49 protein-coding genes and 1 riboswitch (1 of these 50 running past the window's edge) are annotated in these 57671 nt (G+C 52.9%); of the genes, 22 read left to right on the plus strand and 27 right to left on the minus strand.

What is annotated here, in order from left to right:
* The 7 genes from Q2J34_RS03215 to Q2J34_RS03245 all read left to right on the plus strand — a co-directional run.
* Positions 1 to 609, plus strand: the 3' portion of a protein-coding gene (locus tag Q2J34_RS03215; protein ID WP_298889286.1) for an ABC transporter permease. It extends 507 nt beyond the left edge of the window; only the last 609 of its 1116 coding nucleotides appear in the window; its start codon lies off the left edge, out of view; its stop codon occupies positions 607 to 609.
* A 123-nt stretch (positions 610 to 732) separates the two neighbouring features.
* Entirely contained in the window at positions 733 to 2412 is a 1680-nt protein-coding gene (locus Q2J34_RS03220) for a hypothetical protein (RefSeq protein ID WP_298889288.1), read from the plus strand.
* A gap of 528 nt (positions 2413 to 2940) precedes the next feature.
* A complete protein-coding gene (locus tag Q2J34_RS03225; protein ID WP_298889290.1) occupies positions 2941 to 3564 on the plus strand; it encodes a C40 family peptidase in 624 nt (207 codons plus the stop codon).
* Positions 3565 to 3618: 54 nt separating this feature from the next.
* The gene (gene pth / locus Q2J34_RS03230; protein ID WP_298889292.1) at positions 3619 to 4179 is read left to right on the plus strand and encodes an aminoacyl-tRNA hydrolase; all 561 of its coding nucleotides are present in this window, start codon (positions 3619 to 3621) and stop codon (positions 4177 to 4179) included.
* A gap of 7 nt (positions 4180 to 4186) precedes the next feature.
* On the plus strand, positions 4187 to 4684 hold the full coding sequence (locus Q2J34_RS03235; protein ID WP_297167369.1) for an RNA-binding S4 domain-containing protein: 498 nt from the start codon (positions 4187 to 4189) through the stop codon (positions 4682 to 4684).
* Positions 4685 to 4699: 15 nt separating this feature from the next.
* Positions 4700 to 5851, plus strand: coding sequence for a glycosyltransferase family 4 protein (locus Q2J34_RS03240; RefSeq protein ID WP_298889295.1), 1152 nt, complete (start codon positions 4700 to 4702; stop codon positions 5849 to 5851).
* Positions 5852 to 6808: a hypothetical protein gene (locus tag Q2J34_RS03245; RefSeq protein WP_298889297.1), complete on the plus strand. Its 957-nt coding sequence runs from the start codon at positions 5852 to 5854 to the stop codon at positions 6806 to 6808.
* Positions 6809 to 7127: 319 nt separating this feature from the next.
* On the opposite strand, the gene Q2J34_RS03250 is transcribed toward Q2J34_RS03245, so the two are convergent.
* The 10 genes from Q2J34_RS03250 to mnmG all read right to left on the minus strand — a co-directional run bounded on the left by Q2J34_RS03250 (position 7128) and on the right by mnmG (position 19804).
* Positions 7128 to 7532: a hypothetical protein gene (locus Q2J34_RS03250; RefSeq protein WP_300969256.1), complete on the minus strand. Its 405-nt coding sequence runs from the start codon at positions 7530 to 7532 to the stop codon at positions 7128 to 7130.
* Positions 7533 to 7539: 7 nt separating this feature from the next.
* The gene (locus Q2J34_RS03255; protein ID WP_300969257.1) at positions 7540 to 8748 is read right to left on the minus strand and encodes a DUF4374 domain-containing protein; all 1209 of its coding nucleotides are present in this window, start codon (positions 8746 to 8748) and stop codon (positions 7540 to 7542) included.
* A gap of 39 nt (positions 8749 to 8787) precedes the next feature.
* Positions 8788 to 11187 carry a TonB-dependent receptor gene (locus Q2J34_RS03260; RefSeq protein ID WP_300969258.1) on the minus strand — a complete coding sequence of 800 codons (2400 nt, stop codon included), beginning with the start codon at positions 11185 to 11187 and terminating at the stop codon, positions 8788 to 8790.
* A gap of 275 nt (positions 11188 to 11462) precedes the next feature.
* Positions 11463 to 13049, minus strand: coding sequence for a peptide chain release factor 3 (locus Q2J34_RS03265; RefSeq protein ID WP_300969259.1), 1587 nt, complete (start codon positions 13047 to 13049; stop codon positions 11463 to 11465).
* Positions 13050 to 13059: 10 nt separating this feature from the next.
* Positions 13060 to 14214, minus strand: a complete 1155-nt coding sequence (locus Q2J34_RS03270; RefSeq protein ID WP_300969260.1) for a DegT/DnrJ/EryC1/StrS family aminotransferase — start codon at positions 14212 to 14214, stop codon at positions 13060 to 13062.
* A 146-nt stretch (positions 14215 to 14360) separates the two neighbouring features.
* A complete protein-coding gene (gene deoC / locus Q2J34_RS03275; RefSeq protein ID WP_300969261.1) occupies positions 14361 to 15227 on the minus strand; it encodes a deoxyribose-phosphate aldolase in 867 nt (288 codons plus the stop codon).
* 24 nt (positions 15228 to 15251) lie between these two features.
* A complete protein-coding gene (locus Q2J34_RS03280) occupies positions 15252 to 15626 on the minus strand; it encodes a nucleotide pyrophosphohydrolase (protein ID WP_300969262.1) in 375 nt (124 codons plus the stop codon).
* Positions 15626 to 16078 carry a D-aminoacyl-tRNA deacylase gene (gene dtd, locus Q2J34_RS03285; RefSeq protein ID WP_300969263.1) on the minus strand — a complete coding sequence of 151 codons (453 nt, stop codon included), beginning with the start codon at positions 16076 to 16078 and terminating at the stop codon, positions 15626 to 15628. The genes Q2J34_RS03280 and dtd overlap by 1 nt, the downstream gene beginning before the upstream one ends.
* Positions 16079 to 16090: 12 nt before the next feature.
* Entirely contained in the window at positions 16091 to 17899 is a 1809-nt protein-coding gene (gene uvrC / locus Q2J34_RS03290; protein ID WP_300969264.1) for an excinuclease ABC subunit UvrC, read from the minus strand.
* Positions 17900 to 17926: 27 nt separating this feature from the next.
* On the minus strand, positions 17927 to 19804 hold the full coding sequence (gene mnmG, locus Q2J34_RS03295) for a tRNA uridine-5-carboxymethylaminomethyl(34) synthesis enzyme MnmG (RefSeq protein WP_300969265.1): 1878 nt from the start codon (positions 19802 to 19804) through the stop codon (positions 17927 to 17929).
* 707 nt (positions 19805 to 20511) lie between these two features.
* On the opposite strand from mnmG, the gene Q2J34_RS03300 reads away from it, so the two are divergent.
* Complete coding sequence (locus Q2J34_RS03300; protein WP_422763826.1) at positions 20512 to 21810, plus strand: alpha-L-fucosidase; 1299 nt, start codon at positions 20512 to 20514, stop codon at positions 21808 to 21810.
* Between the two features lie 165 nt (positions 21811 to 21975).
* On the opposite strand, the gene Q2J34_RS03305 is transcribed toward Q2J34_RS03300, so the two are convergent.
* Complete coding sequence (locus Q2J34_RS03305) at positions 21976 to 24573, minus strand: T9SS type A sorting domain-containing protein (protein ID WP_300969266.1); 2598 nt, start codon at positions 24571 to 24573, stop codon at positions 21976 to 21978.
* A 347-nt stretch (positions 24574 to 24920) separates the two neighbouring features.
* A riboswitch (cobalamin riboswitch) is annotated at positions 24921 to 25198 on the plus strand.
* Positions 25199 to 25241: 43 nt separating this feature from the next.
* On the opposite strand from Q2J34_RS03305, the gene Q2J34_RS03310 reads away from it, so the two are divergent.
* The 8 genes from Q2J34_RS03310 (at position 25242) to Q2J34_RS03345 (ending at position 33690) form a co-directional block, all read left to right on the plus strand.
* Positions 25242 to 25373 (plus strand): hypothetical protein, encoded by a 132-nt coding sequence (locus Q2J34_RS03310; protein ID WP_298889322.1) that lies wholly within the window; start codon positions 25242 to 25244, stop codon positions 25371 to 25373.
* Between the two features lie 92 nt (positions 25374 to 25465).
* Positions 25466 to 26938 (plus strand): 4-hydroxyphenylacetate 3-hydroxylase family protein, encoded by a 1473-nt coding sequence (locus Q2J34_RS03315; RefSeq protein WP_300969267.1) that lies wholly within the window; start codon positions 25466 to 25468, stop codon positions 26936 to 26938.
* Between the two features lie 12 nt (positions 26939 to 26950).
* Positions 26951 to 27244: a NifU family protein gene (locus Q2J34_RS03320; RefSeq protein WP_300969268.1), complete on the plus strand. Its 294-nt coding sequence runs from the start codon at positions 26951 to 26953 to the stop codon at positions 27242 to 27244.
* A 101-nt stretch (positions 27245 to 27345) separates the two neighbouring features.
* Positions 27346 to 28632, plus strand: coding sequence for an acetyl-CoA hydrolase/transferase family protein (locus Q2J34_RS03325; protein WP_298889326.1), 1287 nt, complete (start codon positions 27346 to 27348; stop codon positions 28630 to 28632).
* Between the two features lie 15 nt (positions 28633 to 28647).
* Positions 28648 to 29763, plus strand: coding sequence for a 4-hydroxybutyrate dehydrogenase (locus tag Q2J34_RS03330; RefSeq protein WP_300969269.1), 1116 nt, complete (start codon positions 28648 to 28650; stop codon positions 29761 to 29763).
* 40 nt (positions 29764 to 29803) lie between these two features.
* Positions 29804 to 31162, plus strand: coding sequence for an aldehyde dehydrogenase family protein (locus Q2J34_RS03335; RefSeq protein ID WP_300969270.1), 1359 nt, complete (start codon positions 29804 to 29806; stop codon positions 31160 to 31162).
* 562 nt (positions 31163 to 31724) lie between these two features.
* Entirely contained in the window at positions 31725 to 31937 is a 213-nt protein-coding gene (locus Q2J34_RS03340) for a DUF4339 domain-containing protein (RefSeq protein WP_300969271.1), read from the plus strand.
* Positions 31938 to 32004: 67 nt separating this feature from the next.
* Entirely contained in the window at positions 32005 to 33690 is a 1686-nt protein-coding gene (locus Q2J34_RS03345; protein WP_300969006.1) for an IS1182 family transposase, read from the plus strand.
* A gap of 25 nt (positions 33691 to 33715) precedes the next feature.
* Here the strand turns inward: Q2J34_RS03345 and Q2J34_RS03350 are convergent, their stop codons facing one another.
* Positions 33716 to 33850, minus strand: a complete 135-nt coding sequence (locus Q2J34_RS03350) for a hypothetical protein (protein WP_300969272.1) — start codon at positions 33848 to 33850, stop codon at positions 33716 to 33718.
* 14 nt (positions 33851 to 33864) lie between these two features.
* Here Q2J34_RS03350 and Q2J34_RS03355 point away from each other — a divergent pair, with 14 nt between their 5' ends.
* The 4 genes from Q2J34_RS03355 (at position 33865) to Q2J34_RS03370 (ending at position 40241) form a co-directional block, all read left to right on the plus strand.
* On the plus strand, positions 33865 to 34107 hold the full coding sequence (locus Q2J34_RS03355) for a CD225/dispanin family protein (protein WP_300969273.1): 243 nt from the start codon (positions 33865 to 33867) through the stop codon (positions 34105 to 34107).
* A 102-nt stretch (positions 34108 to 34209) separates the two neighbouring features.
* Positions 34210 to 34758 (plus strand): CD225/dispanin family protein, encoded by a 549-nt coding sequence (locus tag Q2J34_RS03360; protein WP_300969274.1) that lies wholly within the window; start codon positions 34210 to 34212, stop codon positions 34756 to 34758.
* A gap of 286 nt (positions 34759 to 35044) precedes the next feature.
* Complete coding sequence (locus Q2J34_RS03365; RefSeq protein WP_300969275.1) at positions 35045 to 37396, plus strand: TonB-dependent receptor; 2352 nt, start codon at positions 35045 to 35047, stop codon at positions 37394 to 37396.
* A gap of 130 nt (positions 37397 to 37526) precedes the next feature.
* Positions 37527 to 40241: a TonB-dependent receptor gene (locus Q2J34_RS03370; protein ID WP_300969276.1), complete on the plus strand. Its 2715-nt coding sequence runs from the start codon at positions 37527 to 37529 to the stop codon at positions 40239 to 40241.
* 99 nt (positions 40242 to 40340) lie between these two features.
* On the opposite strand, the gene Q2J34_RS03375 is transcribed toward Q2J34_RS03370, so the two are convergent.
* On the minus strand, positions 40341 to 40967 hold the full coding sequence (locus tag Q2J34_RS03375) for an HAD family hydrolase (RefSeq protein ID WP_300969277.1): 627 nt from the start codon (positions 40965 to 40967) through the stop codon (positions 40341 to 40343).
* Positions 40968 to 40973: 6 nt separating this feature from the next.
* Positions 40974 to 42971 carry a dipeptidyl-peptidase Dpp5 gene (dpp5, locus tag Q2J34_RS03380; RefSeq protein WP_300969278.1) on the minus strand — a complete coding sequence of 666 codons (1998 nt, stop codon included), beginning with the start codon at positions 42969 to 42971 and terminating at the stop codon, positions 40974 to 40976.
* A 489-nt stretch (positions 42972 to 43460) separates the two neighbouring features.
* On the opposite strand from dpp5, the gene Q2J34_RS03385 reads away from it, so the two are divergent.
* Together Q2J34_RS03385 and Q2J34_RS03390 are read left to right on the plus strand one after the other, a co-directional pair.
* Complete coding sequence (locus tag Q2J34_RS03385) at positions 43461 to 44162, plus strand: porin family protein (RefSeq protein ID WP_300969279.1); 702 nt, start codon at positions 43461 to 43463, stop codon at positions 44160 to 44162.
* A gap of 99 nt (positions 44163 to 44261) precedes the next feature.
* Positions 44262 to 44966, plus strand: a complete 705-nt coding sequence (locus tag Q2J34_RS03390) for a porin family protein (protein WP_300969280.1) — start codon at positions 44262 to 44264, stop codon at positions 44964 to 44966.
* A gap of 156 nt (positions 44967 to 45122) precedes the next feature.
* Here the strand turns inward: Q2J34_RS03390 and Q2J34_RS03395 are convergent, their stop codons facing one another.
* The 13 genes from Q2J34_RS03395 to Q2J34_RS03455 form a co-directional block, all read right to left on the minus strand.
* Positions 45123 to 46988 (minus strand): oxaloacetate decarboxylase, encoded by a 1866-nt coding sequence (locus Q2J34_RS03395; protein WP_298889349.1) that lies wholly within the window; start codon positions 46986 to 46988, stop codon positions 45123 to 45125.
* A gap of 74 nt (positions 46989 to 47062) precedes the next feature.
* Positions 47063 to 48613 carry a polymerase gene (locus Q2J34_RS03400; RefSeq protein WP_300969281.1) on the minus strand — a complete coding sequence of 517 codons (1551 nt, stop codon included), beginning with the start codon at positions 48611 to 48613 and terminating at the stop codon, positions 47063 to 47065.
* A 7-nt stretch (positions 48614 to 48620) separates the two neighbouring features.
* A complete protein-coding gene (locus tag Q2J34_RS03405) occupies positions 48621 to 49595 on the minus strand; it encodes a lysophospholipid acyltransferase family protein (protein WP_300969282.1) in 975 nt (324 codons plus the stop codon).
* The gene (hflX, locus tag Q2J34_RS03410) at positions 49582 to 50817 is read right to left on the minus strand and encodes a GTPase HflX (protein ID WP_293964661.1); all 1236 of its coding nucleotides are present in this window, start codon (positions 50815 to 50817) and stop codon (positions 49582 to 49584) included. The genes Q2J34_RS03405 and hflX overlap by 14 nt, the downstream gene beginning before the upstream one ends.
* An 8-nt stretch (positions 50818 to 50825) precedes the next feature.
* Entirely contained in the window at positions 50826 to 51563 is a 738-nt protein-coding gene (locus tag Q2J34_RS03415) for a 6-phosphogluconolactonase (protein WP_300969283.1), read from the minus strand.
* 63 nt (positions 51564 to 51626) lie between these two features.
* Positions 51627 to 52766 (minus strand): GTPase ObgE, encoded by a 1140-nt coding sequence (gene obgE, locus Q2J34_RS03420; protein WP_299369589.1) that lies wholly within the window; start codon positions 52764 to 52766, stop codon positions 51627 to 51629.
* 4 nt (positions 52767 to 52770) lie between these two features.
* Entirely contained in the window at positions 52771 to 53358 is a 588-nt protein-coding gene (locus tag Q2J34_RS03425) for an adenylate kinase (RefSeq protein WP_300969284.1), read from the minus strand.
* A gap of 62 nt (positions 53359 to 53420) precedes the next feature.
* Entirely contained in the window at positions 53421 to 53963 is a 543-nt protein-coding gene (locus Q2J34_RS03430) for a phosphoribosyltransferase (RefSeq protein WP_300969285.1), read from the minus strand.
* Positions 53964 to 54652: 689 nt separating this feature from the next.
* Positions 54653 to 54979: an integrase core domain-containing protein gene (locus Q2J34_RS03435; protein ID WP_300969286.1), complete on the minus strand. Its 327-nt coding sequence runs from the start codon at positions 54977 to 54979 to the stop codon at positions 54653 to 54655.
* A gap of 1 nt (position 54980) precedes the next feature.
* Complete coding sequence (locus tag Q2J34_RS03440; RefSeq protein ID WP_300969287.1) at positions 54981 to 55619, minus strand: DDE-type integrase/transposase/recombinase; 639 nt, start codon at positions 55617 to 55619, stop codon at positions 54981 to 54983.
* Positions 55620 to 55621: 2 nt separating this feature from the next.
* Positions 55622 to 56041 carry a helix-turn-helix domain-containing protein gene (locus Q2J34_RS03445; protein WP_300969288.1) on the minus strand — a complete coding sequence of 140 codons (420 nt, stop codon included), beginning with the start codon at positions 56039 to 56041 and terminating at the stop codon, positions 55622 to 55624.
* Between the two features lie 180 nt (positions 56042 to 56221).
* A complete protein-coding gene (locus tag Q2J34_RS03450; protein WP_300969081.1) occupies positions 56222 to 57277 on the minus strand; it encodes an IS3 family transposase in 1056 nt (351 codons plus the stop codon).
* Positions 57274 to 57654: a transposase gene (locus tag Q2J34_RS03455; RefSeq protein ID WP_300968995.1), complete on the minus strand. Its 381-nt coding sequence runs from the start codon at positions 57652 to 57654 to the stop codon at positions 57274 to 57276. The genes Q2J34_RS03450 and Q2J34_RS03455 overlap by 4 nt, the downstream gene beginning before the upstream one ends.
* Between the last annotated feature and the right edge of the window lie 17 nt (positions 57655 to 57671).

Below are 57671 nucleotides of genomic sequence, written 5' to 3' on the forward strand. Positions count from 1 at the left end.
AATCCTCAGGTGAACTACAAGAACTATATCATCCCCGGTCTTGTTGCCATGCTCATTACGATGACCGCATTCATCCTCCCAGCACTCAATATGGTGCAGGAGAAGGAGGTCGGCACCATCGAGCAGATGAATGTCACGCCGATCCACCCGCTCATCTTCATGCTCTCCAAGGCACTCCCCTATATCGTCATATCGATATTCATGGTCTTCCTGGCGCACCCTATCGTCGGACTGCTATACCGCTTATGGCCCCAAGGCAATGTCGGGATGATGATCGTCGGCACCATGCTTTACGTCCTCGCTATGAGCGGACTGGGACTCTTCATCACCAACTTTGCGCATACGCAGCAGCAGGCGATGTTCTCCTTCTTCTTCGTCTTGATGTTTTTCATCCTCCTCGGTGGGCTCTTCACCCCGATCGAGGGAATGCCATCGTGGGCACGTGCCCTAGCCGTGTCGCACCCCTTCACGCACTACAGTATCTTGATGCGCACTTACTACCTCAAGCCAGTCGCCTTCACCGAGCTATGGCGCGAGCTGACGGCACTCTCTGTCTTTGCCGTAGTCAACGGCACGGCCGCCATCCTCACCTACCGCAAGCGCGCTTAGCGACAAAGGGTTGAGACGCTCCTATCCCCTTTTTTCGTACCTTTGGAGATGGTTCGTCTGATCCATGGGCTATCGCTCATTTTGTAGATCAGCACTATTTACTAAACACACACTATAATCATAATGAAGAAAAACTACACTTTACTCCTACTCCTCGCCATGACTCTGCTAGGAGTAGCTACACAGACGAAAGCTCAGGCACCGCTCATGGAGCCCAGCGTCGATCTCACCTTCATCACCGATGACGAAAACGCATCGCTGCTCATAGGCGTCATCGCACCCGTCGACGGCTGCTGGATAGACCTCAATGGTGACGGTCAGTGCCAGGACAATGAGAAGATCCAAAAGGGAACGGAAAAGAGACCTATCGACCTGCCCAAAGATCTGACCAAGACGACTATCTATGGTCCGATCACCTACCTCAATCTCAATAAGACAGCCCTCACCGCTATTGATCTCTCTAAGATCAATACCCTCGAGGAGCTATGGTGCTACCAGACAGGGATCAAGGAGCTCGACGTGACTGGGCAGCCTAACCTTAACAAGCTCTTCTGCCACTCAACTGTGATTAAGGAGCTAGACCTCTCAAAGAATCCTAAGCTCAAAGAGCTTGGAGTGCAGAATTGTATTCTCAAGGCGATAGATCTCTCTAATCTACCAGAGCTTGAGGTGGTTGTACTCAGCGGTAATAAAATCAGCTCAGTAGATCTAACACACAACCCTAAGCTAAAGGTATTCCATGGTGAAAAGATGGCGCTTACCTCACTAGATCTCTCTAAGTGTCCCGAGCTTACCCTCATACAGTGCAGTCAGAATTATGATCTCAAGACCGTAGATCTCTCTATGCTACCCAATCTAGAGGTATTTAAGGCTGACCTAATAGGGATGAAGTCACTAGACGTCTCGCACAACCCCAAGCTCAAGCAGCTACACCTCGGAGGGAACAAGCTGACCACACTAGATCTATCAAAGAATCTTCTACTAGAGGAGCTGAATCTCAATAACAACAAGAAGCTCTCCTCGCTTGACTTCCTCTCTAGTCTTCCTGAGCTAAAGATGCTTACGATCAAGAAAACAAACCTTACCGTCGATCCAGACTTCTCAAAGAACACCAAGCTCGAGTACATCAATATGGCTAGTTGTGGATTTAAAAAGATAGATCTCTCGCACAATCCTATGATAAAGAGGCTCTACTGCGAGAGGAATGAGCTCACCGAGCTAGACCTGACGAAGACTCCCCTACTGCGAGACTTCATCGCCTTTGAGAACAAACTCACCAAGCTAGACTTCTCCGCTTGTAAGGAGCTTCAGTACGCTGACATCACCGTCAATGCCATCGATGAGCATGCTATGCAGGTGATTGTGGAGTCGATCCCCAAGTTCGAGCTACTGGATGCAAGCTTCCTCGCTGCAGGCCGATTCATCGCCATCGACATGGCGGAGACAGAGGAGAAAAACGACATTACCGATAGACAAGTCAAGGTCGCTACCGACAAGGGCTGGGTGCTCATGAATGGTAATGCTGGTGATCCACAGCCATACCCTGGTAGAAGTACCGTCTCCGTGACACAACTCACTACGGCCGAGACAGCTATCTACTACAACTCCGCAGACGAGCGTCTCTACGTACGTCTCGCTGAGGACATGCCCGCTACCCTACTGAAGGTATATGCAGCCTCTGGTGAGGAGCTCCTGAGCGAAGTGTACGACCAGGACGATAGCTCTATCTACGTAGGCTATCTACCACAAGGAGCCTACATCGTACAGGTAGGAGATGCCACCTACAAGTTTGTCAAGAGGTAGCAAACCCTCACCGCTTATAGTCCAAATCATGACATAGGTCAGGAGAGCGTCACAAGAAGTGACAGCCTCTACAGATATCCACGTGGGAAATATCAAATCCCCACGTGGATATTTTTTATTCTCCACGTGGATATCCGCTTTTTCTGAATCAAGCTCGTCTAAGGCTAGAGAGATTCTATCTTATCTTCAGCACAGAATTTTCCCAACCCTTCGAACTAGTAACTTAGCCATTGCTCTCTGATAGCGTATTTTCCACTCCAAATTGCAATTTGGAGTGGAAAATACGAGTCATCAAAAACATCATTCTTGAGAAATTGCATTAGTGGGTGGAATGTACGGGCGGTCGGGGTCGGGGTAGGTCATTTGTTTTTGCAGCGAGAAATTAGTACCTTTGCCCCAAATGTACAGCTACCCATAGCTATAACGACATACTGGATGAGTTATAAACCTAGATCTATCAGACTGCTCCTAAGCACCTTCCTGCTCGCATTGCTCCTGAGTCAATGTGCAGCCAAGAGTCCCAGCGGTATGACTTCTAAGCGCCCTATACTAAAGCGCCCCCCCATACATCGTGTAGTGGGAGATACAAAAGCGCAAACGGCACACGAAGAGCTGGTCGCTGATCTGATCGATACAGGCAAGGAGCTACTAGGCAAGCCGTATGGATATAGAGGTAATCTGCCCTGGCGTATGGACTGCTCGGGCTTCGTATCATACGTATACTCACGATATGGTATCACTGTGCCACGTGGATCCGCTACGCAAGCAAACTATGTCAAGCAAATCAAGAGAGAGGAGATTTTACCGGGAGATCTACTCTTCTTCAAGGGGCGTAATCGCAACAGCGCGCGTGTGGGGCATGTGGCGATGGTCATCGATGTCGTAGATGGCGATCCGGTTATGATGCATAGTACTAATAGCCGTGGTATCATCATCGAGCGACTGAGTCGCAGCGCCTACTTCTCCAGTCGCTATCTGAGCGCTGGGCGTGTGCCTGAGATGAATGACTTGATCGAGGAGGGCTCTGTGATGGTACCTGAGCCAAAGCTCTCACCTATCGCTCCTAACCACAAGCTTGATCCCGTAGATATAGACCGAGAGAACCTCCTACCAGAGATATCTGTAAGTGGTCCTATACAGTGGCGCAGATAGGCTCTCTGTGAGACTGAGCGATGCGGTCTCGCGCTCATTGACATCTATCGCAATATGAATCAATACCTAATCGTCGGGCTCGGTAATCCTACGGAGGAGTATCGTGGCACGAGACACAACATAGGCTTTCGTATGGTGAGCCATCTTGCTGACAAGCAGGGATGGACATGGTCTACGGCTCGCCACGGGGAGATAGCCTCAGGACGCATTAAGAATGTCCAGCTGACGCTCCTCAAACCATCTACCTATATGAACCTGAGCGGCACAGCCGTGCGCTACTGGATGCGGGAATTGAAGGTGCCGATAGAAAACATCCTCATCTGTCTCGATGACTTGGCACTCCCCTTCGGCACGCTTCGTATGAAGCCGGGCGGTAGTGCAGGCGGGCACAATGGTTTGAAGCATATCACCGAGCTACTCGGCACGGATCGCTATCCACGACTACGCTTTGGCATAGGACATGACTATCCGAGGGGTAAGCAGATAGAGTATGTGCTGGCGCAGTTTCCCGAGGGGGAGCTGGCTGACATGCCTCGCCTTCTAGAGCGTACCGATGAGATGATCGAGAGCTTCTGCCTGATAGGTGTGGAGCGGACGATGAATAGCTTTAACTAGTCAAGCCATGAGCAGACCTGTACGGATCGATAGCTTCCTCTGGGCGGTGCGTATCTTCAAGACGCGCTCCATAGCGCAGGATGCTTGCCGCAAGGGTAGGGTAGCGATCAATGATGTGACTGCCAAACCGGCTAAGATGGTCATGGCGGGCGACATCATATCGGTGCGCAAGCCTCCGGTGACGCTATCCTTTAAGGTGTTGCAGACCACGGCCAATCGTATGGGTGCTAAGCTCGTCCCTGAGTATATACTCAATGTGACGCCTCCTGAGCAGTACGAGCTGCTAGAGATGAAGCGTATGTCGGGCTATGTGGATCGTGCACAGGGCCTTGGCAGACCGACCAAGCGTGAGCGACGGGACCTAGAGCAATTCCTCCAGGCACCAGTCGTGGAGGCACCTCTAGAGGAGTGGGATGATGAGCCTCTCGACTATGATGAGCCACTCGACTACGATGAGGAGCCAGACAGTCCCTCGTCAGATCTCCTCGACTGGGACAACTGGTAAGCAGCTGCTGACGAAATGCAGTACACGCCTCGCATACTGATCATTCATAGAGCACTGGCTCCCTATCGGATAGACCTCTTCTCTCACTTGGCCAAGCGGTACGATGTAGAGCTATACTTAGAGTATGGTCAGCCACTAGAGCAAGACTTTAACTTAGCACAGCAAGGGGAGCGCATACAGTTTGACTATAAGCTATTAGCCCCTGGGGGGCGTCTCTTACCTAATCTGCGTCCCGAGATTCTGCGTATCTTGCGCAAGCCGTATGACCTGATCCTCTGTAGTGAGTTCAATCTCCTGACAGGGATGCTCTACCTACTGCGTGGACGCTCCGCACGTCCCCTACCACGGCTGGTCTCTATCTGCGATGACAATATGGTCATGGCCGAGGCTACTATCGCTGACTCTTCCTACTGGTCTAAGCGCTGGCTGCTAGATCGCATCGATGGGGTGATCCTATGCAACGAGCAGGTGAAGGATCGCTATCGAGATCTATACCATGGAGAACTATCGAAGTGGCACTACCTACCGATCGTACAAGATGAGCAATACTTGCAGCGACAGGTCGCACTAGCAGAGGCGCAGACCACAGCACTACGCTCCCGCTATGCTCTCCCTGACGGGCGGGCGATAATCCTCTACGTGGGGCGGCTTGATAAGGTAAAGAACTTGCCACGCCTCCTAGAGGCTTTCAGACTAGTTATCGACGAAGGGCTAGACCTCCAGCTGCTGATGGTGGGCGATGGACCGATGGATGCGGAGCTACGTCAGCAAGCTACGATGCTCAAGCTAGAGGAGCGTGTCACATTTGCCGGCAAGCAACAGGGGAGTGACCTCTATGCGCACTACGGCCTTGGGGATGCGCTGATACTGCCCAGTACAAACGAACTCTTTGGAGCTACGGTTGCCGAGGCACTGGCCCTTGGTCTCCCAGTAGCGGTGAGCGAGGTAGCGGGCTCCTGCACACTCGTTCGCTCTGAGCGGGAGGGTTACAGACTGAACCCGCTAGATACAGAGGATATAGCACGAGCCTTGCGGCATCTCTATGACTTGATAGGGGAGCGCCGTGATGGAGTCACGAGGCATTCGCTACTGCCCTACACTTTCGACCAATATATGTCGCAACTAGACGACTATCTAGACAGTTTGATCGCTGAGCGCTATAAGTAGATGATACAACGCTATAGAAGTTCGCTCCCCGCACCGCTGGCACTCCTTACGATGGTAGTCGTCTGGCTGCTCTGTGCCGTCATACAGTGGTACTTGCTCGCTCCAGAGCTTGATAGTACAGCACTGCTCGTGGGCTTTGTCTCTCACTCCCTGGCGCTCGTAGCTACGCTCGGACTGTCAGACCGCATAGCCATACAGCTCCTCCTCATCACGCCTCGTCAGCGAGCGCTCTTACAGCTCCTGCAGACGATGCTCTTGGTGCCACTCACCGCATTCTTTACGCTCAGCTGGTCCGTCTGGGCGCTCCCCGCATTGCTCATATCGCTCTACCTGCAGATGCTCTGCTACAATCGTCCTGACCGGCGCCAGACGCTCACCTTCGCAGGACTCATGATGGGCATAGCCGTCCTGCTCTATCCTCCGTTACTTCTGATCGTACCGCTGAGCTTGTCGCTCCTTGCCTTGATGAAGGTGCGTCGACTGCGCGCCTACCTCGCCTATCTCTGTGGCTTCATAGCGATCCTCTGGCTCGTACTGCCTACGCTCTATCTCTGGCAAGGTGCTACGCCACTGCTAAGCCTCTACGCACAGTTACAGATCAGCGTAGAGACGCTCCTAAGCCCCGCTACGCCCTTCGAGTGGATAGGGTGGGGTGTTATAGCCCTGCTGCTTATTATAGCGCGTATCGGGCTGGAAAGCATTCGTGGAGGTAGTCATGTCGTCACCTGGTACCGACAAAGAGCGCTACTTCTGATGACGACCCTCGTCCTCCTGCTGGCACTGGTACAGACAGAGACGATGCGCTCCACGCTTCTCCTAGCCGTACCGCTGGTCATCATACCGATCACCCCCTGGGCGGGTCAGCTCTCTCGCTATGCGTGGCGCTACCTGCTTCCGCTCCTCGTCCTCCTCGTCACGACGCTGCAGCTCCTCCTCGCCGGTCTCGTCGTCCTCTAGCTCAAACTTAGTTTGTCGTGTCCCACTTAGCGGAGGAGCGAAGCTGGCATCATAAGCATCGCTCCTATCGTCCTGTCTTAGTAGCATATACGAGTTCCAAAAATAGTTCCCCTCTTGGAACTTTTTAGTTCCAAGGGAGGAACTTTTCAGTTCCAGCGGAGGAACTCTTCAGTTCCAAGGGAGGAGCGTTTATCAGATGGTACGGATTCTTATTCACTTTAGGAGATATAAGCGCATACAAAAGGAGGCTATCAACTAATGTGACAGCCTCCTCTCGTTCTTGTTGTCTAACTTCTGTCTAACCGTCAAAGCGTTGCGCTCATTGAGCCTTGCTCGTGCGTAGCTCTTTCCAAAGATCTATGACGAGTAGGGCAGCGACGACGCAGACGAATGGTAGTATAGCTGCCTGTGCCCAGGAGAAGTGGGGTAGGAGGTCTGTGCAAAGGTGACAGATATTGAGCAGTAGGGTGAGACAAGCGAGTACGAAATTGACGATAGTGCTCCAGCGTCGCTTGCCGTAGCAGCTACAGAGCAGACCAACGAGTGGTACTAAGTAGAGTGCCCATCCCGTGAAGGTTGTCATGGCTGGGAGCATCTCTGTGGTCATCTCTTCCGTTGCTACGCTGAGACCAGCAAAGAGTGGCATCAGCTCACAGAGCGTGTGGAAGATGTATCCCATCGGGATGAAAGCCCATAGGAGGGCGGTGCGAGTTTGTCTATTCATAGTTTGTTTAGAGCTTTATGATTTTATAGATGCCAGCAGGTGTAGTCACTACGGGCTTGTTGCTGCCCTGCCCTGTAGCTGGGTCGTAGCTGTAGAAGCCCAGACCGTCTTTAGCGTGTATGCCGAAGTAGATCTTGCCGTTGTAGGCGATGGTGGCATTAGCACTCCAGCCACTAGATCCGGGCAGTGGGAGTATCTTGCCCTTGCCACTATTGAGGTCTAGCTCGTAGGGGACGAAGTCTTTGTTTTTGGTAAAGGTCTTGTCGTTGGGATCGACAACGAGCGAAGGCTTCTCCAGGAAGAAGTAGACCTTGCCCTTGTAGTAGGTCATCGTCATACCATAAGAGGTAGGCTCTGCGCCATCAGCTTTGGTCACGGAGACGTAGTACTCCTTGTCAAAGTCGGTCTCGCCCTTTTTGACCCGTAAGATACCCTCAGGCTTGCCAAACATGGCACTGCGAGGTCCTGAATAGAAGTATATGTTACCTGCCTCGTCGAGGATGGCACTGGTGTGTCCGACCATGCCAAGGCTCTGTACGCGAGCGTCCTTGATGACCTTCTCGACCTTGTCCGTGGCGACATCAATGACCGCCACAGAGGCTGGCTCATCGTATAGCTCCATCATGGACTTTGTCTGATTGAGACAGAGGAAGAGCTTGCCATCTCGCACGATACCAGTCCCAGCGTCGGGATCTTTGTCAGGAGCCTCAGCCTTGGGGTCTGTAGCAGCATAAGGAGAGAGGTCTATCTCGCCCATCTCCTGCATGGTGGAGGGGTTAAAGATGACGAGCTGACCACGGCTAGCGCAGGTCACGCCGTAAGCCTTCGTATCGCTGGCGAAGATGACCTCAAGGACGTTGGGAGAGCCCTTGAAGGAGAGTGTCGCAACCTCCTGTAGCTTACCATCCTTCATCTGATACTTGCGTAGCGTCTGCTCGCCACCAAAGCCATACATACTGCCTGACATGGCGTAGATGTAGTCGCCGTACTTCTCTAGAAAGAGGTGCCCCACGGGGAGGGTCTGTGAATTGTCAAATGACGTCTGCACGCCCTCTGCGAGGTCGGCTAGGGGCGTGAGCTGGAAGGCATTCTCCACCTGTGAGGCGTAGATAAACTTGACTCCCTGCGTCTGCGGAGTGTTTTCCTCCTTTTGACATGAGCTGAGTGTGACTAGCCCTAAGAGGGCGGTCATGATTAGTAAGCTAAGATGCTTCATCGTTCTATTATTTATTAGGTTTATAGTCATCTTGATTAGTTAGAATGTAACCTGGAGCTTGGCACGTAGTGAGCGTGTCGGGAGTGGGTACTGATACTCCGCCCACTGCCTTGTGTTGAAGAGGTTGTTGACCTCTAGAGCTAGGTGGTAATGCTGAAAGAGCGTGTACTGCACTCCCATGTTGAAGTTCCATCGGCGAGGTACCTGTAGTCGGCTCACCTTGCTCGCCTCCCACCCATAGCTAAAGGGTGCCGTGTACTCGCACGCTATAAAGCCCTCGCCATGATCATCGGAGAGGAGTAGCTGGTCGCCCTGCAGACGGATCTCCGCATTGCCAAAGAGGTAAGGCATGTTGGGTACACGATAGTTGTAGTGGAAGTTCTGACCGCCCCCGATCGCTGTCTTCATCTTGTCACGTGCATCTTGATATGTGATGTTGGTGCGAATGGTCAGCCAAGGGAAGAGGTTGGCATAGAGCTCCGCCTCTACGCCTGCTATGCGCACCTGACCGAAGTTTGTGTACTTCATGATAAGGCTCTCCATGACTAGCTTGATCATATCCCTCACATTCATATAGTATCCGTTGAGGTCGATGCGACAGTTGGGATAGTCGTCAGGGTTGCAGAGCCAGTTGACGCCTAGGTTGAAGTTAAGGCTCCGCTCCGGTGCTAGCTTAGGCGAGGGGTAGATGAGTACACCGTCACCGATGATCTCCTCGGCACGAGGGGTGCGCATGGTGTATTGCGTAGAGCCTTTGAGCGTGAGATTGGGGAGAGCCTTGATAGAGATAGCCTCGCTACCGCCCCATACGGAGCGTGAGCTGGTGAGTGGAGCGTCATCCTGCTCGTAGATGGTGAAGCCCAGGGGAGATACTGCAGAGTAGAAGTAGACATGCTTCACACCCAGTTCATTGGTAATGCGCTCGTCCCATAGCTTCCATTCGTGTGTCAAACCTGATATGAGAGAGTGTATATACCCAGGGTAGCCACTCACAGCGAGCTTGGTATATTTGCTGGCTAGCTCATCGTGGGGATCACGTCGAGCGAAGCGGTAGGAGATATTGCCTAGGAGACGATGAGCGGGCGACAGCTGGTAGCGCAGGTTTAGCTGCTCCTGTATGTTGATGAGCTGGTCATGTGAGTCATTGGGCATGCTACCTATCTCGCCTTGACCGGAGCCACTGGGGAAGGTGCGCCCAGCGAAGTCGTAGCAGTAGTGTGAGGTGTCCACGTGGTTCAGCAATTGGTACGCGACGATACTTGTCGAGCTTAGATAGAGCTTGCCATCTAGTATGCTCTTTGCGACTGATAGCGCACCCTGTAGGCTCGTCGTGTGGGTGTGGGCATGCTGGATGTTGTTTTGCAGATTGAGGACACCTCCCTGTATCTCCTGATAGGTGCGATCAGCACCTAGCGAGAGCGACAGATGGTCTATCCACGGCTTGTGCAGGGATAGGGACAGAGAGCCTCCATAGCTCGCATAGGTGTCATGATCTCGCCGTACCACCAGTCCTTGCTCAAAGGGGGAGTCAAAGGTATAGTCATTGTCCGTGTAAAGCCCTTGGAGAGCAAGGGAAAGGTTCAGTCCGAGAGCGGGCAAGTACTTATTGGCGCGCAAGCTCCCCTTGTGCGTATGGAAGGAGCCTACTTCATAGGAGGCGCTTAGATGGTCTTGTTGCTCCTCGTGACGCAAGATTATATTGATTGCTCCACCTAGTCCCTCGCCACCGAGCCACGAGGGGATGATCCCCTTGTACACCTCTACATGATCTATCTGGTCTACAGCAAAGGCATCAAGACTAGTTTGATCAGAGCTCCCGATAGGTACCCCATTGACAAAGATAGCAATGCGCTTGCCGTCTAGCCCCTGTATGATCATACGGGAAGTACTCCCGATGCCACCCGTGCTGGTCACCTTGACCCCCATAGAGCGGTTGAGTACCTCATTGAGCGAAGAGACCGTACCGTGCAGCTCTCGTGTGTCGATGACGGTGATGGACGAGGGGATCTCACGCAGTCGCTGTGTCTGCCCCTTACCGTGAACGAAAACTGTGTTTAGCTCCGCCGTAGCACTTGAGAGGAGGATACGCTGAGGAGCTTGGCTCGCCCGCTTGCTACTATAGCGGAGGGTGTAGTCTTTGTAACCTACATAGCTTACCTTGATATGGTACTCCCCTTTGGTTGGTAGAGACAAGGTGAAGGCACCATCAGCATCTGTAGCTACGCCTTGATGTAGCTCCTCAACCCACAGTGAGGCACCGATGAGTGGCTCATGCGACGTAGCGTCTAGCACCACAGCGCTGTAGGTGCGTCGCCCAGGATTGCTCTGAGCGACGAGCGTGTAGACGGTCGATGATAGTGCGACTAATATGAGGCTATATACCGTGCGACCCAGCCAAGAGCGATGATGCGGATAGGTACTCATGCGTGTTGTAAACAAAACTTTATGTACACGCAAAAGTACTAGCTATTCTCCTCGTTCCCAATACCTAAAAGTGGGTAATTGCTGCGGTCTGTCCGTTCTTACAAAGGGTCGCTCGTGAGATTTGCGGAGTCTAGGACCCGCTGAAATGTTTGCAGGCTACAGACTAATGTTGGGAGCTCTAGAGTGCCGAGCTCAACATGAGTCTGTAGCCTGCGATAGTATCTTTGACTGGTCTATGAACGAGACCTTTTTTGACCCTGATTAGGCAGCGGGTCGCGAGCAGAGATGCATTAGAACTCGCTGGTGAAGTGGAAGCGGATGTGCGGGAAGTCTTGCTGTGCCATCTGCAGGATGTAGCTACTCTCCGCTAGGTAAACGTCTCGACCTGCATTGTCTAGAGCCATATATTGAGCTTTGCGACGCTTGAAGTTGGCCAGCTCCTCAGCATTATCGCTCTCGATCCAGCACGCTTTGTAGAGATGCAGCGGCTCCCAGCGACACTCGGCACCATACTCATGGAGTAGGCGATACTGGATCACTTCGAACTGAAGTTGACCGACGGTACCGATGATGCGTCTGCCGTTGAACTGATTGACAAAGAGCTGCGCTACACCTTCGCCCATCAGTTGGTCGGTACCCTTGATGAGCTGCTTCTGCTTCATCGGGTCTGCATTCTCAATATATTTGAAGTACTCAGGACTAAAGCTTGGCAGCCCCTTGAAGTGAAGCATTTCGCCTGAAGTGAGGGTGTCGCCGATACGAAATAGGCCCGTGTCGGGGAGTCCTACGATGTCACCAGCATAGGCGTCATCGATGACCTCTTTCTTATTGGCCATAAAGGCGGTGGGGGAGGAGAAGCGCACCTGCTTGTCAAGGCGTGTGTGACGGTAGTAAGCATTGCGCTCGAAGCGTCCTGAGCAGACCTTCACAAAGGCAATACAGCTGCGGTGGTTGGGATCCATATTGGCGTGGATCTTGAAGACGAAGCCGGTGAAGGTCTCTTCGTAAGGACTTACCTCTCTCTCCTCGGCCTGTACGGGCTGGGGTGAGGGTGCGATACGTACGAAGGTGTCTAGTAGCTCACGCACACCAAAGGTGTTGAGTGCCGAGCCGAAGAAGACGGGAGCCTGCTCACCAGCGAGATAAGCGTCGTGGTCGAACGTGGGGTAGACGCCCTCGACCATCTCGACCTCCTCGGCGAGTCGCTCGGCAGCGGCGGAGCCGATATGCTGTACGAGGTCGGGCGAGTCGAGGCTCTCGATATGGTGGAGGTCCTCGACGACATGCTGCTTATTGGGCGTAAAGAGGTTGAGCTCGTGGTCGAAGATGTTGTACACGCCCTTGAAGCGGTCGCCCATGCCTATGGGCCAAACCATCGGTGTAGTCACGACGCCGAGCTCTCGCTCGACTTCATCGAGGAGGTCAAAGGGGTCTAGTCCCTCACGGTCGAGCTTGTTGATGAAGACGATGACGGGTGTGTGGCGCATACGACATACCTCCATGAGGCGACGCGTCTGCTGCTCGACACCCTTGGCGTGGTCGATGACGATGATGACGCTATCCACAGCGGTGAGCGTGCGGTAGGTGTCTTCGGCGAAGTCTTGGTGACCAGGGGTATCGAGGATGTTGACTTTGTAGTCCTTATAGTTGAAGCCCATGACACTGGTTGCCACGGAGATACCACGCTGACGCTCTATCTCCATAAAGTCACTAGTAGCACTCTTCTTGATCTTGTTGCTCTTGACGGCTCCAGCTACGTGGATGGCACCTCCGTAGAGGAGGAGCTTCTCGGTGAGGGTTGTTTTACCCGCATCTGGGTGCGCTATGACGGCAAAGGTGCGACGACTACGTATTTCTTTTTCTAAAGGGGTGGACATCGTAAGATGATTAGCTATTGTACTTGTAAACGAGCTGACGAATGACTTCGACAACCTCTAAGGTGCGGGCGCCTGTCAGCGTGCTATCGTTGGGCAGGTAGAGTAGATCGGGTGCCATGCTCTGCGCTACGCCACTGACTACACTGCTGTAGGCGTGGAGTGCGGGCAGCTCGCTGAGACTCTCTAGTGGCGGTAGGAGCGGGACGAATCGCTCCTCCTGCAGCGCCCGCCCGAGCTCGTGACGAGAGAAGTGAAGCATCGTGGGCTCGATATGTATCGGCTGACTACTATAATTAGGTCGATAGCTGTGCGGTGCGTCTTCTGGCCAGCTTAGATAGCGGAGACCGAAGGCTTGCGTGAGGTACTTGCGGTAGAGCTTAGCCATGAGACGCTTTTTCTCTATGACCTCTTTGAGTTGCGCTAGCTGAGGCAATAAGACTGCCGCCTGCAGAGGGGCTAGCGGATAGGGGCGTAACCAAGCTTCGATCGAGAGCTTCTCCTGAGCACTCCAGCTATGATAAGGTGCATCGATGGAGAGACTACGGTTTTCGGACCAACTGAGCGCGCCAGCCATCCCAGCCTGTATGATCTCGCCCGTGGAGAAGGAGAAGAAAGAGAGCTGCCCCCAGGTACCACATGCTCGCTCATCGATAGAACTCCCGAGCGCCTGCGAGCAGTCCTCGATGATGGTCATATTGTACCGTTGCGCCACGGAGCAGAGGAGCTCCATATTGGCGGGGATGCCGTGAGCATGCGCCACAATGATGGCGCGGGGTAGGGGAGTGCCCGCATTGGTCATGCGCTCGAGATGCTTGCCGAGGAGGAGCGGGTCCATCGCCATGTTGAAGGAGGTGACCTCTACAAAGATCGGACGCAACCGCATCGCAAGCAAACAGTCGACATACTCCTTGCGCCAGTAAGCTGGCACGAAAAGAGACTCACCCTCCCGCAACTGCAACATGCGCAGCGCAGCGGTAAGTGCTACCTGTGGCGAAGAGGTCAGATGGATCGTTCGCTCGACACCCAACAAACGGCGGAATGCTTGCTCAAATCCCGTACAAAGTCCCGAGTCGGTCAGAAAATCGTCAGGAATTTGCGCTTTAATGGCCTCTTGTGAGGGGTAAACGCCTTGATAGTTAAGTTGTTCTGTCGATATTGGAGGCATCTTCTGTAGTTTCTCGTTTTGGCTAGTTTCGGGCCGTTTGGCTCTTTTGTTGCTCTCTGTGGCTTTGCGGTGAGCAGATTTGGCAAAAAGCTATGCCCCTCTCCACTTTCATCGGTGTGGTGGGGCATAGCTTTTTAATTTGTCTCTTATCCCTCGATCGCCTTGAGGAGATTCTTGCCAAGACTGCTTGCACCTAGACGGAAGAGCTCAGGGGTGAGCCACTCCTCGCCAAGGATCTCCTTGACGATGCAGTAATACTTGACCACGTCCTCTGGCGTGCGGACACCACCGCTCGCCTTGAAGCCACGACGCTCACCGTGCTGCTCGTAATACTTGCGTAGCGTCTGACACATAACGTAAGCGGCCTCCAGTGAAGCGCCTGGATACTCCTTGCCTGTGGAGGTCTTGATGAAGTCTGCGCCTGAGTAGAGCGACAGGATCGATGCAATCTGTATCTGACGTGGATCAGCGAGCAGACCTGACTCGATGATCACTTTGAGGTGCGCTCCACGCGCTGCGTCCTTGAGCTCCTCGATCTCGGTGCAGACGCCGTCGTAGTCTTCTGATAAGAAGCGGTTTAGGTTGAGGACAACGTCTACTTCGTTGGCACCCTCGGCGACAGCCATAGAGACCTCAGCAACTTTGATCTCTGGGAAGGTTTGGCTAGCGGGAAAGCCTGCAGCTACCGAAGCAATGCGTACATCGGGACAGGTGAGCGTCGCCTTGACCGTAGGCACCAGAGCGGGATAAACGCAGATGGCGGCTACGTTGGGTATGTCGGGATGGTTAGTCTCGAAGTCGTTAACTCCAGCGACCATCTTGGTGACGCTCTCGTCGGTATCACCTCCCATCAGCGTGGTTAGGTCTATACAGCTGTAGAGTAGCTTGAGGACCTCTGGTGTGTAGCACTCCTTATAGTGCTTGTCGATGATTGCTTGTACCTTGGCGGTAACATCTCCCTCGATAGGTTCGTAGAGCGAGATTGCTTTATGGTATTTGTCTATCTGATGCATTGGTTTGTATTGTTTGAAGGTTTATTATTCTGTTGTATCTGCTTGCTTAGAGCGTAACTTGTCGTTGTTTAAGTGTCTGGTTGCGTCGCGTTTTGTCTTCTTCTGGAGGTTCTTTTCAAGTGCCTCCTGTAGATTGACTCCGCACTGGTTGGCAATGCAGGTGAGCACCCAGAGCAGGTCTGCCAGCTCGTCCGCAAGGTCGAGATGATCGGACGCTTTAGCACTCTGCTCACCGTAGAGCCGTGCCATAACACGTGCCACCTCGCCCGTCTCCTCCGTGAGGATCGCCATATTGGTCAGCGGGTCGAAGTAGCGCACACCGTAGGTGCGTATCCACTCGTCGACCAGCTGCTGCAGCTCGTCTAGCGTCGTTTCTTTTACTTTGTTAGTAGCGTCCATTAGAGCGTGTCGGTGTCTAGGATGATGGTCACAGGTCCATCGTTATGTATCTCTACCTGCATATCGGCTCCAAATTTACCGGTTTTAATTGAATCTGAGCCCATGATGAGACGCATCTTAGCGACAAACTGCTCGTAGAGCGGCTCCGATACCTCACCCTTGGCGGCCTCAATGTAGCTCGGACGGTTGCCTTTGCGACAGTTTGCCATGAGCGTAAACTGGCTCACGACAAGCGCTTCGCCACCAATGTCCAGTAGTGAACGGTTCATTACGCCCTCCTCGTCATCGAAGATGCGTAGCTTGCACACCTTCTGGCAGAGCTTCTCGATCTGCTCGGAACCATCTTCGTAGCCGACGCCGAGGAGCAGGACGATGCCTTGCTGGATGCTCCCAACGCAGTTGCCGTCGATCGACACAGAGGCGTGGGTGACTCGCTGTAAAAGTGCTTTCATTCTGTTTCTTCTCTAGGTTGTTTCTGTAGATTCGTCGGGGTGTAGGTGATTGTACAGCTTGTTGCCCTTGCTCGTGCCGAGGGTTGCGATAAGCTCGGCACGACTAGCCTTGACGACTCTTTGGGGCGTCTTGAAGGCTTGCAGTAATGTCTCCTTGCTCCGTGCGCCAATGCCCGGTATCTCATCGAGGATGCTCTTCGTCTGCTGCTTCGAGCGACTATCTCTATGGAAAGTGATACCAAAGCGGTGCGCCTCGTCACGTATATGACAGACCACCTTGAGCGTTTCTGACCGACGATCCAAGACCAAAGGCTCCGACTCACCAGGGCGGTATAGCTCTTCGAAACGCTCCGCAAGACCGAAGACGCACACTTTGTCATAGATGCCTAGCTCCTTGAGCGTCTCGCAGGCGACATGCAGTTGCCCCTTGCCGCCATCTATGATGATCAGGTCTGGGAGCGATTGCCCCTCGTCCAGCACACGGCGATAGCGTCGGTAGATGATCTCACGCATCGTCCGATAGTCGTCAGCCCCGACGACTGTTTTCACATGAAACTTTCTGTACTCGCTCTTCGCTGGCTTACCATTCTTAAAGACCACGCACGCAGCCACGGGATTGGTGCCTTGTATGTTTGAATTGTCAAAGCACTCCATGTGGCGGGGTAGGCGATCGATGCCTAGATCCTTCTTCATGGTAGTGAGGAGACGTGTGGCTCGTTGCTCGGGGTTGAGCTTCTCCTGACGCTTGTAGCAGTCCCAGCGATAGCGTGAGACGTTGCGTTGAGCTAGCTCGAGGATTTGCTTCTTCTCGCCCCGCTGTGGTACCGTGATCCGATAGCTGTCGCTCTCCCACTCGCCAGGCTCCGCCAGGATTACCTCACGAGCTGTGCTGCCGAAGCGCTGCCTTAGTTCCTCTATCAGGTAAGTGAGCAGGTCGCTTTGCGTGGAGTCGACCGTTTTCTTGAAGGTTAAGTTGTGCGCTAAGACGACAGCCCCATGGCGTACCTGCATCATACAGACGAAACCATTGACATCGTCCTCATCGTATGCAAAAACATCTGCCTCGCGAATGTTTGGCGCGACAACATGCTTGCCCGAATAGCGACGTAGCGTCTCAATATTCTGACGATGCTGCTCGGCTCGCTCGAACTCCAGTCGCTCGCTCATGCGATTCATCTCCTCCACTTCCTCCTCTATGAGGATGTTTATCTCTCCCTTGAGGATGCGTCGGGCTAGCTGCACCGCATGGGCGTACTCCTCGGCCGAGACTAACCCTTGGCAAGGGCCACCGCACTTCTTGATGTGGTATTGCAGACAAAGATCCACCCGTCGCTCCCGCACCACCTCGGGGGTCAAAGCGTAGCGACATGAGCGTAGCTGGAGGACCCGATGAATTAGCTCAATGACGGTGTGCGCCATCGCCACATTGGGGTAGGGGCCGAAGTAGTCCCCCTTGCCCACCTCTTTTCTTGTGGTAAAGATACGGGGAAACGGCTCGTCCGTGATGACAATACGAGGGTAGGACTTGTCGTCCTTGAGTAGTATGTTGTACTTCGGCAGGTGGGTCTTGATCAAGTTATTCTCCAAGACCAAAGCTTCTGCTTCGGTATTGACCACAAAATACTCTAGTTGGCGAATTTCGCTGACCAATCTCGTCGTCTTTGGGTTTTTGGGCGAATTGTTGAAGTACGAAGAGACGCGGTTGCGCAGATTCTTCGCTTTGCCCACGTAGATGATCGTCCCGTTCTTGTTGCGGTACTGATAGCATCCTGGCTCTTGCGGGATGGTTGGGAGGATAGCTTTGATTTCGTCTCGGTTCATTTTGATTGTTTCACGTGAAACGGTGAGCTATCGTCCCAATAAAACTAGGAGTATGTTGATGTCGCTCGGGGAGATGCCTGGGATGCGGGCGGCCTGAGCGATGGTGGCGGGGCGGATGCGAGAGAGCTTCTCGCGAGCCTCTATGGGGAGTGCGGCAATCTGCTGGTAGTCGAGCTTGTCGCCTAGCGTCAGCGACTCGAGGCGGTGAAGCTTCTGCGCGGCTTGCTCCTCCCGCTCGATATAGCCTCGATACTTGATGGCGGTCTCGGTGCGAGTGAGAATCTCCTCGTCATCGCCGATCAAAGTTGCCACTTGCATGGCGAAATCGTCTAACTGGGCGATCAAACCGCTGAGCGAAACGTGCGGACGAAGGAGTAGGGTGATGAGCTTAGTGCCAAAGTCTAGTGGCTTCTCGCCTAGACTGGTGAGGTAGCCGTTGACCTCCTCCGGCTTGACAGAGTAGTTAGCACAGAGATTATCTAGAGCTGCTATGCCCTCTTTGATCTGCTCGAGGCGATTCAGTCGCTCTGTGGTAGCTAGCCCCAGCTGCTCCGCATAGGGCGTCAGTCGTAGGTCGGCATTGTCCTGACGTAGGAGTATGCGGTACTCAGCGCGTGAGGTAAACATGCGGTACGGCTCGTCGACCCCCTTGGTTACGAGATCGTCAATGAGGACACCTATGTAGGCTTCGTCTCGTCTCAGCACGAGCGGAGCCTTTTTTTGTAGAGCTAGGGCAGCATTGATCCCTGCGAGGAGACCTTGTCCAGCCGCCTCCTCGTAGCCAGTGGTGCCGTTCACCTGACCAGCTAGGTAAAGGCCAGGGACCAACTTACTCTCCAGCGTGTGGTGCAGGTCACGAGGGTCAAAGAAGTCGTACTCGATCGCATAGCCTGGGCGGTAGAGCTGTACATCTCGCAGTGCGGGGATCGTCTGTAAAGCTCGGATCTGTGTATCGATAGGGAGCGACGAACTAAAGCCGTTGAGATAGTACTCGTTCGTCTCCTCACCCTCGGGCTCGAGGAAGAGCTGATGGCGCGTGCGGTCGGCGAAGTTGACAATCTTCGTCTCTATGCTGGGGCAGTAGCGCGGGCCGATACTCTGTATCTGACCGTTGTAGAGTGGTGAGTCGCTGAGCGAAGCGCGGAGTATGTCGTGGCAAGCTTCGTTGGTATAGAGGATGTAGCAGGAGCGCTGTCGCAGATGACTCCGTTGCATCGGGAGGAAGCTGAATTGTCCTGCCTCCTCGTCACCTGGTTGCTCCTCTACGAGGGACCAGTCTACGGAGCGTCCGTCGATGCGGGCAGGTGTGCCCGTCTTCATACGATCCGCATGATGCCCCGCCGCTACGAGACACTCTGTGATGCCGTGGCTGGCCGGCTCTGAAATGCGTCCGCCAGGGATCATCGTCTTACCGAAGTGCATCAGCCCCCCGAGGAAAGTTCCTGCCGTGAGGATAACCTTTGCCGCTGTAAAGGTAATGCCCAACTGTGTCACTACCAGATGTTTACCATCCTCTGCGCCAAACTTTATATCTACGACGAAGTCTTGCCAGAGTGCCAAGCGATCCGTCTGATCTAGCTGGCCTCTCCATAGCTCCATAAAGCGCATACGGTCTAGCTGCGCTCGTGGGCTCCACATGGCTGGTCCCTTGCTACGGTTGAGCATGCGCCACTGTATCGTAGCGACGTCAGACAGTTGTCCAGTGTAACCGCCAAGTGCGTCTATCTCTCTCACTATCTGCCCCTTGGCTATGCCGCCCATGGCGGGATTGCAGCTCAGCTGCGCCACTTTGTTCATATCTCCCGTGATGAGGAGCGTCGAGGCACCCATGCGCGCCGTAGCGCACGCCGCCTCGCAGCCAGCATGCCCTGCACCAATTACGATAATGTCAAAGTGAGTCTTCATTGTAGATCCGTAGCCTCGGCTGACCTGTATCAGCCTCATGCAAAGGTACGAATTTAGAGGTTAGAGATTGGCCGTTGGCTGTTAGCTCTTGGCTGGGTAAATTCAACGTCGGCTCGTTGCAATAATTTGGAGTTGATTACATATCGATGCGGCGCGGTGTCGGTGAAAAGTGATTTCCACGTGGATATTTCAAAATCTCCACGTGGAGAATAAAAAATTCTTCGGAGGAATCAAATGAAACTTCGGAGGAATGAAATGAAACTTCGGAAGAAATGATTCGCCCCCACGTGGAAAAAGAAAAATATCCACGTGGAAATTTGAGATTCCCCACGTGGATATTCGATAAAGGAGAGAATCGGACGAATTTCCCCGTAAAGATATGTAAATAGAGATTAGAGGTTAGAGTTTAGAGGTTAGAGTTTAGAAGCTAGAAGTTAGAGATCCGATCACTCTGATAGCTCCGATGGTTCCGATAGCTAACAGCCAATCCATGGGTGACACACCATTATAGTGAACTCATCCAAGCCTCGCTTGTTGCTCATGTGTAGCTCCTGACAGAGCGATTATAAGGCGTCAGAGATTAGATGCGCTCCTGTGTGAGACTGTTGCAAAAGTCAACAGTCTCGTGTTTAACTGGGGTGGGGTGCGTCACGAATCATTTTCGTAAGTTTGCGGAGTCAATCGATATAGGCAACGAATAACAAACTATGAGACGACGCTTACTATGGATAGTTATGCTACTGGTAGGGTGCGGAGCCCTCTTTGCTCAGCGTAGCTACACACCGTCGCCATGCAATCTGCAGGCGCGAGAGGCTTTTGAGGAGAGCCGACTAGGCATCTTCATTCACTGGGGGCTGTATAGTATGTATGCTCAGGGGGAGTGGTATCTCAACTCTGGCAAGCTCAACAAAGATGAGTATGCTAAGGCTGCTTCATGCTTCTACCCGATACGCTTTGATGCTACGGCGTGGGCTCAGGCTATCAAGCGCTCAGGCGCACGCTATGTGACCTTTACGACGCGGCATCATGATGGCTTCTCGATGTATCATACGGAGACGAGTGACTACAATATTGTCGACGCTACCCCCTTCGGGCGAGATGTGCTAAGTGAGCTTGCCGAGGCGTGTAAGGCCGAGGGGCTCAAGCTGCACCTCTACTACTCGATCCTCGACTGGATCCGCCCAGACTATCCGCTAGGTAGGACAGGACTGCACACGGGGCGAGTTATGGCGTCTGACTATGACTCCTACTTTGCCTTTATGAAGGCGCAGCTCCACGAGCTATTGACCCGATACGGCGAGGTAGGGGCTATCTGGCTAGATGGTTATTGGGATCACGACAGCGACTCGATCCCGTTTGACTGGAGGATGGAGGAGCTATACGCATACATTCATAAGCTTCAACCCTGCTGTCTGATAGGCAATAATCATCATATCTCGCCGCTTGAGGGCGAAGACTTTCAGATGTTCGAGCGCGACCTGCCAGGCGAAAACAAAGCGGGTCTCTCGGGGCAGCAGATCAGCCACTTGCCTCTCGAAATGTGCCAAACGATGAATGGCATGTGGGGCTATAAGGTCGCTGATACAAACTACAAGAGTACTGCCGAACTGGTCGAGCTACTAGTCCGCGCTGCTGCCAAGGGAAGCAATCTGCTACTCAATGTGGGACCACAGCCCAATGGCGAGCTACCCGAGCAGGCCATCGAGCGGCTCAACGGGATCGGTAACTGGATGGATCGCTATGGAGAGACGATCTATGGGAGCCAGGCAGGGCTCATTGCCGAGCAGCCTTGGGGTGTCTCCACAACAAAGGGGGCGAAGCTCTACCTCCATATCTTTGAAGATGTGGAGCAGATCGAGATCTCTCTGCCGCAGACCCCAACGGCTGTGGTGGACTATATCACACGTGAGCCGATAGCCTATACGCGTACTGATAGTGGCGCGCTGCAGCTGACTATCCGTCGCCCCGCAGGTCTCATCGACTACGTGGTCGAGGTCGCGCTGTGAGCGAGTCCCTGCGCTCTACACTCGCTTGACAATCATCTAGCTAGCGTAGCGACATTCAGTGAATGTAGTGACCCCTGCAGGAATGCTTTAGTATGCACTCCTACAGGGGTCGCTCTATAGATGGAATCTGCGTGTGTTAGTCCGCAGTCTGGGAGACGATGAAGCTCATCGGATAATCACAGGCATTAGTACCGTCTTACCATCACGCTCGGTGATCCGTGCTACGTAATGTCCTGCTGGCAGCTGTGCTACGGAGATGGTAGTTTCTGGCATGTCGGTCTGCGTTGTGTCTACCAGTGTGCCATCGCTAGCGAAGATCTCGATAGTGCTGCCGATAGCCGTGCGGACGGTAATGTAGTTTGTTGCGGGGTTAGGAAAGAGCGCGACAGAGGCGTCTGTTGGGGATTGCAGAGCAGTCTCTTTTTCGAAGATGACCTCTACGTTAGTCTCCTGAAGCACTTCGAACTCCATCCCCTCTAGAGGCTTTCCATTGACGAGTATCGACTGGATTTTATAGCCAGCTTCAGGTGTCACAGATAGCTGTAAACGGACACCCATTGGAACCTCGTTGTAGGGCTGATAGTTTACAATAGAGGCAGTGCCATGCTCTCCTACTGTGAGGTGTACAGGACACATCGTGTAGCCCGCAAATTCGATATACTTTGGCTGAGTCTTGGTGCTTTGGAATACTTTCCAAGACTTTTGAAGAAGAGTCACTACTTGATCTGTGGAGATGGCATTACCATAGAGGCTGTCTTGAGCGACTACATAAAACTCTCCTACACCATACTCTAGGTTAGGAAGCTGATCGATGAGAGCTTGCATCTTATCACCTCTGATCTGATTGCCCTCTATATCTAGAGCTACAAGCTCCTCGCACTCAGTAGGCAGGGTTAGCTCGGTGAGCTGATTATAGGGGAGATATAGCATAGAGAGGTAAGATAGAGAGGTGACATCTACGCTACTCAGCCCGCATCCAGATAGATTGAGCCAGAAGATGCTACCGCATGGGGTTAGGTCTAAGTCGGTTATGGGGTTCTCTGCAAGGTTGAGCTGTGCTAGATCAGGACAGCCTGTGAGATCGATGGTGGATATGTTATTGCCAGCTAGGAGTAGCTTGGTCAACCAATCGAGACCTTTTAGATTGATGTTGGAGAGATGATTGCCATTGAGATTTAACTCTATAAGCTCAGGTAGGTTTGTGGGGTCAAAAGCCTTAAACTGGTTGTTTGCTAGATATAGGAAGCTCAAGTTCCCGACAGGCGAACCATCGAAAGTGCTCAGTTGATTGTCATTACAGTTGAGCAAGGCTAGATGAGGCGTATTTGATAAGTCTATAGTCGTCAGTTTGTTGTTAGACAGATCGATACGATTCGTTGCTGACTGAGGAGCGAAGGTTATCTCTGTGAGCTTATTATTCGATGCATTGAGATTATCGAGAGCTGGCTGGTGTGATAGATCGATCGTTGTGAACTGATTGTTTTGCATCCACAGCTCCTCAATGAGCGGATTGTGAGAGAGGTCTATCTGAGTCAAGCTGTTGTCACTAATGTTTAGGCTCTTCAAGCTTTGGAGAGCGGATACGTCTATGTCTGTCAGGGCGTTTTCATAACAGAATAGCCTCTCTAGATCTCCATATATTGTGATGGTTTTAGCCTCTACGTCATGTTTGCCATCAGGGAGACCTCGCTCATTGTCTTGACAGATGCCATCGTTGTTCCAATCGATCCATACCTTGTCTTGTTGTGACTCATCAGCTAGCTGTGCAGATATAGTCCACTGAGAGACACCGCTAGTCGTCAGGGTCGCATGGGGCATAGGTAGTGTTATCTCATCATATCCCTTGTAGATACGCCAATTTTTGCTTTTAGCCTCTCGGATGGCTTGCGTAGACACTTGATTTCCTTCGGGGCTTGTAGTACTTGTTTTGACAGCCTTGAGGGTACCAGACTCTTGTCCGGATAGATCGGGCAGGCTCTTGATAAAGCTATTAAAAGCATCCTCTGAGAGTTGATTGTCATAGAGTTCGATCTTCTTAATAGGAGCCGATGGATTGACTAGAAGCTTGGTTAGGCTGTTTTCGCTACAGTCTAGAGCGTTGAGAGCAGTTGCTGTAGAGAGATTTAGCTCAGCTATTTTATTCCTCCAGCAAGAGACTTCCTCTAGCTTGGTCAGTCCAGACACGTTGAGTGTCGTGAGTTGGTTTTTGTGAGCAGACACCTTGACAAGATCTGCACAAGAGGTGAGATCCAGCTGTGATAGCTTATTCTTGTAGCACTCCAAGAGCTTGAGGTGTGTCATGCCACCCAGATTTAGCTGTGTTAACTCATTGCCATCACATACGAGCGTATCGATTAGGGTCAGACCGTTCATCTGAAGGGTCGTCAGCCCCGCCTCTGTGGCATCTAGTATGCGTAGCTTAGGACTACTTGTCAGGTCTAGAGAGGGTATGCTATTTGTGTGGCAGATGAGTACCTCTAGCTCTGGAGCGTGGAGCGTGAGAGACGTAAGCTTGTTCCAAAAGCATCGTAGAGCCGTCAGGTCGCGGCCGTATACCTTGACCGACTTGCCCTCTGTCGTGTAGCTGTTGATCTTCGTCGGCATGTTAGGGTCTGTAGAGACCTGTCGCTCAGTGATTGAGCCATTGCCATAGTCGACTCGGATAGAGCCAGAGCGAGATGACACCCATAGGTTAAGTTCTGATCCCGTCGCATAGGTGCCATTCATCTCTGCAACAAGGTCTTCTTGAGCTGTCAGAAGCATGCTTTGCGATAGTGACAGGCAAATAAATAGGATGCATCCTAGCAGTAATCTAATCCTTTTCATGTTTGTTTGTATTATGGATTTATGTTTTCTCCTATGCTTAGTGTCTTCTGCTACACGAGATAGCAATTGTCAAGGTGAGTCATCGTACTAAACTCGTAGCATCTACTGAGTTGCGTCAGCTCTAGGCAAAGATATTAAAAAAAAGAGATTAGGAGTTAGAGATTAGAAATTAGATGTTGGCTAGTGGCTCTAGTAGCTCGAGTGGCAGCAGTGAATCTAGCCAACAGCTAACGGCCAACGGCCAACAGCCAACAGCTTCTTGTGGTTGGATTAGAATATATTATGTACCTTTGCGGTGCATAGGTGTACGAGGAACAACCAATCTTGTTACCCCGTCTGAATAGGGAACTTGGTGCGAAGCCAAGACTGTACTCTCAGCTGTAACTCCTGAAGTGCGCCCCTGCATCATGATGTCACTGTAGCACGACCCCTACTAGCCTTCGCGTGAAGGTACCGTAGGTAGCTATGGGAAGACCCAGGGTATCGCCCGTTTTGTACGACTCGATGTGAGCTATACGAACTAGGGAGAAGTCAGAAGACCTGCCTGTGCCATAGGACTTTTGTTTTCAGAGCTAGGAAATAAAAAGAATGACAGCGGGACATATATGGCTTCACATAGTGCGTATGATAGAGTCCATAGCAGCAAGACTGACTATGAGGCTCCCTCTCGTTGTGTCTACACGCATCAGTCACACCCTACTGCCAGCCAGGATGTCTTGGCAGGCTCCGAGCTGTAGGATAGTGCTGCTGCCCATGACTTCTGCTCTGTATCTCGATCGTCCTACTCTGACGCACGACGATTCTATTCACTTTATACAGAAAAGAAGTTATGAAAACACGCGAAGAGTACATTGAGAGCCTTAGAGCTCTCCATCTCAATGTCTACTTCATGGGCAAGAAGATCGACAACCCCGTCGACCACCCCATGATCCGTCCATCGCTCAATTCGCTAGCGATGACCTATGAGCTGGCACAGCAGGAGGAGTACAAGGATCTGATGACCGCTACCTCCAATATTACGGGCAAGACGATCAATCGCTTCTGCCACATTCACCAGAGTGCTGAGGACCTCGTCAAGAAGGTCAAGATGCAGCGTCTCCTCGGCCAGAAAACCGCTAGCTGCTTTCAGCGCTGTGTCGGTATGGATGCTTTCAACGCTATCTGGTCTACCACCTATGAGATGGACGAGGCGTGTGGCACTAACTATCACCAGCGCTTCAGAGACTATGTACAGTACTGCCAGGACAACGACCTCGTCGTAGATGGTGCTATGACCGATCCTAAGGGCGACCGCAGCCTCTCACCCTCACAGCAGGAGGATCCCGACCTTTACGTACACATCAACGAGATACGCCCTGACGGTATCGTCGTCACGGGGGCTAAGGCTCACCAGACTGGATCGGTCAATTCGCACGAGCACCTGATCATGCCTACCTGCTCAATGCGTGAGGATGACGCAGACTACGCTGTTTCCTTTGCCATCCCCAGTGATGCGGAGGGCGTGACGATCATCTACGGTCGTCAGTCTTGCGACACGCGTAAGATGGAGGAGGGCGCAGACATTGACCTGGGTAACTCCACCTTCGGAGGTCATGAGACGCTCTTCATCATGGATCACGTCTTCGTACCTATGGAGCGTGTCTTCATGTGCCGCGAGTATCAGTTCTCCAATATGCTTGTCGAGCGCTTCGCTGGCTATCACCGTCAGTCCTATGGTGGCTGTAAGGTAGGTGTGGGCGACGTCCTGATCGGTGCTGCAGCTCTGGCTGCTGACTACAACGGCGTGCCTCGGGCTTCGCACATCAAGGACAAGCTGATCGAGATGGTTCACCTCAATGAGACGCTCTACGCTTGCGGTATCGCTTGCTCGGCTGAGGGCAAGAAGACGAAGTCGGGCAACTACCTGATCGATATGCTTCTGGCCAACGTATGTAAGCAGAATGTAACCCGCTATCCTTACGAAATCACCCGTCTCGCTGAGGACATAGCAGGCGGTCTGATGGTTACGATGCCTAGCCAAGCTGACCTGCAGCACGAGGAGGTTGGGCCACTCGTACGTAAGTACCTCGCTGGTGCTAAGGGTACGGACACGGTGAATCGTATGCGCATCTTACGTCTGATCGAGAACCTCACGCTCGGTACCGCAGCCGTAGGTTACCGCACGGAGAGTCTACATGGTGCTGGCTCGCCACAGGCTCAGCGCATCATGATCTCGCGTCAGTGTAATATGGAGGCAAAGAAGGAGCTGGCTCGTCAGATAGCTCATATCGACACCTCTCTAGATAAGCCTCAGGGCAAGTAGTCCCTATCTCTTATGACAGATCTATCCTCTAGGGTAGACGAGATCACGACCATCATCAGTAGCTGTGTGCGTCCCCAGCTCCAAGCACACGGGGGCGACATAGCACTGCTGAGGGTCGCTGGCGAACAAGTTTTCGTCAAGGTCTCGGGGAGTTGTCAAGCATGCCCCTCGCTCAGTAGTACGATCCAAGAGGTAGTGCAGGAGACGCTACGCAGCGAGCTAGGGCTCCCCACCCTAACGGTAACTGTGGACGACAGTGTCAGCGACGAACTCATCGCCGAGGCGCTGCGGATCATACGGAGGTAAGGGCTATTGGCTCTTAGCTGTTAGCTAGAGTCACTAAAGCCAACAGCTAATAGCCAACAGCCAATCTCTAACCTCTAAATTCTAATCTCTAATCTCTATCTATGTCTATCCCATTTAGCAGTATCTCTCCAGACGAAGCGGTCTCCCACATACAGGACGGTGACTTCGTCGTACTATCTCATGCGGCCGCTGTACCGCAAGCGTGCGTCGCTGCCTTGGCGCGAAACTATGAGCACTTTCACAACGTCCGCATCTTCCACATGGTCACCCTGGGCGAAAGCCCCTACACAGCACCCGAGATGGAGGGGCACTTCAGACTCGTGACCAACTTCGTCGGTGCCAACACGCGTCCCGCTGTCGATGAGCAGCGCGCTGACTTCGTCCCCTCCTACTTCTACGAGGTGCCCTCGATGATGCAGCCCGGGGGAGTCTTTCACCCCGACGTGGCTATCGTGCAGCTCTCTTATCCTAACGAGGAGGGCTACTGCAGCTTCGGCACCTCCTGTGACTATAGCAAGCCCGCCGCTGAGCAGGCGCGAGTCGTCATCGGAGAGCTCAATAAGCAGATGCCATTCGTAGGCGGAGACAACCTCATACATATCTCTCAGCTCACACATATCGTCGAGGCCGACTACCCACTCTACGCGCTTGACCTGCCACGCATCGGAGAGGTCGAGGAGGCTATCGGACGCAACTGCGCAGAGCTCATACAGGATGGAGACACGCTCCAGCTCGGTATCGGAGCAATCCCCGATGCTGTCTTGCTCTTCCTCAAGGATAAGAAGGATCTAGGCATCCACTCCGAGATGGTCTCTGACGGTGTGGTCAAGCTCATCAAGGCTAACACCATCACGGGCAAGCGCAAGACGCTCCACCCCAACAAGGTGGTTGCTACCTTCCTCATGGGTACGCAAGAGCTCTACGACTTTGCGCACAACAACCCAGCCATCGAGATGCGTCCCGTCAACTATGTCAACGATCCGCGCATCATCGCCCAAAACGATCACCTCGTGAGCATCAATAGCTGTATCGAGGTAGACCTCATGGGGCAGGTGGTCTCTGAGGCTATGGGCTTGCGACAGTTCAGCGGTCCAGGCGGACAGGTAGACTTCGTGCGTGGTGCCGCTTGGTCTAAGGGCGGGCGCAGCATCATCGCTATACCCTCCACGGCACGTCGAGGCACCGCCTCTCGCATCGTACCCCTACTCACGGAGGGTGCTGCCATCACTACCTCTCGCAACGACGTAGACTACATCGTCACCGAGTATGGTGTAGCGCACCTCAAGGGCAAGTCGCTCCGTGAGCGAGCCTTGGCACTGACAGCTATCGCTCATCCCAATTTCCGCCCCGAGCTAGAGGCGGAGTGCAAGAGAAGATTCAAACTATAATAATACATTCTTACTATGCAACTATTCAAGCTCAAGACGGTCATCGACCAGTTCGAGACCTTTGCAGACTTTGCCAAAGCCTTTGCACTCGGGGAGCGTGATCTAGTCATCACCAATGACTTCCTCTACGAGCCCTTTATGAAAGCCTCCCAGCTACCCTGCCACTTCGTCATGCAGGAGCACTACGGCACAGGAGAGCCCTCGGAGGAGATGATGAATCAGATCCTCCACGACCTCCAGGGCACGGACTTCGATCGTGTCATAGCCGTAGGCGGTGGCACGGTCATCGACATCTCCAAGCTCTTCGTGCTGCGTGGCTTGACAGACGTGATGGACGCTTTTGACAAGAAGATCCCGCTCGTCAAGGAGAAGCAGCTCATCATCATCCCCACGACCTGTGGTACTGGTAGCGAGGTGACCAATATCTCCATCGCTGAGATCAAGAGCCGCCAGACGAAGATGGGACTCGCCGACGATGCCATCGTAGCTGACAATGCGGTCATCATCCCTGAGCTACTCAAGGGGCTGCCCTTCAAGTTTTACGCTTGCAGCGCCATCGATGCGCTGATACATGCTGTGGAGTCCTTCCTCTCGCCCAAGTGCAATCCCTACACCGCTATCTTTAGCGAAGCAGCTTGGCAGATCATCATCCCGGTCTTCCAGAAGATACGAGACAAGGGCCCCGACTACCGCTTCGAGTGTATGGGCGAGATGATTATGGCGAGCAACTTCGCCGGCATCGCCTTCGGCAATGCGGGTGTTGGTGCCGTCCACGCGCTCTCTTATCCGCTCGGTGGCACCTATCACGTACCCCACGGTGAGTCAAACTATCAGTTCTTCACCGAGGTCTTTAAGGCTTACGAGCGCAAGGCTCCAGCTGGTCAGATGAAGCTCCTCAAGGAGAAGCTCGCCACGCTGATGGGTTGTACGCCCGCCACGCTCTTTGACGAGATCGACACACTGCTCTCAGCTTTGATCGCCAAGAATCCGCTTCACACCTACGGTATGAAGGAGGAGGAGATCGAAGGCTTTGCCGATGCAGTCCTCGCTACGCAGCAGCGCCTCCTAGCAAACAACTACACCCCCCTCACACGGGACGAGATTAGAGACATCTACAAGGCTCTCTACTAATAAAGCTATCATACAATTCAATCTATAAACAACCATATCTATGGATATTAAAGAAATGGTCTCTCTAGCACGAGAGGCACAGAAGGATTACCAAGCACGCTTCGACCAGGACGCTGTAGACCAGGTCGTCAAGGCTCTCTGTCGTGTCGTCTATGACAATGCTGAGATGCTCGCTCGTGAAGCGGTCGACGAGACCGAGATGGGCGTCTATGAGGACAAAGTAGCTAAGTGCCGCAACAAGTCAAAAGGCGTATGGAGCAACCTCCAGGGCAAGAAGAGTATGGGCGTACTAGACATCGACGAGAAGACCGGTCTCATCAAGATCGCTAAGCCCGTAGGTGTCGTCGCTGCTATCACCCCGACGACCAATCCGATCGTCACACCGATGGCAAACATCGCCTTCGCACTCAAGACACGCAACGCTATCATCGTATCGCCACACCCACGCTCTAAGAACTGCTCTGCACATACCATCCAGCTCATACTGGAGCGTCTTAAGGACTTCAACGTACCCGAGCACCTCATCCAGTGCGTCACCGAGCCCTCTATCCAAGCCACGCAAGACCTTATGGCAGCCGTCGACGTCGTAGTCGCTACGGGTGGTATGGGTATGGTACACTCTGCTTACTCTTCGGGCAAGCCCTCCTTTGGCGTAGGCGCTGGCAACGTGCAGGTCATCCTCGACGAGCATATCGACTACAACGAAGCTGCCGAGACCATCATCCGCGGACGTATCTTCGACAACGGCATCATCTGCTCTGGTGAGCAGTGCTTCATCTATCCTGAGCAGCACCGGGAGGAGATCTTCCAGGCCTTCAAGGATCACGGAGCTTACTTCGTACCAGCTGAGGAGCATGACAAGATGGTCAATACGCTCTTCGTCAACGGCACCATCAGCCGTGACGTGGTCGGCAAGAGCGTACAGCACATTGCTCAGCTCGCCGGCATCTCCGTACCCGAGGGTACTCGCATGCTCATCGTGCCCGCCAAGGGCGTCGGCACGGCCGATCCTATCTGCAAGGAGAAGATGTGCCCCGTGATGACCTGTCTGCCTTACAAGCACTTTGACGAGGCTATCGAGCTGGCTAATACCAACCTCAAGATGGAGGGTAGTGGCCACACGGCAGGCATCCACTCGAACAATCAGGGTAACATCATCAAGGCTGGCGACGAGATCACCATATCGCGTCTCATCGTCAACGCTCCCTGCTCGATCACGGCTGGCGGATCGATCCAAAACGGTCTCTCCGTGACCACAACCCTAGGCTGCGGTAGCTGGGGCAATAACTCTATCTCGGAGAACCTTACCTACAAGCACCTACTCAACATCTCTCGCATCGCTCGTATGTCGCCACACGTTCACGTGCCGACCGACGAGGAGATCTGGGCGATGAACTAAGTCCGCTAGCGCAGACGCTCTGCGTGCACTACGACTGAGAGTGCACCTAATGAGACTGTTGCAAAAGTCAACAGTCTCACAATCTTGCAAGCAAGATTGTCCTGACTTTGCAGAAAGGATGAAGCGCAAGGCGCTGAGGGTGAGGTCTGAAGGGAGCATACCTCCGTATGTGACCGAAGCCGAATCCCGAAAGCAACACAGCGATTCGCCTTTATGCAACAGTCTCCTAATGCAACGCTCCCGATGAGGCACGCTCCTCGTCGGGAGCGTTCTATTTATCCCTATATCTCAGTGTAACAGCTGTTTTCCAAAAAGCTTTCCACCCTTGGAAAATAAAATTTCCAAGGGTGGAAAAGATAATTTCCAACGCTGGAAATTTTGCTTTCCAAGCTTGGAAACTTTTCTTTCCACCGTTGGAAAACTTTCGCACCTCAACTCGGTCGAGTAGCGATGGCACTTTTTCGAGATGAGCCGTCGGTCGTCATGGTGCGTGTTGCGGTGCTGGGGGAGATTCGTTGTCTACAAACATTTAGTACCTTTGGCTGTATGGAAGAGTAATCTCATGAAGCAATACTACATCATTCGCAATGATCAGCCCGCTGGACCCTATACGCTGGAGGAGCTTGCCGCAATGGAGATCACACCCGACACGATTGTCTGGGCTGAGGATATAGTTGACTGGATACCCGCTTATCAGGTGGGGCTGTGTCAAAAGTCTCTCCCCCAGCAGAAAGTAAAAGACAGAGGATCTTGCATCTTTCGGTGTTTATTTTAGAGCTAAACACTTGCTTATCTAGTTAGTTTTTAGTAACTTAGCAGAATAAACGAGAGGTTCCTAACTAATGGAAAAACGACACTTCCGACCCTATATACAGAATCAGATAGTCCTTTTCCCAGAAAGAGTCGACAAGGACATTGCCGAGGATGATCCTGTGCGTTTCATCAGTGCTATTGTGGATGGTTTGGATTTAGAGCCATTCAAAAAACTTTACTACACGATGGGTCGCAGCCCCTATCACCCTAAGATGATGCTCAAGGTGATCATCTACGCCTATATGAACAATGTATACTCCTGCCGTGAGATGGAAAAGCGCCTCCTCAGAGATACGCATTTCATCTGGCTCGCTGGTGGTGAGAAGCCTGACTTCGTCACGATCAATCGCTTTCGCAATCGTGTCAAGCGAGAGATCAATGAGATCTTTACACAACTGGTACTCCTACTAGCAGAGAGAGGTCTGATCTCTTTAGATGTTGAGTATATCGATGGGACAAAGATCGAGTCTAAGGCAAACAAATACACCTTCGTTTGGCGAAAGAACGTAGAGCGCTATCGGTCAAACCTGATGGAGAAGTTGCGTGTCCTACTGCAACAAGTCGATGATGTCATCATCCAGGATCAGCAAGCCAAGCCAGAGGTCGTAGAGTTTACTCCGACTGAGCTGACCTCTATCGTGGAGGAGCTCAAGGAAGCTCTTGACAAGGAACCCGCTCCTGAAACCAAAGAGGCGAAAGCCGAACATAGAAAGCGCAAAAAGCAGATTAAAACCTTAGAGGAGCACCGAGACAAGCTAGCTGAGTACGACCAACGTCTCGACCAACTAGGCAAGCGCAACTCTATGTCTAAGACTGACCCCGATGCGACTTTTATGCGTATGAAAGAAGACGCCAAAGGTAAAGGTCTCGCTAAGCCTGGGTACAACCTACAGATTGCTACAGAAAACCAAATTATCACAGACTATGCTCTCTTTCCCAACCCCTCGGACACCTGTACTCTCATACCATTTGTAGAAAGCTTTCAAGAGCGTTACGATCATCTGCCGACCACGGTTGTAGCTGATGCAGGCTATGGTTCAGAGGAGAACTACCGCTTTATGGACGAGTCTGAAATGGATGCTTACGTCAAGTACAATTACTTTCATCAAGAGCAGCGTCCACGCTACAAAAACAACCCCTTTCTCCCAGAGCATTTATACTACAACGCTCAGGAAAACTATTACGTCTGCCCGATGGGACAGCATCTAGAGTTCCGTGAGACTACGACCACAAAGACCAGCACGGGCTATACTTCAGAGAGCTCTATCTACGAAGCAAAAAACTGTAGAGGTTGCCCATTACGAAGTCAATGCTACAAAGGAAAAGAAGATAGGCGCAAGATCAGCGTGAACCATCGCCTTAACAGCTACAAGCAAAAAGCTCGTACACTGCTCACCTCAGATAAAGGCATCAAGCATCGAAAGCGACGATCTGTGGAACCCGAGTCAGTCTTTGGACAGATGAAAAACAACATGCACTATCGGCGCTTCCGTCACTTCGGTCAAGACAAAGTTCTGATGGACTTTGCCTTTTTCGCCATAGCCTTCAATCTCAAAAAAGTGGCTGCCCAACTCAAGAAAACGCAAGAAAATGACCCTTTACCCTCTCAAGACGCCACTTCGAGAGGCAAAGAGGGCGTTGAGCGCTCCGAGACGATCACTTTTACACACTTCAAGCCCTACTTGTCGAAAAACGTCTTCAGCATCGCTGCTTAACAAAATTCCCAGCCTCCCCCCTCTCTCAAACGACAAATGGACTATTGACACAGCCCCTTTGCTTCCACGACCGCACAGACGCCTCCTCCTTATCAGGAGCCATCTGGTCGGGCGACTGAAGCTCCTCGCTACGACACTGCAGGCCTGGAGGGTCGACCATCGGTTCGTCCTCCTATGCCACCGACCTATCTCGTCTGGAGTATCCTTGTAACTATCTTTCTCTGTCGCATAGCAGGAATTGTTGCGATTGTCTACTCTGTACAGGTCTCCTCTTGCTACTATGCTGGCAACTATGAGGGTGCTGCCCATGCTAGCCGTCAAGCTCGCCTGTGGGTTAGAATCCCAGCTTTCACCTATCTAGGGCTATTCCTAGTAGGTCTCATTGGAGGACTAATTGGATGGATCACTAACGGATGAATCAATGGGGCGTGACGCATGGTGACGCAGTCACCTCTTTCAGCTATTTGCTAGCAACTCCGAAAGTGCTACCTTTGTGGTGTACAAACTAATCAATCTTCGATGAAGCAATACTATATCATTCGCAATGACCAGCAAGCTGGCCCCTACACCCTAGAGGAGCTGGCTGAGATGGGGATCACACCCGATACGATAGTCTGGACCGAGGGTATGACCGACTGGGCACCTGCTCGTCAGGTGAGCGAGCTCGCCTCACTCTTTACAACGACTGCTCAGACACCGCCCAGCTACAGTGCCCCTAGCTATGGAGCACCGCAGTATCATAGCGCGCCGCAGTACAATCGTCCTCCGCAGTATAGTACACCAGCCGAGCGTCCTCCTATGCCCCAGACCTACCTCGCATGGAGTATCGCCGTGACCATCCTCTGCTGCCTCGTCGGGGGTATCGTGGCGATTGTCTACTCTTCGCAAGTCTCCTCTCGATACATCGCAGGTGACTACGAGGGCGCTGAATATGCTAGTCGTCAGGCTCGTATATGGATCATCGTCTCGGCCTGTGTTGGCTTGCTCGTAGGCATAGTTTACGCTATCTGGATGCTCTTTTTTGCAACTTCGATGGCAGCCGTTTCTGGAGGAATGTCTGGCATCTAGAAGCCTTTATAATATATAGTTTGATCAGGTCGTGGAGTCTAAGTGCTCTACGATCTGATCTCTTTTTAATAAGAGGAGGCTGTTGACTTTTGCAACAGTCTCAAGAGGGGCTCAAGGGAAAATCTCTCGCAAGCGTGCCGATATATGGTGCCAAAAGATACGTTTCTCAACTAAGCGGCGGGCAATTTTGATTTAGTTGCGATCTATGGTACAGCTCTGCACTAATTGGCCCTTTATTCGATGACGGTTGCTTACTTTTGCACGCAGTAATGCAAAATGTAAGTATATGATGAACCTACGACAACTACTTTTTATCCCCTTGGCGAGTCTACTCTTCTTGCCACTACAGGGGGCTATCGACGAGATGCCTACTGTCGCAGACTCGACGATGACCTACGAACTGGACGAAGTGAGGGTCCTAACCCATCGTCCGCTACTGCGTCAGGTAGGACTCCTGATGAGTACGCCTGGAGCGATGAGTCTCGTGACTCCGACGATGCTTCGTGAGTACGACATCAAGCACCTGTCTGACTTGACGGCGGTAGTCCCTAATCTCTACATGCCTGACTACGGCTCGCGTCTCACCTCACCGATCTACATGCGTGGTATCGGCACGCGTAGTGGCGGGCAGTCCACCGCTTTCTTTATCGATGGCGTCCCCGTGCTCAACAGTTCGATCAATCGTTACCTCCTCGGCATCGAGTCTGTAGAGGTGATGAGCGGTGCACTGAGCAACATATACGGGCGCAACGCTATGGCGGGGACGATTCTCCTGACCTCTCGTTCGCCTATTGATGATCCCGCACTGGATGTACGTGCTAGAGCGGGTAATCATGGGATCGTCGAGGGAGCTGCGCGACTAGCACACGCCTTTAACTCTAAGGTGGGTATCGCCCTTGGGGGATATTACAATAGAAATAACGGCTTCTACACGAATGCTTTTGATGGCAGGCCTGCTGATGCTGAGGAGGCGTATGGTGCCAACATGCACTTCGAGTGGCGTCCTGATGCTTCGCAGAGGTTGCGCCTTGCGGGTGTATGGGATGGTGTACGGCAGGGTGCTTTCCCCTATGCGATGATCAACCCCAAGAGTGGCGAGACGATGCCTATCAACTACAATGCCCTAGGATCCTACGATCGCACCGTCGGGGAGGCGCGTCTAGCTTATGACAAGAGCTGGGACGAGGTGCGACTAGACTTCACCGCTAGCTACCAAGCGCTGCGAGACAACATGCTGATGGATCAGGACTACACGGCTCGAGATATCTTTACGATCAATCAAAAGCAACGTCAAGATGCCGTCACGGCCGACCTCATCCTGCGCAATAAGGAGCAGATGACCTACAACTGGACGCTGGGGCTCAATGGTATATACCAGATGAACCACCTAGAGGTCCCCGTAGCGATACGTCCCGAGGGACTGATGGCTATGATACAGCCTGGACTAAATAGGGCAAATAAGAATGACAAAGTACCTGTACAGATGATGGTCGACGCCTCTAAGGAGCGAGTCAACCACAACCTCTTTGACAAGAGTAGCTATGGAGTAGCCCTTTATCACGAGAGTAATCTGCACGAGCCGTTTGGCTGGACAGGCTTCGACCTTAACCTAGGTCTGCGTATCGACGCTGAGCGCCAGGCGATGGACTTCGACAGCGACTTTAGCCTAGGGCTAGAGGTAGCTCCAAAGGCTAAGCCTGAGGCTAAGAGGCACTTTGACGTGACCAGCCGCTTGGTGGGTGAGGGAGCCTATCAAGACTTCTTCCAGGTCCTACCTAAGCTCTCTCTGAGCTATCGCCCCACGGCTGGTAGCTACCTCTTTGTGGCAGCCTCTAAGAGCTACAAGACAGGTGGATACAATGAGCAGATGATGACCGAGGTGCTGATGCAGCAGGCGCAGCATGAGATGATGGCACTCGTCATGTCACAGGGTAAGCAGCAGCCACAGGTACAGACGGGCGATGCTAACCTAGCCGCCTTCAAGCCTGAGCATGCTTACAACTTAGAGCTGGGCGGACGTCTCCTGACGCTACAAGATCGCCTCTTTGTGTCGGCTACGCTCTTCGGCTCCTGGATACGAGACCTACAGGTGGCACGCTTCGTGACCACCGGTACGGGACGCACGACGGTCAATGCCGGCAAGGCACTCTCGCTCGGTGCTGAGGCGAGTGTCAAGGCACGTATCTGGCGTTCGCTCACGATCTCTGCGCAGTATGGCTATACGCACGCTACCTTCCAAGACTACCTCACGAGCCGTGCTAATCCTAAGGGTGGTGCGCCAATAGAGGTAAACTATGAGGGTAACTACATCCCCTACGTCCCAGCGCATACCTACGCCACGATGCTCCAGCTGAATGAGCCTATCCAGACTTCCTGGCTCAAGGGCGTACTCGCCTCGGTAGAGCTACGTGGCAATGGCCCTATCTACTGGGACTCAGAGAATCAGCATCGCCAAGACCCCTACATGACGCTCGGCGCACGTCTCGGCGTACGTCTCCCCTATGTCACCGTAGCCATCTGGGGGCGCAACCTGACGGACACGCGCTATGCGACTTTCTACTTCCAGTCGTTTGGCAATTCGTTCCTCCAGCAGGCGCAGCCACGCACCTTCGGTGCTGACCTCTCCTTCCACTTCTAGAGGTACTGATCAGTAGCAACAAAGCAAGCCTCCCGTTCTTCAGAGCGGGTGGCTTTTTTTAATCTTTCGACAGTTGAGGCCCTCTAAGACGGAGACACACACAGACATACGGACATACACACGACACGCTATGCGACAGATACCGTTACGGAGTCTCTGCCTACTCCTGATATTTCACGCTTTATCCCTTACATTACCCGCCCAAGTGGTCACGACCGTACGAGGTGCCGTACGGGACGGCGCCAAGGCTCCTCTGGTGGGTGCCAACGTGGCATTTTATCGGGTCACGCCCTCTGGCGACAAGCAGCTCGTGGCGGGCGGTACGAGCGATAGCAAGGGGCGCTTTGCGATAGCTCAGGTGCCTCAGGAGCAACTCTCTCTAGAGGTCTCTTACATAGGCTATCAAAACTACCAAAAGAACCTGACGATCACGGCTGGGATAGACCTAGGAGTCATACGGCTCGAGGAGGATGAGCATCTGCTAGAGGTGGTGGTCGTAGAGGGTAAAGCGACCGACATGACCGTGCGAGGTGATACGATCGCCTTCAACGCTGATGCCTACAAGGTGCCACAAGGCGCTATGCTCGAGGATCTAGTCAAGCGTCTCCCTGGAGCAGAGATTGACGAGAATGGGCAAATAACCATCGGCGGACAGCAGGTGGCGAAGATTATGCTCGACGGCAAGGAGTTCTTTAGCGGAGATACGAAGGTGGCTATGCGCAATCTACCTGCCGATGTGGTCAATCAGCTAGAGGTGCTGAACCAGCAGAGCGACGAGGCGCGCATCACGGGCTTTGACGATGATGAGGAGCAGACGGTACTCAATATCCGCACGAAGCCTGATATGCAACAGGGTACTTTCGGACACGCTCTGGCGGGTTACGGCTTGGACAACCGCTATGAGCTCAACGGGATGCTCAACTACTTCTCCCAGCAGCACCAGACGACACTCATCGCTGGCAGTAATAATACAAACGGGCAGGGACTCTCGGACCTGGACCTAGACCGTGGCTCTGGTGGATGGGGACGTGGTGGCGGTAGACGTGGTGGTGGCTTCAGACCACAAGGTATCACCACCTCTGCACAGATCGCTGCTGATGAGACCTACACGCCTAATGAACAGCTGGAGATCAATGCGAATGCACGCTATGGTTACTCTCAAAACAATCTCTCGGCACGCACCGAAACGGAAAACCTCTTACCCGACAGCCCCAGTACATTTACCAATGAGACGACCGAGGCACTCCGCCGAGGGCACAATCTAGGGGGCGATGCCTATATCAAGTGGCAAGCGACAGACCGTACGGAGCTGATCTACCGCCCTGCTATACATTACAGCTGGGGCATGGATCAGGAGGCGCGCGACTATCGCACTACGGATAGCGAAGAGAGCGAGTTGCATCGAGGCAGTCAGGAGAATCTTCGAGAGCATCGTGGGTTACGCCTCTTCAACATGCTCCTCCTAGGGCATAAGCTCAACGATGAGGGACGCACCCTGAGCCTACAGCTCAACGGAGGCTTCCTCGGCGACAACGCTAGCACAGAGAGCCACTCGACGCTTCACTCCATCGAGGGTGATCAGACAAAGCAGACACTCCTGGAGGATCGCAGTCAGACCTTCAACTACCGCATACGCACGGGCTACGTAGAGCCACTCACAGAGCTGCTCTCGCTACAAGCACAACTAGAGTGGGGCGACCGCATACGCAGCAGTGAGCGTGACTACAAGCAGCCTGACGCTACGGTTGCCTGGACGCAGCCCGATGCCACGATGGATACGAAGATGAGTACTCGCCTGAGCTCGCTCAGTGGAGGACTAGATATCAAAGTGGCAAACAAGCTGATTGACCTGACCGTAGGGTTACGTGTCCGCCCTACCTGGATGACGACGAAGCAATCGCAGCTTGCGAGCCAAAAGCCTCTCGTGCGCCGTGAGACGATATGGGCTCCATCACTCAACTTTCGCTACACGCCTAATAAGCAGACGATGCTTCGCCTAGGCTATTGGGGACGCTCGGAGATGCCTTCTGCAGGGCAGATGTACACGCTCCCCGATGCGACCAATCTGCGGGAGTCGATCGTAGGTAATCCAGACCTACGCCCCAGCTACCAGCATCAGCTGTTTGGCATGTTTCGCACTTTCATTCCTAGTACGAGCCAAGCGATCAATCTACGCTTCTTTGGGGCTTATACCCACCACGCCGTGATCAGCGACCAGACGGTTGACGCTAAGACACAGCGCCGACAGATCACCTACATCAATGCCGATGGGGGAGAGTATATGGTACGTAGTAACGGCTCCTTTACCACGCCCCTCTTTACGAAGTCGCTGTCGCTAGCGGTCACGCTCGGCTCGGCGTACAACTACCGCATAGGGCGCATCAATGGTGTGATCAATGGAGCGCACTCATGGACGCTCTCGCCCAAACTCTCCTTAGCCTACTCAAATAGCTGGCTCTACCTACGCGCTAAGGGAGGCGTCAGATACCACTACGGCAGCCAAAGTATACAGATTGCCACCTCGCCACACACTTACGACTGGAGTGCTGGAGGCGATGCATCGGTGACGCTACCGCTAGGCTTCAAGGTGGAGAGCGAGGCGATCTACACACAAGGGGTCGGATACCAAGAGCCCTACAATGTCGCCTCCGTACTGTGGAGTGCTGGGCTCTCGTACTCCTTCCTGAAGGATCAAGCAGCGACCCTACGTATCAAGGTGTATGACCTACTCAACGAGCAGCAGAGCATATCGCGTCAGGTCACCGCTACGGAGATTAGCGACACCTGGTCCAACAGCCTCGGGCGCTACGCCATGCTGCACTTCATCTACCGCTTCCGACTCTAGGTCAGTCGATCTGCGGTTCATCCTAATTGAGTTCTATAAAGTACGAAGGCTGTGGATATCCACAGCCTTCATACATTTAAGGGTTTCCTCTAGCGAGGTCTAGTCGTGTTGCAGACGAGCCTCTAGGTCAGGTCGCCAGTCGGTGCCATTGACCGCTAGGAGTGTCTGCAGACTCAGTGCTGCTGCGGCCTCTAGATTGGCCGTGCTGTCGTCGATGAAGAGCGTGCGCTCAGGCACCATGCCACTGTCGGCTATCATTTGCTCATAGATAGCTCGGTCTGGCTTCATCGTGTGCATCTCGCAGGAGGCGTAGACCTTGTCCACATAGTCGCTCAGCGTCCGCCCCGTGGCGGGGAGGAAGTGCGGACTGTGGGCATAAGCCATGATGTAGGGGTTGGTGTTTGACAAGATATAGATCTTGTACTTCTTACGGAGTTGCTCTAGGTAGTCAAACTTGTACTGAGGGACTCCCTTGAGGAAGAGCATGATCGCCTCATTGATCTGCTCATCGGTCAGGTCTGTGCCGGCATGCTCATTGAGCCGTGCGACAAACTCCTCGCGCCCCACGAGACCCATCTCCAGGTCGTGAAAGACGCCGAGCTGTCGGTACGGGTTGAGCATCTCGTCGATATCCCGGACGCCTAGCTCGCGAAAGCGTCTTAGCGACACCTCCGGCTGGAGATCCACTAAGACGCCTCCGAAATCAAATACGAGTGTATCTATCACGGTCTCTTACTTCTTGAGCCAACGATCGAGCCAGTCAAAGAAGGTGCGCTGCCACAGAAGTGCATTCTGAGGCTTGAGGACCCAGTGCGTCTCCTCGGGGAAGAGGAGCATCTTCGTCGGTATGCCACGCATCTTGGCTGCGTCAAAGGCCATCATACCCTGCGAAGCGAGGATGCGATAGTCATGCTCTCCGTGAATGATCAGGATAGGTGTATCCCACTTGTCGACTAGCTTGTGAGGTGAATTGGCAAAGGTGCGCTGAGCCGTAGCGTTGTCCTTTTCCCAAGGAGCACCACCCATATCCCAGTTAGCAAACCACTTCTCCTCAGTCTCAAGGTACTGCGCCTCGAGGTTGAAGATACCAGCGTGTGCAATGAAGGCTGCGAAGCGTCCCTCGTGTACACCTGCTAGGTAGTAGACCGAGTAACCACCGTAGCTAGCGCCGACAGCGCCCATACGATGAGGATCGATGAAGGGCTCCTTACGCATCAAGTCCGCTGCGGTGAGGTAGTCGCGGATGTTTTGCCCGCTGTAGTCGCCACTGATCTGCTCGTTCCACGCCTTGCCAAAGCCTGGCACGCCGTGACGGTTGGGCAGGATGACGATGTAGCCTTGCTCCGCCATGAGTCGTGGATTCCAGCGGTAAGACCAGAACTGGCTAATGGTGCTTTGCGGACCACCCTGACAATAGAGGATGGAGGGGTACTGCTTGTTCTTGTCAAAGTGCGGTGGGTAGAGGACCCATGTGAGCATCTTACCGCCATCGGTCGTAGGCATCCAGCGCTTTTCGCAAGTTAGGTCGCCTAGCTGGCTCATGATTGGCTTGTCCTCCGCAGTTAGTGCGGTAGCCTTGCCGTTCTTCAGGTTGACCATGAAGAGCTCTGTGGGGTAGGTCATCGCTTGGCGAGAGGCTACGCAGACGCCCTTGTCATTGATATCAAAGCCGGTGTAGTCGTACTGCCCATCGGTGATCTGCTTGATCTTACCATTAGACAGCTGATAGCTGTATAGATGGGTCAGCGCCTCGCGGCAGGTGATGAAGTAGATAGTCTTGCTGTCGGCACTCCAAGTGGGATTGGAGATGTTGTACTCAAAGTCGGCCGTGAGGGGACGGTACTGCTTCTTAGCCAAGTCGTAGAGATACATGACCTGTAGGTCAGACTCGTAGCCGTCGCGCTCCATGCCGATCCAGATGAGCGAGCGACCGTCGGGGCTGAAGACAGGGTTCGTGTCGTAGCCCATGATGCCCTCGCTAACGTTGGTCGTCTCGCCAGTCGACACATTATATAGGTAGATGTCGCTATTGGTCGAGAGGCTGTACTCCAGGCCTGTCTTCTTGCGGCAAGCGTAGGCGATGAGGTTGCCATCGGGACTAAAAGCTATATCCTCGATACCATTGTGTGGACGCATAGGAGCTTCATACGGCTCACCCTCGAGTAGATCCAGCCCCTTGGTAATGGGCTGTGCCGTAACCTTTGCGATAAAGGGGTGTGGCATCGTTGAGACCCATTCGTCCCAATGCTTGTACATCAGATCCTCGATGATGCGTGCGTCAGCTTTGTCTAGATCAGGATAAACGTCCGTGACAACGGGGCGAGCCTTGATGTCCTGCACGTAGAGCAGCGTCGTCTCATCGGGTGAGAAGCGGTAGTCGACGATGCCCCCGTCGATAGCGGTGAGCTGACGCTCTACACCATCACTGAGGGTGCGTGCGAAGAGCTGCATGCCCTGGTCGGTGCCACGCATGAAGTATATCTGCTTGCCGTCACGGCTCCAGCGTGGAGTGTACTCGCTACCAGCGGAGGGTGCGGTCAGCTCGGTACGTCCCGAACCATCGCTATTGATGAGGTAGATAGAGGTGCGGCTGTTGTTGTCCTGGATAGAGGGTTGGGACACGTTGTATACGACCTGCTTACCATTAGGCGCTAGAGCGTAGCTCCCTACACGAGGCATCGTGAGGAGCATCTCTGGAGTCATCTGCTTGGTCCCTTGCTGTGCAGTCATAGGCAGAGCTAATGTAGAGAAAATGAGAGCCACGAGGCTACGAAACAAGTTTCTTCTAGTCATGAGATAGAATGAGATAGAGTGAAAGAAAGGTCGTCTCGTGCGACCATAATTACTGAATGCTCTCCAAAGGTACGAAAAAAGCGGTTAGTGACTTGGGGGCTAGCCTCTGCGAATATCACGAGCTGGGTGTCTCTATAGCGGGGTGCTTGTACTCTTTGTACGGGTCTAAGCGGGGCAGGGCTGACGCATTATAATAGCCTTTTCAGAAGCGACACATTAGCGACAAGCAAGGAGTAGAGAGGTCGATGCGCTCATCGTATATATAAGGGTCAGTCATGAGGCGTAACTTGCACTGTAATGTTTTTTCCGTATATTTGCCTCTGTAAGGGTGTTTCTACCCCGCTAAATAAGCGTATTTGGTGGCTATGAGCAGGAGCATCTTTAGCAAGATTTGTAACCAACTAACAATCCAATAATCAACTAACAATGAAGAAAGTAATTCTATCACTCGTCACGCTGCTCGCAGCTACTACGCTTGCTACAGCTCAAATGCGCCCCACTATCAAGGTAGAGGCTGGTGCTAACTTCTCTAACCAGACGACTAAGGTCGACGACAAGTCAACCGATGGCAAGATGATGATCGGTTATCGCGCTGGTGTCGGTGCTGAGTTCGGCTTTGCTGATGGCTTCTACGTCAATCCTGGCGTATACTTCCTTAGCCGTGGTGCTAAGAGCGAGGCTATCGAGATGCTTGGTGCCAAGGCCGATGCTACGCTTTGGCTCCACAACGTCGAGATCCCTGTACACGTAGGATATCGCGCAGCTGTCGCTCCCGACATGTCTGTCTCTATCCAGGCTGGTCCTTGGTTCTCTTACGGATTCCTTGGTAAGAGAGTTTACAAGGCAACTGGTGAGGGTCTCGCTGCTGATGCTGCAAAGAAGGTTGTCGATAAGCTCAACGAGGGTGACAACAACCCATACAAGGACACGACTGTCGCTGGTGTAACTGTAAAGGCTCCTCTCAAGCCTTTCGACCTAGGTGTCGGTATGCAGGCTGCCTTCGAGTATCGTCAGTTTGGTGTTAACCTAGGCTTTGAGTATGGTCTACTCAACACCTCAAACATCGAGACTCCTAAGACGAAGGTCAACAACATGAACTTCTACGTAGGTCTGGGCTATCGCTTCTAATCATAGCGACCTAAATCGACTTCTTTAACGAAGCTTATGGGGCGACCTACTCAACTTGTGAGCGGGTCGCCCTTTTGTATCACATAATCCCTATTTACTATGAAGAAGGTAATTCTAGCACTCATCACACTGCTCGCAGCTACTACGCTCGCTACAGCTCAGATGCGTCCCACGATCAAGGTGGAGGCTGGTGCTAACTTCTCCAACATGACTGGCAAGGCGAATGGAGAAACGAATGATGGAGACATCCTCACCGGCTATCGTGTCGGTGCTGGTGTCGAGTTCGCCATCTCAGATGGCTTCTACATCAATCCTGGGCTCTACTTCCTCAGCCGTGGTGCTAAGGCTACGGTCGAGCTACCCAAGACGACTGACTACGCTATGAAGGTCGTCTCCTCTACATGGCTGCACAACGTAGAGATCCCTGTACATGTAGGATACCGCGTAGCTGTCGCTCCCAACATGGCGGTCTCTATCCAAGCTGGTCCTTGGTTCTCTTACGGATTCCTAGGAAAAGTCTCTCAGAAGACCACAGTAATTGGAGAAGGTAAGCTAGCTGATGCGGCTAGAGAGTATGCCAAGGCGTCTGATGAGGCGACCAACAATGGTGAAACCAGTCCATACAAGACAGATCCCAAGGTCCTTAAGCCCTTCGACCTAGGTGTCGGTATGCAGGCTGCCTTCGAGTATCGTCAGTTTGGTGTCAACCTAGGCTTCGAGTATGGCCTACTCAACACTTCCGGTTTTGATGCGGTGAAGGTCAACAATATGAACTTCTACGTAGGTCTAGGCTATCGCTTCTAATTAGAACGAGCTAAATCTCTACTAGCTCTCTGGGTAGAGCTAGGCAGTAAATACAAAAGCAGGCTCTCTGGTACGTTGACTAGAGAGCCTGCTGATCTATTTATCTCTGTGCATCCCGACAAGGCGGGCTACACGATGTCGCGTCTATTACAAGGCTTAGCGTCCTAGAGGACGACGCTCACGCTGACGTGTCGTAGCCTCCTCCTCGATACGCTTGATCGGGGGCTGATAGTCGGGGTAGTGCTCCTCCTTTTCGGCGGGCTTGATGTAGGCTAGCTCGTCGCCCTTGCGGACGGTCTGACCTTGACCTACACACACCTCGATGAGCTTGCCCGTGAAGTTCGTATTAACACGCTCTATCTGACCAAATGGAGTCTCGATGTAGCAGAAGGGTTGACCCGTGACATACTCCGTGCCTGTAGCTGGTGCCATCGAGCCTTCGGTCGGATCGACCTCCCAGAGGACGGTTCCAGTCGTTGGTGCAGGGATCATCTGCGTACCAGCACGCATAGCCTTCTTGATGTCGCTCTCGTCGAAGCCCTTCTTAGCTAGTGCATCAGCCTTAGCCTTAGCGAGAGAGTCCTCAAACTCACGACGCAGGTCGCCACTCTTGTAGCGTCTGTACTGCTCGGGGTGCATAGCTAACTCGAAGAGCTCCTCGTCGTCGGGACCGAACTCCCAGCCGTTTTCCTTCATCTCCTTGCGGAAGTCCTCCAGCGCATCGGGGTAGAACTGCTGTGGGTCGGCATCGGAAAACTCTAGGCCCTTCTCCTTAGCGAGAGCCACGAGCTCGGGATCGATCTTCCCGGGGATACGACCAGCCTTGCCGAGGATCATGTTCCACATGTTTTGATCTATGGCGAGCCAGCGACCCTTGCCCTGCGTCATGTTGTAGACGTTCATCAGAGCGATGTTCTTGACATACTGGCTGAAGGGGGTGACTAGTGGGGGATAACCGACACGTGGCCATACGTAAGCGACCTCATTAAAGAGCTTGACCAGTAGATCGTCGATCGATAGCTCTGGCTGGTCGTGATTACGCAGATACATATTGATACCTGAGTGGACGCCCTTGAGGTCGGCCATCATCGAACCCATCATACCGCCTGGCAGACCGCAACCGACTAGTAGCGAAGAGGTCTCCTTATTGGTCGATCCCATGAAGTAACCTAGGAAGTCATCGATAAAGCTCTGCGTCATAGTACGAGCGCGCATGTAGGCGTCCATATTGATCTCAGGTACATCAAAGCCCGCATCGTAGAGCATCTCACGGATGGTGATCACGTCTGGGTGGATCTTACCCCAAGAGATAGGCTCCATGGCAACGTCTATGATGTCGGCGCCGTTTTCGCACACCTCTAGCATAGAGGCTACAGAGAAGCCTGGACCTGAGTGTCCGTGATACTGAATGATCGTGTCGGGGTGCTTAGACTTGATCGACTTGACGAGCTGCCCGAGGAAGTGAGGACGGCCGATGCCGGCCATATCCTTGAGACAGATCTCGTCAGCACCAGCCTCGATGAGCTTGTCGGCTAGCGTAGAGTAATACTCGATCGTATGTATCGGTGAGTAGGTGATACAGAGTGTCGCCTGAGCGGTCATGCCCGCCTCCTTGGCATAGTGTATGGAGGGGATGATGTTGCGCGGATCGTTGAGACCGTCGAAGATACGTGTGATGTCTACCCCCTGCGCATGCTTGACACGATACATCATCTTGCGGACGTCAGCCGGTACGGGGTACATGCGTAGTCCGTTGAGACCACGATCTAGCATGTGCGTCTTAATGCCTGCCTCGTTGAGCGGCTTGGTGAAGGCGCGTACAGCGTCATTAGGGTTTTCGCCAGCGAGTAGTTTGACCTGCTCGAAGGCTCCACCATTCGTCTCGACACGAGCGAAGCAACCCATCTCGATGATGAGCGGTGCGATCGCTGCTAGTTGCTCAGCACGTGGCTGGAACTTGCCTGAGGATTGCCACATATCTCTGTATACGAGGCTAAACTGAATCTTTTTCTTTGTTGCCATATCTAGTGTATCTGTTGTTTTACCTACAAGGCTTGATGTGTCACCACCTGACCTCACCCACAAAGATACATATTTTACTCACATATAGGGACTGTCCTTACGCTTTTCTCAAGAGAGACATCTGAGGAGAGTGCCAGACAGAGGAGGACGAGCATCCCGATGAGGTACTCGGGGATGTAGCTCACGAGGTCTACATTGCAGAGGATGATCCAGAGCGAGATCACAACGATGAGGGCACTATGGTGCCGTTTACGAGCTATCCAGAGCATGGAGCCGAGGAGCGAGAGCCAGAGCAAGAGTCCGATGATACCACTCTGCACGAGCGTCTGCATATATTGATTATGAAAGTGGAAGAGATGTGGCTCTTCAGCAGTCCCGAAGGGTAGCGTCTGTAGTAGCGTGTAGGCGTAGTCTAGTCCACCACCGATCAGTATGGGTACCTCTTGGACTGCTTGATAACTAACCAGTAGCGCATCGTTGCGTACCGTGCCGTCGAAATAACCATGCATCAGGTAGGGCGAAGTGGTGTAGACGAGCGTCAGGAGGAGAGCTCCGGAGAGTATGACGTAAGTAGCCAGGCGACCCGTATGCTTGGCTCCTTCTATCCGCACTGTGATCTGATAAAGGAGCGCATACCCACCGACAGCGACAGCCATGAGCAGCAGGTAGCGTGCTTGCAGGGCATAACCGTAGAGGACGATGGCGAGTAGCACAGCGTAGGCGTGGAGGCGTAGCGAGTGCTCACGACTGCAGATACTCATCACGACGGGGATCAGCAGGTAAACGCCTAGATAGGTGTAGTGCGTGAAGGTAAAAGGCATCAGCATGTGGGAGCTATCGGTAACGAAGCCCGCCTCGTTGAGGTAGCCTTTGTTGAGTGTGAGCGTGATGAGCGGACTGGTGCCACAGCTGATCAGGACGCTGTAATAGAAGATGAGGAAGACGACCAAGTAGACCCATGCAATGCGCAGGACCGCTTGCCAAAAGCTCTGCGTAAGATACTTCGACGGACCACTATATATGAGGAAGTAAAGGGGGATCGCGAGTAGCCAGACTTCGCGGCTCCAATAGTCGAGCGCAATCTCTTTATTTGCAGACCAGCCAACGACAACGACTGCTGTATAGAGGATATAGAGTGCAGCTGTGAGAGCCAAGGGGAAGACAATGCGCTGGCGGAGTGAACGACAGAGGTTCGCTCGCTCCTCCCAGCGGTTGTCCACAATCATTCCAATGAGGAAAAGCGTCTGCAGTCCGAGGTAGCTATCGACCACCCCGAGCAATAGATTGGCATAGCCTAAGCCAAAGCAGAGGAGGGGGACGAAGTGATGCCGGTAGTCGAGCTTTGCTCCAGTAGTACGGGTCACCCCTTTTGCCTCAAGCCACGGCAGTAGTACCGCCCCCATGGAGAGGATCACAGCGACCGTCAGCAGTAGGGGCTGGTAGGTCAGTATGTCTCGAGCCAGTAGCGTCTCGGGCGTGCGATGAGGATAAGCTCCCGTGAGGGCAACGACGAGGGCGACAACAAGGGCTACCGCTACGACGATCAGCAGGAAGTAGCGAGAGGCAAAGCGTGCTAGGCGACTGGCGAGAGCGCGCTCTCTGGCGATGGCGGTATGTGAAGGCATCAGCGTACTATAATGATAAGTCGTCGCATCGTGGTGAGTAGACCATCTGCGGGAAGTCGTGTGGGTCAAAGCGCCAGCGCTTGTGGCTCCAGAGCCAGCGGTGGGGTGCTAGGCGAATGTTTTCCTCTAGCAGTGTCACATAGTCGTCGACGAGCTGATGCTGTAGCTTGTCGGTCGGGTGCTCACAGAGTAGCCTGAAGGTGCCGACCCATTGCTTAGCCTGGTCGTCATGACGTATCTCATAGAAGAGGATCGGTATCTGCAACTTGATGGCTAGATGACTCCACCCTGTGACAAAGGGGGTGGTGCGCCCGAAGAGCGACGTAGCATAGCGCACCTGCTCGTAGTCCGGCGATTGGTCGGCTAGTAGGCAGTAGATCTGCATACGCTCATCGGTCTGTTCGCTGCGATGACGCACCATCGTACGAGCCAGCTGCATCATCTCAATGCACTGGGCGTAATGCTGCTCTCGCATCTCATGGGTGAGCTGATCGGCGATAGGGTTGTGCAGTCGCTTGTAGATGACATGCAGCTGATAGCGACTCTGGTCTAGGTGTAGTGCCGAGGAGCCCATCAGCTCCCAGGGACCAATGTGCCCCAAGAGGACGAAGAGCTGTCTATGTCCCGCTTCGTAGAGCTGATCCAGTAGCTCCGTCTGCTCGAGACGAAAGAGCTGGCGCACCTGCTCGTCTGAGCCGTAAGCGTAGTGCGCCTCGTGAAGCATGAGCTCCGCAAGATGACGGTAGAAGCGTCTGCCGACCTCCTTTTGCTCAGCAGGCGAGAGGTGTGTGAGGGTGAGGCGAATGTTTTCCTCTACCACCTGACGGCGGTACTTAACGAGATGATAGAGCAGCCAGTCGAGGGTAGGGACTAGTACGCGATCAACGAAAGAGCGGGGCAAGCGTGCCAAGCCCCGCAATGTAGAGCGCATCAGCCGAAGCCGTAGTCGCTGCCATCGTGTGAGCTGGTTACTCTGCGCCATCGTCCATCAGATCGCTATAGTCCTGGTAGAGGAAGTCGTTGTAAGGATAGCGCTGTATGTGGATCTCCTTGACACGCTCGTAGAGGAGCCGTCGCAGCTCGTCCATACCCTCGCCTGTACGTGCCGAGATAAAGGTGCAGTCGTTGCCCATGCGCGCCATCCAGCTCTTCTCTAGCTCCTCGCGTGTGCGGTTGAGCTTGGTCGCGGGTGTCAGATCGTCAGGATCTTTGGGGATATGCTGGTAAGCATCGATCTTGTTGAAGACGAGTATCTGCGGTTTGTCACCCAGAGCATCGATCTCTCGGAGTGTCTCGGTGACTACCGCTATCTGATCTTCGAACTCCGGGTGGGAGATGTCCACAACGTGCAGGATGAGGTCTGACTCGCGTACCTCGTCGAGGGTACTCTTGAACGACTCTACCAGCTGTGTCGGGAGCTTGCGTATGAAGCCCACCGTGTCGGCTAGGAGGAAGGGGAGGTTGCCCAAAACGACCTTGCGAACGGTCGTGTCGAGCGTCGCAAAGAGCTTGTTTTCGGCAAAAATGTCGCTCTTAGCGAGGACATTCATCAGCGTAGACTTACCCACATTGGTATAGCCGACGAGGGCGACACGCACCATCTTGCCACGGTTCTGTCGCTGTACGCTCTTCTGCTTGTCGATCTTCTTGAGCTGCTCCTTGAGCTGTGAGATCTTGCGCAGGATGATCCGTCGGTCGGTCTCTAGCTGCGTCTCACCTGGGCCACGTAGCCCGATGTTACCACCACGCTGTCGCTCGAGGTGCGTCCATAGTCGGGTCAGACGTGGTAGCATGTACTGGTACTGCGCCATCTCTACCTGCGTCTTGGCGTGTGCCGTCTGTGCTCGCGTGGCAAAGATGTCGAGGATGAGCGAGGTGCGGTCGAGGATGCGTATGCCTAGCTGACGCTCTATGTTGCGTAGCTGATTGGGTGCTAGCTCATCGTCAAAGATGGCCAGCCCCACCTCGTGGGCAGAGACATACTCGGCGATCTCGTCGAGCTTGCCTTTGCCCACAAAGGTGGCGGGATTTGGCGTGTCAAGACGCTGTAAGAAGCGCGCCACAGGCTCTGCACCCGCAGTCTCTGAGAGAAAGGCCAGCTCATCAAGATACTCCTCCGCCTGCGTCTCCGACACGTCGGGAGTGATGAGCCCCACGAGGATCGTGCGCTCACTCGATTGAGAAGTCTTGATAAACTCTTTCATACAGAGGACTAATAGATCGCGTACGACTTCTCACGCATCGCCTGATCATCGGCAAAAAGATGTACCCAGGGGATCTTTGCCGCAAGGAAGTTGGCGGGATAAGCCTTCGCCTCGGGGAGCAGATTGATAATGTGTCCCACAGCGTGGCGCACGTCCTGTCCCAGTGCGAGGAAGACCAGTCGCTTAGACTCTTCGAGCGCCTCAAGCGTCACGGTAACCAGCTGACGCTGCTCACCCTGCTCGGAGGTCATCTCGTTGGGCGCAAAGACGTCGTCTGAGATATACAGCTCCACCTGGTCGGGATAGACCCCAGCGAGATGACCATCTACGCCCATCTCGAGGAGGGCTAGGTCAAACTGTGGACGCCCCCCTAGGTGGCTCACACGCTCTGCTACATGCTGCTGCAGAGCTGTCGCAGCCTGTGCGGGCTCTTGTGCAGCCTCCTCCACAGCGTGGATATGCTCCGCAGGGATCTGTAGCGGATCAAAGAGCAGCCGCTGCAGTAGCGTGCGATGCGCTAGATCAGCTCCGCCCAGCTGCTCGTGAAGGAGGTAGAAGTGTACCCGCTGCCAGTCGATACGGCTGCGCCAAGGCTCTGAGGTGAGTGCCTTTGCCAAGACCTCCGCATGCTCCTCTAGTGAGAGGGCTAGATGAAAGTCGCCTTCGGTCGCCTCAACGGCCTCAGCGATAAACTGTGCGAGCTGCGTCGTGACTAGCTCAGGGGTACTGTATTGATGATAGTTCATAGGATATATGCTAGGTTAGTAGTGATAAGATAAAGTGTTGTGACCATCATCCTTAGTAGGCAGTTACTCCTCCCAGATGATGTCATCTATGAGGTCGTGATCCTCCTCCACCTTTAGCTTAGGTAGCGGGTTGTCTGGATCATCGTCCTCTTGTGTCGTGCGGTCGTTGAGCGGTTGGCGCAGGATCTCGTTCGGGTCATGCAGTGAGGGAGCGTTGATCTCTCGCCATATCAGATCCTTCAGCTCAGTCAGTCCTCGCTGTGCCACGGCAGAGATAAAGATCGTCGGTACATCCTCGGGTAGCGTCTCCGAGACGAGGTCGATAAGCTCGCTGTCTGCCATGTCTATCTTGGTGATCGCTAGGATGTGTCGCTTGTCGATCAGTCCTGGATTGTACTCCTCCAGCTCACGACATAGCATCCGATACTCGGCAATGATGTCGGGACTGTCGATAGGCACCATAAAGAGCAGGATCGAGTTGCGCTCGATGTGTCTGAGGAAGCGAAGCCCTAGTCCCTTACCCTCGGCGGCACCCTCGATGATGCCGGGGATGTCCGCCATGACGAAAGAGCGGTTGTCACGATAGGAGACCATCCCTAGGTTCGGTTGTAGCGTGGTGAAGGGGTAGTCCGCAATTTTAGGCTTCGCGGCTGAGAGTGCTGCTAGGAGCGTTGACTTACCCGCATTGGGTAGCCCGACCAGCCCCACGTCGGCCAGCGTCTTGAGCTGCAATACCACGAGACGCTCCTGACTTGGTTCGCCAGGCTGTGCGTAGCGGGGTGCTTGATTTGTCGAGGTCTTGAAGAAGTTATTACCCTTGCCTCCACGACCGCCTGGGAGGAGGAGGTGCCGCTCACCATGCTGCGACACATCTAGTATAAACTCTCCCGTCGTGGCGTCATGCACGCTCGTCCCGCAAGGCACCTCGATCACAATATCAGGCGCATCAGCACCCGTCTGTAGCTTAGCACCGCCCGCCTCGCCACTCTCGGCGATGATATGACGATTGTAGCGCAGGTGTAGGAGCGTCCAGTAGTTTTGGTTGGCCTCTATATAAATGCTACCGCCACGACCACCGTCACCTCCGTCGGGACCACCCTTTGGGATGTACTTCTCACGACGAAAGTGTGCCGATCCTCTACCGCCCTTGCCCGAGCGAAGATAGATCTTGACGTAGTCTACAAAGTTGCTCTCACCTGCCATTGATTTACTTGTTGTGCTGTAAGCTCTTGTCTATCGATACGAAGATAGCCTCCGTGATCTCCTCTATGGAGCCGGCGCCAGGCACCTCGTAGTGTACCCCCTTGCGGTGGTAGTAGTCCACGATCGGGAGTGTGCGCTCACTGTAGACGCGTATGCGGTCAGCGATCACCTCAGGCGTATCGTCGGCACGTCCCTCGATCTTAGCACGATTGAGTAGGCGTGTCCGTAGCTCCTCTTCGGGGACCTTGAGCTCGATCAAGCAATCCACGCTCGTCTGATCTTTCTCTAGGAGCGCATCGAGTGCCTCCGCTTGAGCTACCGTACGGGGGAAGCCATCGAAGATAACACCCTCGATACCCTTGGGTAGGTGGTGCAGCTCATTGGCTATAAGGTCGATAATCGTATCGTCATCTACTAGATGCCCCTGGGAAATGATACTCTGTACGCGCTTGCCTAGAGGAGACTGGCGAGCTATCTCCTGTCGGAGTAGGTCGCCCGTAGAGATATGCTCTAGGTGGTAATGCTGCTCGATGAATTGGCTCTGTGTACCCTTGCCAGCACCTGGTGCGCCGAAGATTATTACGTGGATCATTGCTTTTTAGATAGAAGTTGGTTTAGATGGTCTCTGTGGACCGTATGATTATTCCTGTATGATTACTCTTTAAGTATGTAGATATCATCGAGCATACGCCCCTGCTCATTGTAGTCGAGGCCGTGCCCAACGATGAAACTGTTGTGGATCTCCATCCCCACATAGTCGGCATGGATAGGACACTGGAGCGCCTCGGGCTTGAGTAGCATAGTGGCTATGCGTACCTCAGCTGCACCGTCGGCAAGAAACTTCTCCTTGAGCTTCATCATCGTAAAGCCCGTGTCGATCAGATCCTCTATGATGATGACCATACGACCCGCTAGAGGTGCCGTCACGGGCATCACCTCCTTAAGCTGGTAAGTGCTCCCCATGCCAGAGTAGCTCGAGTAGCGTGCGAAGGCCACCTCCGCAGTGGTATTGATCGCCTGCAGTAGCTCTGCGGCAAACATGAAGGAGCCGTTCATAATGCAGACGAAGAGTGGATCACGTCCCTCCGTGTCTTGGCGTATCTGCTCCGCTAGTCGCCGTGAGGCTGCACGCAGCTGCTCTCCCTTGATGTATGGTACAAAGGTCTTGTCGTGTACTATAATCTCCTGATCAGTCATAGTGAAAATAACAAGCTAGCGGTCTCTCATAGCGGAGGCCGCTTCTTTTTTATTGTAGTGAGTAGCACAAAGGTACAAAAATAGGAGATGCACCAACCTCCCCCCTTCGAGAGGCTGTAGACTCAACTATCAAATGCATCAATTCTAGCGAGAGAAATTCGACGTTGGTTCGTTACAACAATTTACAGCCGACTACATTTCGATACGGTATAGTGTCGGAGAAAACTGATTTCCACGTGGATATTTCGAAATGCCCACGTGGAAAAGAAAAAATTCCTCGGAGGAATGAAATGAAACTTCGGAGGAATGAAATGAAACTTCGGAAGAAATGAATCACGCCCACGTGGAAAATGTCGTTCCCTGAAAATGGTTGACTTATTTTTTTGCTGAAACGGATGTCGGTTGACCTCGTTTTCGTCGTCAAACTAGAATGAGTTGTCTCGACTTTTCAAAGATACTGATTTTAGTTGACTCTGGTAGTTTGGGGTAGTTTTTCGTGGTATACCCCGGGCTTGTTTTTTTTTTCTTATTCAAATCGGATAAACACCCCGTCGGTAATGCAACTGACTAAGCCAAATGCCTGTAGCAGAGCGGAGGGCGTTTGGTGTGTCAGGTGCATTGCCGCTCTTTGTGTTCCGATTGAAAATGAAAAATCCAGTCTCTTCTCTCTTTGCTGAAATAAGTTCTATTTAGTTGGTTACTAGCTCCTTTGACTCTTTGTCTTTTCGAGCTTTCTGAATTGCGTCTTCACGATAGCTGCGCCATCGTTTCTTCAGGGGACCCGTACATTCCCTAGCTTCTTGTGGGGTCATATAGTCGATGCTCATATGGGGGCGAATGGTGTTGTAAGTCTCTATAGCTTTGCTGATTGCGCGATTTGCCTCATCAATGTTACGGAACACTTTGCCCTTTAAGAATTCATTCTTAATGGTGCTGTTCACCCGCTCTGACTGGGAGTTCTCTTTGGGGTCTCCTGACTCCGTCATGCTGATTTGTATTCCTCTTTTATTGAGCATCTTAGTGTACTGCCGACTGGCATATTGAGTGCCTCTGTCGGAGTGGTGGATGAGATCGGAAGCGTCCTTTTTGGGGGATCCGCTTGAGGGCTTGCTTTAGTGCCTCGCAGGGATATTCTGAGGCGAGACTGTCCCCTAGACTATAGCCCACAATCTCCTTCGTATAGTTATCCAAAATCAGGGATAAGAAGCAGAACTCAACCCTGTTGTCCCCTCGCTCCAAGGGGATGTAGGTGATGTCGCTGCTCCACACCTGATTTGGACCATCGGGGATAAGGTCCCGAACGAGGTTGGGGTAGGTGGGCTGGTCGTGGTTGGAGTCCGTGGTGCGGGGAGCTTTGTAGCGCCTCGGTATGCGGACGTAGAGCTTGTGCTTGCGTATGTAGCTCACAAACTTATCTCTGCCAACGGGATAGCGGGCTCCCCACTCCCTGCAATACTGCATCCAAAGCGATACGCCTCCAATACCTGGATTGCTTTTACGTGCTTCCACAATATAGCTTATCACTATAAACTCAAGCTCAGATTCTCTCAAGGGCGTGTCGGACTTGAGGTACTTGTAATAGGCTTGTGGACTCTTGTTCAGTGCCTTGCAGACCTGCTTGATTGGATGTTCATATTGATCTTTCACGGCTGTCACAACTAGTGGCCATTTTTTTTTTGCTCATTGATGCTGTACACCTCCAAGCAGGTCTTGAAGACATCTCGCTCTAAGCAGGCTTGGTCAAGAGCTTTTTCGAGCTCCATGATACGTGCTTTCAGAGCGACATAGTCGTCCTTGCTGAGTTCCTCAGAGGGGGTGCATCGTGGGGGTATTCTCTTTTTGTTCATAGCTTTAGCCACTTCAGGGTTTTCTTGCTCAAAGATACGAATCCAATTGCGAATCGTACATGATGTTACCTGATACTGGCTCGCTAGAATCTTGATTGAATAGCCATTTACGTAGTAGCGCTTGAGTGCCTCAAGCCGTTCGGCCGTTGTGGCATGTCCCTTGGTTGGGCGATTTGTTGATCCCTTCGTGGGCTTCGACTTCGTGTCTTTTGTCTGTTTCATTGTACTCATAGTTATATTACTTACGAGTCAACTTTTTTCAGGGTAAGACAAAATAAAAAATATCCACGTGGAGATTTGAGATTCCCCACGTGGATATTGTCCTCTTCCTGAAAAAAGTACACAGTTGGGAAGGTATTACTGAGATGGTACTCGGGTCATTTTTGTTAGTCCTGTGAGTGTACTCATTTGTTAGTTTTGCTCTTGCTGGGGTACACGACTTGTGGTCGTTTTTACTGCGGAGGTACACAAAGATAGGTCTTTGTGTGGAGTTAAGCGGCATGAGCTCGGAGATTTGAGGCTCGGAGCTTTTGGTGAATTGTTCTTAGATGTCTGTTTCTTAGAGGGTTGTGTGGTTATAGGGTTGGGGTAATCTGGTATGAGCATCTGCATCGGAGTCTTCTTGTTGATGGCTCGATGAGGACGCGCTGTGTTATAGAGAGCAATCGTTTGCGAGAGGATCTCTCGAACTTGATCTATGGGCTTATCCTCGAAGTTGTAGAGCCAGTCGTTCTTGATGATCCCGTTAAGTCGCTCTGCCATAGCGTTGTGGAGAGGGTTGCCTGTCTGGGTGACACTGGTTACGATGCCTAGGCTGGCCTCGTAGTCGGTCATCTGCTTGGAGACATATTGACAGCCTCGGTCGCTATGGAAGATGAGCCCTTTGAGGTCAAAGCCATGCTTCTGGTAGAAGTCAACGGTCTGTCTTAGTGCGTTGTAGGGGCCCTCTGTGGAGAGCGTGGGCTGCAGGTCAAAGCCGGTGATGATGCGGCTATAAGCGTCCATCGTCAGGGAGAGATATGCGAAGCCCCCTAAACATTTGACGTAGGTTATGTCTGAGACGGTGAGCCGGCAATGGTCAGTGGCAATGTATTTAGGGGTGGTGTTCAGGTGATCTTGGAAGCCGTGATTGACCACGCCTTTGGTCGTCTGGGGTGGACGCTTGCGCTTGCGACTTCTCAGCAGCATATCGTTGGCTCCTAAGACTTTGTACAGCCAGTCGCGACCTACTTGGAAGGTTCCTTCGAAGTATTCGTTGGCACACTGCTGAAGGGTGTCTACGCCTGCCCTGTGGAGCTTACTTCGCACATACTGGCAATAGTGTAGGACGGAGGCTACTTTGACATCTTCGTCTTGCTCGGTGAAGGTGTGCTTGTAGTAGCCTTTGCGGCTGACTTCTAGTAGCTGACAAAGGTAGGTTATGGAGAGCTTTTGATCTCTCACTTTGGCGTGTTCAAGCTGTCTCACGGCTGCAAATCGGTCTTTTTTTTTAGATCAATGTGGTAGCGATTCAAGACCACTTCGAGTAGTGTCTTGTTGACTAATGCCTTGCTCTCAGCCTGGAAGAGGGCTGCTTTGAGGCGAGCGTTTTCGCGCTTGAGTTCTGCGTACTCTGGATCTACGTCTTTGTTCTTGTTTGTCTTGCTCATAGTGCTACTGCTGCTTTGGTTGGGTAACTCTACTCCAAAGGTACGCAACCAATTTCGAATGGTGCGTGTGGTAATGCCGTAGCGCTGGCTGGTCGTGGCGATGCTCTCGCCAGTGGCTAGGAGGTCATCAATGACTCTCCACTTGAAATCTAGGGGATATCCCTTTCGTCCTCGGTTACTTTTTTCTTCTTTCATAGTTGTTGGGGTTGGCT

This window comes from Porphyromonas vaginalis (assembly GCF_958301595.1).
Classification (GTDB): Bacteria; Bacteroidota; Bacteroidia; order Bacteroidales; family Porphyromonadaceae; genus Porphyromonas; species Porphyromonas vaginalis.

Excerpts from the sequence above, each read along its gene's own strand:
- dpp5 (WP_300969278.1), bottom strand. The coding sequence starts at position 42,971 with ATGACTGCACAGCAAGGGACCAAGCAGATGACTCCAGAGATGCTCCTC.
- Q2J34_RS03370 (WP_300969276.1), top strand. The coding sequence starts at position 37,527 with ATGCGACAGATACCGTTACGGAGTCTCTGCCTACTCCTGATATTTCAC.
- Q2J34_RS03400 (WP_300969281.1), bottom strand. The coding sequence starts at position 48,613 with ATGCCTTCACATACCGCCATCGCCAGAGAGCGCGCTCTCGCCAGTCGC.
- Q2J34_RS03340 (WP_300969271.1), top strand. The coding sequence starts at position 31,725 with ATGAAGCAATACTACATCATTCGCAATGATCAGCCCGCTGGACCCTAT.
- Q2J34_RS03305 (WP_300969266.1), bottom strand. The coding sequence starts at position 24,573 with ATGCTTCTGACAGCTCAAGAAGACCTTGTTGCAGAGATGAATGGCACC.
- Q2J34_RS03405 (WP_300969282.1), bottom strand. The coding sequence starts at position 49,595 with ATGGCGCAGAGTAACCAGCTCACACGATGGCAGCGACTACGGCTTCGG.
- Q2J34_RS03235 (WP_297167369.1), top strand. The coding sequence starts at position 4,187 with ATGAGCAGACCTGTACGGATCGATAGCTTCCTCTGGGCGGTGCGTATC.
- Q2J34_RS03345 (WP_300969006.1), top strand. The coding sequence starts at position 32,005 with ATGGAAAAACGACACTTCCGACCCTATATACAGAATCAGATAGTCCTT.
- Q2J34_RS03220 (WP_298889288.1), top strand. The coding sequence starts at position 733 with ATGAAGAAAAACTACACTTTACTCCTACTCCTCGCCATGACTCTGCTA.
- Q2J34_RS03310 (WP_298889322.1), top strand. The coding sequence starts at position 25,242 with ATGGCTTCACATAGTGCGTATGATAGAGTCCATAGCAGCAAGACTGAC.
- deoC (WP_300969261.1), bottom strand. The coding sequence starts at position 15,227 with ATGCATCAGATAGACAAATACCATAAAGCAATCTCGCTCTACGAACCT.
- hflX (WP_293964661.1), bottom strand. The coding sequence starts at position 50,817 with ATGAAAGAGTTTATCAAGACTTCTCAATCGAGTGAGCGCACGATCCTC.
- Q2J34_RS03335 (WP_300969270.1), top strand. The coding sequence starts at position 29,804 with ATGGATATTAAAGAAATGGTCTCTCTAGCACGAGAGGCACAGAAGGAT.
- Q2J34_RS03415 (WP_300969283.1), bottom strand. The coding sequence starts at position 51,563 with ATGAACTATCATCAATACAGTACCCCTGAGCTAGTCACGACGCAGCTC.
- Q2J34_RS03430 (WP_300969285.1), bottom strand. The coding sequence starts at position 53,963 with ATGACTGATCAGGAGATTATAGTACACGACAAGACCTTTGTACCATAC.
- Q2J34_RS03445 (WP_300969288.1), bottom strand. The coding sequence starts at position 56,041 with ATGAGTACAATGAAACAGACAAAAGACACGAAGTCGAAGCCCACGAAG.
- Q2J34_RS03315 (WP_300969267.1), top strand. The coding sequence starts at position 25,466 with ATGAAAACACGCGAAGAGTACATTGAGAGCCTTAGAGCTCTCCATCTC.
- obgE (WP_299369589.1), bottom strand. The coding sequence starts at position 52,766 with ATGGCAGGTGAGAGCAACTTTGTAGACTACGTCAAGATCTATCTTCGC.
- Q2J34_RS03360 (WP_300969274.1), top strand. The coding sequence starts at position 34,210 with ATGAAGCAATACTATATCATTCGCAATGACCAGCAAGCTGGCCCCTAC.
- Q2J34_RS03280 (WP_300969262.1), bottom strand. The coding sequence starts at position 15,626 with ATGGACGCTACTAACAAAGTAAAAGAAACGACGCTAGACGAGCTGCAG.
- Q2J34_RS03240 (WP_298889295.1), top strand. The coding sequence starts at position 4,700 with ATGCAGTACACGCCTCGCATACTGATCATTCATAGAGCACTGGCTCCC.
- Q2J34_RS03300 (WP_422763826.1), top strand. The coding sequence starts at position 20,512 with ATGAGACGACGCTTACTATGGATAGTTATGCTACTGGTAGGGTGCGGA.
- Q2J34_RS03250 (WP_300969256.1), bottom strand. The coding sequence starts at position 7,532 with ATGAATAGACAAACTCGCACCGCCCTCCTATGGGCTTTCATCCCGATG.
- Q2J34_RS03265 (WP_300969259.1), bottom strand. The coding sequence starts at position 13,049 with ATGTCCACCCCTTTAGAAAAAGAAATACGTAGTCGTCGCACCTTTGCC.
- Q2J34_RS03395 (WP_298889349.1), bottom strand. The coding sequence starts at position 46,988 with ATGGCAACAAAGAAAAAGATTCAGTTTAGCCTCGTATACAGAGATATG.
- Q2J34_RS03245 (WP_298889297.1), top strand. The coding sequence starts at position 5,852 with ATGATACAACGCTATAGAAGTTCGCTCCCCGCACCGCTGGCACTCCTT.
- pth (WP_298889292.1), top strand. The coding sequence starts at position 3,619 with ATGAATCAATACCTAATCGTCGGGCTCGGTAATCCTACGGAGGAGTAT.
- Q2J34_RS03225 (WP_298889290.1), top strand. The coding sequence starts at position 2,941 with ATGACTTCTAAGCGCCCTATACTAAAGCGCCCCCCCATACATCGTGTA.
- Q2J34_RS03355 (WP_300969273.1), top strand. The coding sequence starts at position 33,865 with ATGCCACCGACCTATCTCGTCTGGAGTATCCTTGTAACTATCTTTCTC.
- Q2J34_RS03455 (WP_300968995.1), bottom strand. The coding sequence starts at position 57,654 with ATGAAAGAAGAAAAAAGTAACCGAGGACGAAAGGGATATCCCCTAGAT.
- uvrC (WP_300969264.1), bottom strand. The coding sequence starts at position 17,899 with ATGAACCGAGACGAAATCAAAGCTATCCTCCCAACCATCCCGCAAGAG.
- Q2J34_RS03390 (WP_300969280.1), top strand. The coding sequence starts at position 44,262 with ATGAAGAAGGTAATTCTAGCACTCATCACACTGCTCGCAGCTACTACG.
- Q2J34_RS03435 (WP_300969286.1), bottom strand. The coding sequence starts at position 54,979 with ATGCTCAATAAAAGAGGAATACAAATCAGCATGACGGAGTCAGGAGAC.
- Q2J34_RS03270 (WP_300969260.1), bottom strand. The coding sequence starts at position 14,214 with ATGCCTCCAATATCGACAGAACAACTTAACTATCAAGGCGTTTACCCC.
- Q2J34_RS03320 (WP_300969268.1), top strand. The coding sequence starts at position 26,951 with ATGACAGATCTATCCTCTAGGGTAGACGAGATCACGACCATCATCAGT.
- Q2J34_RS03350 (WP_300969272.1), bottom strand. The coding sequence starts at position 33,850 with ATGGTCGACCCTCCAGGCCTGCAGTGTCGTAGCGAGGAGCTTCAGTCG.
- dtd (WP_300969263.1), bottom strand. The coding sequence starts at position 16,078 with ATGAAAGCACTTTTACAGCGAGTCACCCACGCCTCTGTGTCGATCGAC.
- Q2J34_RS03365 (WP_300969275.1), top strand. The coding sequence starts at position 35,045 with ATGATGAACCTACGACAACTACTTTTTATCCCCTTGGCGAGTCTACTC.
- Q2J34_RS03425 (WP_300969284.1), bottom strand. The coding sequence starts at position 53,358 with ATGATCCACGTAATAATCTTCGGCGCACCAGGTGCTGGCAAGGGTACA.
- Q2J34_RS03255 (WP_300969257.1), bottom strand. The coding sequence starts at position 8,748 with ATGAAGCATCTTAGCTTACTAATCATGACCGCCCTCTTAGGGCTAGTC.
- Q2J34_RS03325 (WP_298889326.1), top strand. The coding sequence starts at position 27,346 with ATGTCTATCCCATTTAGCAGTATCTCTCCAGACGAAGCGGTCTCCCAC.
- Q2J34_RS03385 (WP_300969279.1), top strand. The coding sequence starts at position 43,461 with ATGAAGAAAGTAATTCTATCACTCGTCACGCTGCTCGCAGCTACTACG.
- Q2J34_RS03330 (WP_300969269.1), top strand. The coding sequence starts at position 28,648 with ATGCAACTATTCAAGCTCAAGACGGTCATCGACCAGTTCGAGACCTTT.
- mnmG (WP_300969265.1), bottom strand. The coding sequence starts at position 19,804 with ATGAAGACTCACTTTGACATTATCGTAATTGGTGCAGGGCATGCTGGC.